Here is a 50,303-nt window from a genome sequence, read left to right as displayed (position 1 = left end):
CCCGCATCCTGTCCGTTGCCCCGGGCCTGCGACTTCGCGTTGGCGCTCATGTGTGCATCCTCCGGGGGCCCTCCAGTGCAGGCGCCCGGCCATCCCCCGCGGTGCCTCGAAACGGGCACTTGCGACCTGGCGGAGCACCATTTCGGAGCGGAACGCGCCAGGACGGCGCACCCGGAGTGATCCACTCCGGACAGGCGTTGAACCGCCACGGCCCGGCTCGGCGCGTCAGCGAAGGAGGAGCCTCGCCTTATGTTCCCTTGACCCGAGGGGGGACGATTTTATAATTGACCAGTCCGGTCCACATTCGTGTGGGCACATGTAGACCCTGCCGCTGCGCGCGGACCCACCGCGTCGCCGGGGAGCGGAGGGAAGTCCCACCCTCCCGCGTCTTTTCTTCCGAGGAAGCCATGCTGAACCTGCCCATCTACATGGACAACCACGCCACCACCCCGCTCGACCCGCGGGTGCTGGAAGCGATGTTGCCCTACCTCCGTGAGGACTTCGGCAACGCGGCCAGCCGCAACCATGCGTTCGGCTGGAAGGCCGAGGCCGCGGTGGAGAAGGCCCGCCGGCAGGTGGCGGAGCTGATTGGCGCGTCGGAGAAGGAGATTGTCTTCACCTCCGGCGCCACCGAGTCCGACAACCTGGCCATCAAGGGCGTCATCGAGTTCTACAAGTCCAAGGGCGACCACATCATCACCCTGAAGACCGAGCACAAGGCCATCCTGGACACCTGCAAGCGTCTGGAGCGCGTGCGCCAGGAGCGGCTGGACGAGCTCAAGCTGCTGCGCCTGGGACAGCTCGCCGAGCGCGACGTGCAGCCGGAAGACGTGGCGGAGCTGGCCGTGAAGTTCGACCTGGAGTCGGACGCGACGTACCAGAAGTGGGCGGAGCTGCCGACGGGCGGCGCGCGCGTCACCTACCTGGACGTGGAGCGGGACGGCCGCGTGAGCCTGGAGAAGCTGGCCGCGGCCATCACGCCGAAGACGGTGCTCATCTCCATCATGTTCGCCAACAACGAGATCGGCGTCCTCCAGCCGGTGGCGGAGATTGGCCGGCTGTGCCGCGAGAAGGGCATCCTCTTCCACTGCGACGCGGTGCAGGGCGTGGGCAAGGTGCCCTTCGACGTGGAGGCGATGAACGTGGACCTCGCGTCCATCAGCGCCCACAAGATGTACGGCCCCAAGGGCGTGGGTGCGCTGTACGTGCGCCGCAAGCCGCGTGTGCGCATCGCCCCCATGGTGGACGGCGGCGGACATGAGCGCGGCATGCGCAGCGGCACGCTCAACGTGGCCTCCATCGTCGGCTTCGGCGCGGCGGCGGAGGTGGCGAAGCAGGACCTGCCCGAGGAGGCGGCCCGCCTGTTCCGCCTGCGCGAGCGGCTGCGCACCGGCATCATGGAGCAGTTGGACATGGTCGTGGTGAATGGCAGCCTGGAGCACCGCATGCCGGGCAGCCTCAACATCTCCTTCTCCTACGTGGAAGGCGAAGCGCTGATGATGTCCATCAAGGACGTCGCGGTGTCGTCCGGGTCCGCGTGCACCTCCGCCTCCCTGGAGCCCTCCTACGTGCTGCGCGCCCTGGGCGTGGAGGAGGACATGGCCCACAGCTCCATCCGCTTCGGCCTGGGCCGCTTCAACACGGAGGAAGAGGTAGACTTCGTCATCCGCCTCGTGGTGGACAAAGTCCGCAAGTTGCGAGACATGAGCCCGCTGTACGAGATGGCCAAGGAAGGCATCGACTTGAAGAGCATCGAGTGGACGGCGCACTAGGCGCGCGGGTTCTTCCACCGACACGGATCCCAACCGGGCACGCAAGTCCCCGCCCGCCCGGCAGCGCATCGGTTGCCCCCCAGGCGCATCAGTTCAAGCGTTGTGTGAAGGAGCGTTAGACGCATGGCTTACAGCGAGAAGGTCATCGAGCACTACGAGAACCCCCGCAACGTGGGGACGCTCGACAAGAACGACCCGAACGTGGGCACCGGCCTCGTGGGCGCTCCCGCCTGCGGCGACGTGATGCGCCTCCAGTTGAAGATCAGCGACGCGGGCGTCATCGAGGACGCGCGCTTCAAGACCTTCGGCTGCGGCTCCGCCATCGCGTCCAGCTCGCTCGTCACCGAGTGGGTGAAGGGCAAGACGGTCGACCAGGCGATGACCATCTCCAACAAGGACGTGGCGCGGGAGCTGGCGCTGCCCCCCGTGAAGATCCATTGCTCGGTGCTGGCCGAGGACGCCATCAAGGCGGCCATCGAGGACTTCAAGAAGAAGCGCGCCGCGCGGCAGTCGTAGTCAGCAGCTCCCGAAGCACGCGGCACTTTCAGGAAGCGAGGACGACACCATGAACGAGCAGGCCCAGACGACCCAGGCCCCTCAGACGCCCCCCAAGCCGGCGCCCAAGGGCATTGGCCTGGCGGACAGCGCGGTGGAGCGCCTCAAGGTGCTGCTGGCGGAGCGCCAGACGCCGGAGGCGGGGTTGCGCATCGCCGTGAAGGGCGGTGGCTGCTCCGGCCTCCAGTACTCCATGGAGTGGTCGGAGAAGTCCCGCGAGCGCGACAAGGTGTTCGAGAAGGACGGCGTGCGCGTCTTCGTGGATCCGAAGAGCTACCTGTACCTCATCGGCACGGAGTTGGTGTTCGAGCAGACGCTGATGGCCTCCGGCTTCAAGTTGAACAACCCGAACGTGAAGGCCGCCTGCGGCTGCGGAGAGAGCTTCTCCGTCTGACGCGCGGTCCACCCGCCCGCCCCGTCGGTCAGGGAGCGGGTATCAGGGGTCCGGCCCGGTGCCGGGCCCCTTTTTCGTTTCGCCCCCATGAGGATTCCCCCACCGTGAGGACCCACTTCGACGTGTTCGGGCTGCCCCGCTCCCACGCCGTGGACGTGCCGGCCCTGGAGAAGCAGTTCCGGGAGCTGTCGCTCCAACTGCACCCGGACCGCGTCGCCCAGGGCAATGCCCGCGAGCGGCTCCAGGCCCTGGAGGGCACCACCGCCCTCAACGAGGCCTACAAGACGCTCAAGGACCCGGTGCGCCGCGCCTTCTACCTGCTCAAGCTGCACGGCATCGACCTGGACCGCGAGGACGCCGGCGCGCAGAAGGACATGCCCCTGGCGTTCCTGGAGGAGGTCATGACCCTGCGCGAGGAGTTGGACGACGCCATCGCGGCGAAGGACCTGCCGAAGGCCCAGGCCATGGCGAAGGACGTCGCGGCGAGGAAGCAGGCGGCGCTCGCGGAGGCCGTGTCCGCGCTCCAGGGGCTGGAGGGAGCGGGCGATTCTCCCGACGGGGTGAGAAAGGCATCGCACGCGCTGGGGCGGGTGCGCTACTTCACGCGCTTCCTCGAGCAGGTGGACGCGTTCGAGGAGGAGGTGCTCGCGTGAGCAACAACGGCTTTCTGCAGATCCACGACCCGCTGAAGCCCAAGGGGCACGTGGTGGGCATCGACCTGGGCACCACCCACTCGCTGGTGGCGTCCGTGTCCCAGGGCAAGCCCCGCTGCGTCCCGGTGGACGACGGGGATTCGCTGCTGCTGCCCTCCGTCGTGCACTACGGCAAGGACGGCGGCGTGGTGGTGGGCGCGCGCGCGCGGCTGCTCGGCGCCGACGCCCCCACGGACACCATCGTGTCGGTGAAGCGCTTCATGGGCCGGGGCCCGGACGACGCGGAGACGCGCAAGCTGGGGGCCTACCGCTTCGTCCCCGGCTCGCAGGTGGTGCGCTTCGACGTGGCCGGCGGACAGCCGGTGACGCCCATTGAAGTCTCCGGCGAAATCCTGCGCGCCCTGAAGCGCCGCGCGGAGGCGCACTTCTCCGGCAAGGTGGAGCAGGCCGTCATCACCGTGCCCGCCTACTTCGACGACGCCCAGCGGCAGGCCACCCGGGACGCGGGGAAGCTCGCGGGCCTGGAGGTGCTGCGGCTGCTCAACGAGCCCACCGCGGCGGCCCTGGCCTACGGCCTGGACAAGGGCAGCCAGGGCATGTTCGCCGTCTACGACCTGGGCGGCGGCACCTTCGACATCTCCATCCTCAAGCTGGAGGACGGCGTCTTCGAGGTGAAGTCCACCGGCGGCGACTCCGCCCTGGGCGGAGACGACTTCGACCGCGCCATCGCGGAGCGCGTGCTCCAGGCGATGGGCGCATCCTCCCCCACCCATGCGCAGGTCTCGGAGACCCTGGCGGCGGCGCGCAGGGTGAAGGAAGCGCTGACGGACGTGGCGGAGGCGACGCTCAGCGTGGGCGGGCACTCGCAGCCCGTCACGCGCGCGGACTTCGAGGCGTGGATCCAGCCGCTCGTGCAGAAGACGGGTCTGGTGTGCCGGCGGGCCCTGAAGGACGCGGGCGTGGTGGCCGGGGAACTGGACGGCGTCATCCTGGTGGGCGGCTCCACGCGCGTGCCGGCGGTGCGCCGCTTCGTGGCGGAGCTGTTCGGCCGCGAGCCCCTGGGTGACATCGATCCGGATCAGGTCGTGGCGCTGGGCGCGGCGGTGCAGGCCAGCCTCCTCACCGACAGCAACCGCCAGGACGAGGTGCTGCTGCTGGACGTGCTGCCCCTGTCGCTGGGCCTGGAGACGATGGGCGGCATCGCGGAGAAGCTGATCCAGCGCAACTCCACCATCCCCACGGCGGCGGCGCAGGTGTTCACCACGTTCAAGGACGGCCAGACGGGCCTGGACGTGCACGTGGTGCAGGGCGAGCGGGAGCTGGTGCAGGACAACCGCAGCCTCGCGCGCTTCACCCTCTCCGGCATCCCGCCCCTGGCGGCGGGCATGGCCCGGGTGGAGGTGCGCTTCCAGGTGGACGCGGACGGCATCCTGTCCGTCACCGCCAAGGAGCAGAGCACCGGCGTCGCGCAGACCATCACCGTGAAGCCCAGCCACGGCCTGTCCGACGAGGAGATCGAACAGATGCTGCTCGACTCCATCGACTACGCCGAGGACGACATCCAGGCCCGTCAGGTGCGCGAGCAGCAGGTGGAGGCCGAGCGCGTCCTCACCGAGGCCGACCGCCAGCTTCGCGAGAACGCGGCCCTGCTGGAGGCCGGCGAGCCGGAGGCCATCCAGGCCGCCATGGCCCGCGTGCGTGAGTCAGCGAAGGGCAAGGACTACATGGCCGTGAAGGAGGCCCTCCACGCGCTGGACGAGGCGTCCCGGGCCTTCATCGAACGGGTCATGAACCGCGCCATCACCCAGGTGGTGTCCGGCCATTCCGTGGAGGAGTACTGACCGTGCCCAAGGTCACCTTCAAGAGCCCCCTGGCGGAGGTCGCCGTGGACGTACCCCCGGGCACCACCCTGCTGGACGCCGCGGAGAAGGGCGAGGCCCAGGTGGGCCACAGCTGCGGCGGCGTGTGCGGGTGCTCCACCTGCCATGTGTGGATCCGCAAGGGCTTCGACTCGCTGAGCGAGCAGCGGGACGACGAGATGGACCGCCTGGACATGGGCTTCGACGTGCGGCCCTATTCCCGCCTGTCCTGCCAGACGGAAGTGGCCTCCGAGGACGTCACGGTGGAGATCACCGAGGAGTCCCTGGTCGCCTTCATGGATGAGAACCCGGCCATCCGCCGGCAGCTCGAATCCGAAGGGAAATGGCCCCTGAAGAAGTAGGCCGAAAACGGGGCTTGACCGGGCAGAAGAGGTTCTTTATACGTCTGCCCGTCGCAACGCCGCGCCAGCCCGCCCGGGTGGTGGAATTGGTAGACACACTAGATTCAGGGTCTAGCGCCTGCAAGGGCATGGAGGTTCGAGTCCTCTCCCGGGCATGAAGTAGAAAGAAGGGCCCCGACCACAAGTCGGGGCCCTTTTTGTTTTCCGGAACGGCCCTTCGCGCGGATCAGGGCTGCGCGGGTTCCACGGCCTCGTGCGCCACATGGTGCGCCGCGGCGTTGGCCAGCCGCCCCCCCTTGCGCAGGTCCCGGATGCGCAGCTTGCTGTGGTGCACGGACAGGGCGCCCAGGGACACCTGGCTGAGCACGGTGCCCAGGTGGGTGAGCGTGGCGAAGGCCGCCGCCGCCTCCGGGCTGGCCCCCAGGGAGCGCGCCGCCCAGCTCGTCACGAAGTAGTAGATGCCCATGCCCGCCGGGACGCCCGGCAGCGCCTGCCCCAGGGAGATGGCCCCCAGCACCACCGCGCCCGCGAAGAGCCCGCCGGGGATGCCGATGCCGTGCAGCGCGAGGCCGTACGCCAGCGCGGAGGCGGACACCGGGAAGATGGAGAAGAAGAACACCTTCGCCATGCCCTTGAAGGAGCGCGCGGTGCCCAGGCCCTCGCCCACGTGGGCGAAGAAGCTCTCCACGCGCGGCAGGCTGTGGCGCTTGTGCAGCCAGCGGCCCAGGGGCGCCGCCCAGTGGGCCAGCAGCACCACCAGCGCGACCAGCCCGATGCACAGCGAGATGGCCACCTTCAGCTGTCCCTGGAAGTGGGCCATCGTCGTGCCGAAGGGGCCCAGGAAGGACAGGGCCACCAGCAGCATCAGACAGGCGAACTCCATCAGCTTGCACACGCCCACGGAGCCCAGGCCCCGGATGAAGGGCACGTGCTGCGTGCGCGCCAGCAGGAAGGCCCGCGTCACCTCGCCCAGCTTCCCCGGCAGCGCGTTGTGCACGAAGACGCCAATGCCCACCAGGTGGTAGCGCTCCTTGAACGGGATGGGCTTGCGCAGCGTGGACTGCCACTGCACCGCCCGCAGCGGCACGAGCGACGCCTGCAGCAGCAGGAAGGGCACCAGCCACACCAGGTGCCCCGGCAGGTCCGCGACGAACTGACGCAGCGGGAAGCGGGGGATGAGCAGGTCCCCTGCCCCGCTCAGGTTCCACTTGAAGAAGGCCGTGGACAGCAGGAGCACGGACAGCACGAGCCCCACCACGGCGCCCAGCACCTTGAGCCACGTGCGTCCACCGGCGTTGGGAAGCCGCATGGTCCTCCCTTCGGGTTTCAATGCAGGATTCGCGGCGAGCCCGTGTCCAGGTAGGCCTCCGCCAGCCGCTCATGCAGCCGCGCGCAGTGGCTCAGGCCGGACAGGTCCACCGGCCCGCTCGCGGGCCACATCACCAGGCTGTCGGACTCCACCTGCGTCAGGCCCCCGTGCGAGCCGAACTCCCACGCGAAGCCCACCGTGCCGCCCTTCTGGACGGCCGCGCCGAAGAGCACCAGGTCGCCCGCCGTCTCCATGCGCGGCAGGCCGTGGAGGAAGTCCGCCACGGCGCGCCGGCTGTACTCCGAGGACAGGGGCGCGCGGTCCAGGTCCGCGGGCCCATACACCCCGCCGCCCATCACCACCACCGCCTCCGCCCCCCGGCGCATCGCCACCATGCCGATGTCCGGGTTGTCCGTGGCGCGCGCGAGCACCTCCGGATGCCGCGCCAGCAGCTCGCGGGCCTCCAGCGGCGCGGGACGACCGCTCAGGTAGATGTGCGCGAAGTTGCCGGCCTCCACCACCACGGGGGTGAAGGGCTCGCGAGCAGACGTGTCCGGCGTGGGCGGCTCGCGCCCGTCCAGCAGGCCGCGCTGGACGTCGTCGCGCAGGGGCGGCGTGGGGCCCTCGAAGAGCACCGCCTCCAGCCGCCGTCCCTGGCGCTGCTCCAGGGGCAGGCTGTCCACGTGGCCGTGGTCCGACAGGAGGATGACGTCGTAGGGCTCCGGCGCCGCGCGGGCCACGGCGAACAGCTCCGCCAGGGACGCGTCGACACGGTGCAGCTCCTGCATCGCCAGCTCCGAGCGCGGGCCGCGCCGGTGGGCGACCTCGTCGTAGTTGCCGTACACCAGGTAGATGAGCGGCACGCCGCGCACCATGTCCACCAGGGACTTGGTGTACGCGAAGCTCCAGCCCAACCGCTGGAGGAGGATGCGGCTCAAGAGGAAGCCCTGCTCGTGGCGCCAGTCGTTGACGGCGCGGGCCCACTGACGGACCTCGCGCACGGCCTGCAGGGACTCCATCCCGAACGAGCGCAGGAAGTCCCACGCCCCCCGGGTGCGCGCCGCGCCCAGGCCCTGCATCTCATACGCGAACGAGCGCGCCATCAGCTTGAAGCTGGACAGCGTGCTCATGCACATGCGGTTGGTGGCGCCCGCGTGGAAGAGCGAGAAGTAGGTGTGCCCGCCCTGCTCCAACAGGCTCGTGCGGCCGTGGCCCCGCAGGCGCGCGTCAATGGCCATCGCGTCGCCCGGGGTGTTCATCTGCACCTTGCGGCGAAGCGCCCGGTCGAACCAGCTGTAACCGGGCAGGTTCGGATGCTGGAGCCCGTAGAGCAAACCCGCCTGGAAGAACGGTGTAGAAGTGGGTGCGCCCCAGAAGGCGTTCTCCAGGTGATACGCGCCCGAGCGCACCAGGTGTCCGACGAAGGGCATACGGCCAGAGACAATCGCCTCGTCCAGCAGGGCCTTGGGCACCCCATCCAGATGCACCAACAGCACGTTGCGTGCACGACGTGCCGCCACGGGCGGAACTTTCGAGCCGATGCGCCGAACGACGCTATTCGCCCAATTCCGTGAATTCTCGCTGACGAGTTCGCTCAGACTTTCGCGCACGTTGACGGCTCCCCCATCCCGCGAGGCAAAATGGGCATTCAGGGGGACAGGAGCTTCTGGGGCCGCGATGCTCTCTTGGAGAGCAGGCGGGCGGAGCGCTCACTGATCCCGGGCTGGAATCGATTCGCCCCCCTGGGGCTTCACGGGGTTTCGATGCTGGCTCCTGTCGTCTGTCTCTTCTTTCTCCTGCTGACGCTCAGTGCCGCCGCGGCCGGTCGGTCCGCGCCCGGGCTCGTGCCCGTGAAGAAGACGCCGACGATGGACGGCATCGCGCTGCCCCTGGTGAGCTTCAGCTCCGACCAGGGCTTCGGCTACGGGGCCGTGGGCGGCATGTACCTGTACGCGCCCGGCAAGACGCCGTACGCGCACGCCCTGTCCGCGCAGGTGTTCTTCAGCTCGCGCGGTGCCATGAATCATTACCTCCGCTATGACGGCCCGCAGTTGCTGGGGCCCCTGCGGTTGGAAGGCAGGCTGGAGTACCGCAAGGAGAAGAGCAGCCCCTTCTTCGGCGCGGGCAACCTGTCCGCCCCGGACTTCCGCGGCAACGTGGACGACCAGCGCTACAACTACAACAAGGGCTCGCCGGGCCTCTGGGTCCGCCTGCGCGGCCGGCCCTTCGGTGAGACGCACCCCTTCCAGTCCTACGTGGGCTACGGGTGGCGCAACACCAGCGTGTCACCCTACGAAACGTCCATCCTCGCGCAGGAGAAGCCCATCGGCATCGAGGGCGGAACCAGCGGACAGATCCTGGCGGGCGCGCTCTGGGACACGCGCGACGACGAAGCGGACCCCACCTCCGGCGGCGTGGAGGAGGTGGCGCTGCGCGTGTCGGGCCTGGCCACCTTCAGCCGCTACCAGTACGCGGGCGTGACGCTGAGCGAGCGCCGCTACATCCGGCTGTCGCCGAGGCTGGTGTTCGCGCAGCGGCTCACGCTGGACATGCTGTTTGGCGAGGTGCCCTTCTTCGAGTGGATGACGACGGGCGGCGTCAACGTGTCCGAGGGCATTGGCGGCATGAGCAGCGTGCGCGGCATCGAGCGCAACCGCTTCGCCGGCAACGTGAAGGCCTTCAGCAATTCGGAGCTGCGCTTCCAGGCGGCGAAGATGTCCTTCTTCGGCCAGCCGCTCGCGCTGGGCGCGGTGGTGTTCCTGGACCTGGGCCGCGTGTGGCACCCGGGCGTGACGGATGGCAAGTGGCATGAGTGGCACCCGGGCATCGGCGGCGGTCTGCGCTTCTCTCGCCGCGCGGCCGTGGTGCGCATGGACTACGCGCGCTCCACCGAGACGGGCCGCCAGCGCTTCTACATCACGTTCGGTCACATGTTCTAACGGCCGGGCCGGACGCGCGCAGCACCGTCTTCAGACGAGCGCGTCCACCCAGCCGCGAAGCCGTGGGTCCGCCTGCGCTTCCCCGCGCACGCCGGGCTCCACGTCCAGCGTCAGCGTGAGGAAGCCGCGCGACTCCAGGCCCTGGCGCAGCTCCTCGCGTGCCTGCGCATCCGGGGCGAAGAGGATGCACCCATCCCCGCCGCCCGCGCCGGACAGCTTGCCCGCGCAGCCGTAGGACGCGGCGATGGCCAGCACCCGGCGCATGCCTTCGGTCTCCAGCGGGCCCAGCTCCAGGAGCAGCGCGTGCTGGGCCTTCACCGCGTCCGTGAAGGCGCGGAAGTCCCCGCCACCCAGACCGCCTTCAATCGCATGGCCCAGCGCGTCCGAGCGCTCCACGAAGGACTGGCGGCCCGCTTCCGCGAGCTTCGCCTCCACCTGGGCGATGAGCAGCTTCGTGGACGCGCTCTCCCCGGTGAAGGCGTAGAGCAGGGCCACGCGGGGCGCGGGCATGCGCCACAGGTCCACCGGCGGCGACTCCGCGAGCGCCGCGTGGAAGCGGCCGGTGTTGGCGGCCTCCGTCAGCGCCGTCACGTCATAGCGCCGGTAGCGCGCCAGGCCCCCCGCGAAGCTGGACGCCACGTCGCCGCCGCTGCCCTTGCCGCCCTGCCCCAGCGTGTGCGCGACGAGCGCGAGCTTCAGCACGTCGAACTTCTCTTCCAGGATGAAGCGGGCCGCCTCCGCCGCGAGCACCGTCGCGGAGGCACTGCCGCCAATGCCCAGCTTGTGTCCGCCCGGCCCCAGCGCGCCCGGCGCCACCGCGACATCGAAGCCCACGCTGGGCCGTCCGTGCGCGCGCAGGGCTTCGTCCAGCGTGCGCGCGACGAAGGAGAAGCCCGCCGGCACGTCGCGCTCCCACTTCACGCCCCGGGGCGTGGTGAGGCCCTGGAGCGTCCCCTCCTCCAGGCAGATGTGCACGCGCGAGTCCTGCCGCCTGCGCACGTAGGCGGCCGTGCGGGGCGCCACCGCGGCCACGCGCGAGACGCCTCCCCACAGCACGGCGTATTCGCCGGAGACGAACAGCTTGCCGGGTGCGGAGAGGGCGCGCTCCATCAGAACAGGTGCTCCGTCAGCAGCGTCGCGTCCCCGCCGGGCACGCAGCGCACCACGTCCACCGCGCCGCACGCGCGGGCTACGGCCTCCGCCGCCACCTCGTGCGCCGCGTCCGTCAGCAGCACCGGGTTGGGCCCGGCGTCGAGCGTGAACCACACCGGCACGCCCTTCTTGCGCTGCTCGCGCAGGTTCTGGATGAGGCCCAGCGTGGCCGGGCTCAGGTAGCAGAGCGGCGGATCCGCCGCGAGCGACGTGCTGTGCATGCGCCACGCGTTGCGCTCGCACAGCTCCCCCAGCGCCTCCAGGTCCTTCTTCGCGATGAGCTCGCGGGCGCGGGGCACCTCCGCCTCCGCGTCCTTCACCCACGCCGGGTAGTAGGGGCTCGTCTCCACCGTGCCCTTCATGCCGTCGCGCGACTTCACTTCCTTCTCGCCGCGGTCGACGATGGCCACCACCATGCGCAGGTCCGACCAGTGCCCCGCGTCGAAGCGCTGCACGGCATAGCTGTCCTCGCCGTCCGCGCGCTCACCGCGCATCCACTCGCAGAAGCCGCCCTGCACGCTGCGGCACGCGGAGCCGCTGCCCCGCCGAGCCAGGATGCTGGAGGCGCGGGTGTCCGCCGGAAGGCCCGCCGCCGCGCGCCCCGCCACCGCCAGCGCCGCGAAGCCCGCCGCGCTGCTCGCGAGGCCCGCCGCCATCGGGAAGTCGCCGCGCGACACCACCTTCGCGGGGCCCAGGTCGCGGCCCGCCTGCACGCGCACCGCGTCCAGCAGGCGCAGCACGCGGTCGCGCTCGCTGCCCTTCGCGACGTGGCCGTGCAGCTCCACCTGGTCGGACCCAGCGCCGAACTCCACCGTGGTCGTCACATGGATGGGCGCCAGCGTGAGCGACAGGCTGGACTGGTGCGGGAGGATGAGCGCCTCGTCGCGCTTTCCCCAGTACTTCACGAGGGCGATGTTGGGATGCGCCCGGACGGTTGCTTTCATGAACGGTCTCCGTGGGGCCGCGGTCCCGCCAGCTGGCTGGCGAAGCAGCGCACGCCGTCGCGCGTCAGCTTCGCGACCACGGGCCCGGGTTCGAGGAAGAGGCCGATGACGGCACCGCCGTCCCCCCCTGCCCCGGTGAATTTGGCGCCCAGCGCGCCCATGCCGCGCAGCCGGTACACCATGTCTTCCAGCGCCGGAGACGACAGGCCCAGCGCGCCCAGCAGGCCCTGGTTGACGTTCATCGCGTCCCCCAGCCCTTCCAGGTCGCCGGCCTCCACCGCCTTCGACGCCTCGGTGACGAGCCTTCCCACCTGCGCGAACAGCCGGCGGTAGCGCTCCGGCCACCGTGCCTGCCGCTCGCGCAGCGCGCCCACCGTCACCTTCGTGGGACTGCGCGCTCCCGCCAGCGCCACCACCACCGACAACGCGCGCGGACTCTTCACCTCGCGCGCCCGGCCGACGACGCCCGACGGTCCCTGCACCCGGCGGTAGAGGATGAGCTTCTCCTCCGCGCTGGTGGTGTGGTCCACGCCCGACGGCGTGCCGTGGAACTCCTGCTCCATCTCCCACGCGAGCTGGGCCGTCGCCTTCGGCGTGGGCACCTGTCCCGCGGCCTGCAACAGCACCCGCGACAGGGCCACCGCCAGCGCCGCCGAGCTGCCCAGCCCCGCGGACAGGGGCAACTGCGGCTCCAGCGTCACCTTCACCTTGGGCTCACCCACCAGGCGCGCCGCTCGGGTGAACGCCTTGCGCATCAGCCGCTTCTGCGCGGCGTCCGCCGTCACCGGCACGTCGAGCTGACACGAGCGCGCGGGCACGCCGCGCGCCGTCACGCCGAAGCTCAGGGGTCCGGCGAGCGCGGGGTAGCCGTACACCACGCTGTGCTCGCCCAGCAGGATGACCTTGCCGGCACCGAAGGCGACCAGGGGATTCGTCGAGGCAGTCATGGCACCGGGCACTGGACAAGGAAGAGGGGCGGGCACTTTACCAAGCGCACCGCCCCGCCAGGGTCCCCGCGAACAGGCGCGGGGGAGGAATCAGCCGTTGGTGATGGTGACCGCGACGCCGGGCTTTTCCAGAATCAGGCTCGCCAGGATCTCCTTCGCCTTCTCCACCTTCACGTGGCCGGCCTTCACCAGGAGGTTCGCGACCTTCTCCACGTCGCCGCCGCGCGCACCCGCCGTCACCGCGACGCTGCGGGCGTGCATGGCCATGTGGCCCTTCTGGATGCCCACCGAACCCAGGGCCCGGAGCGCCGCGAAGTTCTGCGCGAGCCCCACCGCCGCGAACACCATGGACAGCTCGCGCACGCCCGACACGCGCAGCAGTTTGAGCGCCACCTGCACGCCCGGGTGCACCTTGATGGGACCGCCCACCGTGCCCAGCGCGAGCGGCAATTCGATGCGGCCCACGAGGTGCCCCTCCTCCAGGTACCAGGTGGACAGCGGCCGGTACTGACCCCCGCGGCAGGCGAACGCGTGCGCGCCCGCTTCGATGGAGCGCCAGTCCTGACCGGTGGCGATGGCCACCGCGTCGATGCCGTTCATCACGCCCTTGTTGTGCGTGGCGGCGCGGTACGGATCCGCTTCCGCGAAGCGGCTCGCCTGGGCGATGCCCTCCGCGATGGTCTCCCCCGGCAGGTCGAAGTCCGCCAGCATCGACAGCGGGATGCGGCAGGTGGCGCGCGCGAGCCTCTTGTCCGACAGGTTGGACAGGATGCGCAGGTACACCCGGCCGCCCGTCACCTGTTCAATCAGCGGCGCCACGCCCTCGGCGACGGTGTTGATGAGGTTCGCGCCCATCGCCTCCTGCGTGTCGATGAGGATGTGGACGATGAGCAGCGGCTCGCCGCGCGGGCCCTCCGGCGCGGGCAACAGGCGCACCTCCACGTCCCGGGCGCCACCGCCACGGGCGACCATCGCCGGGTGGAAGCTGTTCGCCAGGGCGAGGATCTCCTCCTTCGCGTCCAGGATGCGCTCGGAGGCCAGGGTGGGGTCGCCGTAGTTCGACACCTGCACCTGGCCGATCATCATCGACTCGTCGGCCTCCGCGACGAAGCCGCCGGACTCGCGGACGATCTTCGACGCGAACGACACCGCCGCCACGACGGAGGGCTCCTCCACCGCCATGGGCACGATGTAGTCGCGCCCGTTGACGTTGAGGTTGAGTCCCAGTCCCAGCGGCAGGGAGAAGATGCCCACCGCGTTTTCAATCATCTGGTTGGCGAGGACCGGCTCCAGCGTGCCCACACCGCGGAGCTGCTCCAGCTCCTCGTCCGACAACCGGAACATGCGTCCGATCTGAGCGAGGCGCTCTTCCATCGGCAGCTTGTGGAATCCGGAGAGCCGGGACGTGACGGTGTCAGACATGTTGTTCCTTCCCAACCTGGGAGCCACCCTGCGTCACAGGGCCGCCAACCAATCCTTCAGAGCTCCGGACACCACGCGCGGACGCTGCCGCAACTGCGCGACGTTCCGACTTCCCGTCAGCACCAGCGCCTGTCGCAGGGCCGTCAGGATGACCTTCAATGCCTCTTCCGCACCCGCCAGGCCGCCCTGCTGCTGCGCCCGGAACAACGGAAGCGCCATGCCCGCCAGGTCCGCGCCCAGGGCGAGCACCTTCGCGCACTCCAGCCCGCCCCGCACGCCGCCGCTGGCGACGAGCCGCACCTCGGGGCCCACCGCCCCGCGCACGCTGGCGATGGCCGCCGCGGTGGGGATGCCCCAGCCGCTGAACTCCGCGCCCACCTGCGCCTGCGGCCCTTTCGCGCGAAGCTGCTCCACGCGCACCCACGACGTGCCGCCCAGCCCGGAGACGTCCACGTTGCGCACGCCCAGCTCCACCAGCCGCCGCGCGACGTCCGGGCCAATGCCGCACCCGGTCTCCTTCACCAGCAGCCGGTCGCCGAAGGCCCGCGCCAGGTCCTCCACCACGCGGTAGCCGCCCCGGAAGTCGCGGTCGCCCTCGGGCTGCGTCAGCTCCTGGCCCGCGTTCAGGTGCAGCGCCATGCCGTCCGCGCCAATGGCGTCCGACAGCCGCCGCACGCCGTCCACGCCCAGGCCAATGGCCTGGTACAGCCCGATGTTGCCGATGAGCGCCACCGTGGGCGCCACGTCGCGCACCGCGTACGAGGCCGTGCGCGAGGTGTCCTCCGCCATCGCGCGCTGGCTGCCGACTCCGAAGGCCAGCCCGTGCCGCTCGGCGAGCAGCGCCAGGTCGCGGTTGACGGCCCCCGCGCGCTCGGTGCCACCCGTCATGCCGGTGACGAGCAGGGGCGCCCGCAGCGACTTGCCCATGAACGGCGTGGACAGCTCGACCTCGTCCGCCGCCATCTCCGGCATCGCGCAGTGGATGAGGTGGACGTGCTCCAGCAGCGTCGAGTTCTGGGCGGGCTCCACGTCGCCGGTGGCGCACAGGTCGAGGTGGGCATCCTTGCGCCTGGCTGTCGTCTCGTCGCCCATGTCCCGGAAGGCCGCCGCTCTGTCGTTGCAAAAAACGTGTAATTCCGTTGGATTCCTAGCAAGTGGCGGGGCCGGGGTGCAAGCCAAAGGGCCCGGGCGGTCGCACTCGGGGCGCGGATGGACGGCACGGCTTCTGGACGGTATGAGCCCGTGCGTGAGCGCGCCGGAGAACAGGGTCGTCGTCTTCCTGCACAGCGGCGAATACGACCGCGTGCACCAGGGCCTGTCCATCGCCGCGGCGGCGGTGGCGTCCGGGCGGCGCGCGGAGGTGTACCTGTTCTGGTGGGCACTGGAGCGTTTCCTGATGGACCGTCTGGACGAGCCGGACTTCACCGGCCGGGACGACATCAGCGACCGCTTCGAAACGCGCCGCATGCCCACGCTGCGCGCCCTCCTGGAGCACATCCGGGAGACGGGGCTCGCGACGGTGGCCGGCTGCACGGGCTCGCTCGGTGCCCTGGGGGGCGAGCCGAAGGCGGGCGACAGTGGCATCGACGTGTGGCTGGGCTGGAGCGCCATCCTCCAGCGTACGGCGGGCGTGACGGATCGTTTCTACCTGTGAGGAAATCCAGCCAGTGAGGCCGCAGGGACGCCGGGGCAGCCCGGACCCGCTTCATTGACGGCCCCTCCCGCCTGCTTACGTTTCGTGGGTCCCCTTCGGTTGACCGGGACGAAAGGCACGGAACGAGGACCATGGCGCAGCGTGACCCCCACATGACATCCCGAGGACCGGCCGCACCGGCGCTCAAGGGCGGCGGGTGGCACCGGCTGGGCAACGCCTTGAAGACGACCGTCCTCCTGGCCGGCTTGACGGCGTTGGTGCTCGTCATCGGCCAGCGGCTGGGCGGCGCGCAGGGGCTCGCGATGGCGGGCTTCTTCGCGGTGGTGATGAACTTTGGTTCGTACTGGTTCAGCGACCGCATCGCGCTGGCCATCCACGGCGCGCAGCCGCTTCCCTACGAGCAGGCGCCGTGGCTGCACGAGATGGTGGAGCGCCTGTCCGCCCGGGCGGGCATGCCGAAGCCGAAGGTGTACCTGCTGCCCACGCGGCAGCCCAACGCGTTCGCCACGGGCCGAAACCCCAGCCACGCGGCCGTGGCGGTGACGGCGGGCATCGTGGACATCCTGGACCGGCGCGAGCTGGAGGGCGTGCTGGCGCACGAGATTGGCCACGTGCGCAACCGGGACACGCTCATCGGCACGGTGGCGGCGACGCTCGCGGGCATCATCAGCTACGCGGCGCAGATGCTCTTCTGGTTCGGCGGCAGCATGCTCAGCCGCGGCGACGACGAGGAGGGCGGCGGCGTGGCCGGGGCGCTGTCCAACCTGGGCCTGCTGCTCGTCGCGCCCATCGCGGCCACGCTGTTGCAGTTGGCGGTGAGCCGATCGCGCGAGTACGGAGCGGACGCCACGGGCGCGGAGCTGTGCGGGGACCCGGATGCGCTGGCGAGCGCGCTCTTGAAGATGGAGCGCGCCGCGGAGGCCATGCCCTACGACAGAGCCCCCGCCACCTCGCACCTGTTCATCGTCAACCCGCTGCACCACGGCGGGGTGATGTCGCTGTTCTCCACGCACCCGCCCATCCCGGAGCGCGTGCGCCGGCTGCGTGAGATGAGCGCGCGGCGGGGCGGTGGGGCGCGGGCGCGCGGCGGCTGGGAGTACGCCTACTAGCGTCAGAAGGGTTCGAAGCAGTCGTAGTTGTGCTGGATGGCGATGCGGCCGTCGCGGAAGGTGAGGAACACCCCGAGCGACGCCCGCATCGTCCCGCCCGCTGGCAGGGAGCCCACGGGCACCGCCAGCGTCGCGCTCCAGTCCACCTCCAACGCCACTCGCTCGCCGTCACAGAGGGCGGAGCGCACGTCGTAGCGCTGGGACACCACCACCTTGCTGCCCCGCGCGGAAGCGTCCAGCAGGGCCTGGAGGTCGCGCGTCGCGCCCCGCGGCGTGAGCCGGTTCGGGTACTCGCGCTGGCGCACCTCCGGGTGGAAGAAGCCGGCGAGCTCCTCGGGCGGCGCTCCGGCTTCGATGGCCTGGAAGTAGCGCCGGGTGAACTCCAGCGGGGACTCGGACATGGGGTGCTCCTTGGCACGGTCGGGAGGGATATCCACAACCATGATTGTACAACGGTGATTGCACAACCGTGGTTGTGGGTGCAAGACGTGGGGCCATGGCACGTCGACCGCGCGTGGGAAATCCGGAGCTGGAGTCCCTGGACCTGGGCTACCTGGCGCTCTTCGTCGGCATGCGGGTGAACGCGCTGGTGTTGGAGGAGGTGCACGCGGCGGGCTTCCCCGGCCTGCGGGAAGGACACGGTTACGTGGTGCAGCACCTGCTGGGCGGCCCCCGGTCCATCAGCGAGCTGGCGGACCTGCTGGAGGTGACGCAGCAGGCGGCATCCAAGACGGTGGCGGAGCTGCGGAAGCTGGGCATCGTGGAGGCCGCGCCTTCCGAGGACGCGCGGATCCGACGCGTGCGGCTGTCCGAACGCGGGCGCGCCGCCGTCGACACGACCCGTGCGGCGCGGGCGACCTTCGAGGCCCGCTTCCGCCGCGCCCAGGGCGTCCGCGCGGTCGAGGAGACCCGCCGGGTGCTGAGCGCCGTGCTGGAGTCGCTGGGGGGCGCGGAGGCGGTGCGGCGCCGACGGGTGCGCGAGCCCCGGTAGGCCGCCCTACTCCGTCCGCGTCACGCCGGGCGGCGCGTCGAAGAACTCCGCCGGGTGCTCCAGCAGTTCGCGCAGCGTGTTGGCGATGACGCCCGCGTGGTAGCCGTCGATGAAGCGGTGGTCGAAGGACGCGTTGATGCTCATGACCCGGCCGGGCACCACCCTGCCCTCCTCCACCACCGCCACCTCCCGCACCGCGCCGGGCGCGATGAAGATGGGCACGCGGGTGAAGGGCGCGAGCGGCAGGTAGGCCGTGTCCAGCCCCAGCGTGCCCGCGTCCACGACCACCGCGGAGCCGAACGGATCCCTGGGCAGCCCCAGCCAGGTCGGATCCACGTTCAGCGTGTACGACAGGAACGACATCAGCCGGGTGAACCCGTGGAGCAGGAGCGGCGGGACGCGCTTCAGGAGCCCCCGGCCCTTCTCCAGCGCGGCGTCGCGGCCTTCGCGTGCCCGCGCCACCGCGGCCTCCATCTCCTGCGCGACCGTGAGCAGGTCCTTCTGGTCCACGTCCTCGATGCGCGCGGGCCTGAGCCCTGGCCGGACGGGGTCCGCGTCGGGCACCAGCGCGCACAGGGTGACGCGCTGGCGCAGGTAGATGCGCTGGAAGCGCAGCAGCGCGTTGGCATCCGGGCAGCGGCGCAGCCCTTCGCCCAGGGCCTTGAGGACCAGGTGCATGGGGGTGAGCCGGACCCCGGTGCGCTGGTGGTGTGCCTCCAGGTACGCGAGCGCCGCGTCCATGCGCACCGTCAGCGTGCCGTAGACGGTCGGATCGTACGCGGTGGTCCAGCTTCCAATGGCGAGCTTGCGGAAGCTCGACACGTCCCGCTTCGGCTTCAGCTCCAGGTGCGCCATGGGCTTGCTTGGACTCCGTTGAAGTTCCGGTGACGACGCGTGCGAAGCCCCTGTCTACGGACTCGCCAGGGCGCGCGCCAGGACCGGCGACGCGAGGCAGGCGGGGCTTCGAGGCCCGGCCGGTGTGGTTGGAGCCCGGGGGTTTGTCTGCCAGTGAAGCCTTGACGCGCCATGTCCCAGCGGTAGGCTGCCCCGTTTTTTGCATCCTTCTGTGGAGGTTGTTCCCTTGGTCGTTGCTCTCATCCTGGTATCGATCGGTTTCGCCATCACGCTCGGCATGCTGCTCTTCGGCGGCAAGAGCGGCACGGACGGCACCGCGAACCGTTCATCGGTCTCATCGCCCTCGTTCCGTGGGGAGCTGGAGTCGGAGACCAAGGCTCGCGCCAAGGCGGAGTCGGAGGTCCAGCGCAAGCAGAAGGAGCTGGACGAACAGCGCGCGCAGCTCCAGGAGGTCAAGGAGCAGCTCAAGCAGACCAAGCGCAAGCTCTTCGACCAGAAGGAAGGCGACAAGGGCGCGCAGGACCTGGTCAAGGCCCGCGCCGAGGTGGAGCGCAACGCCAGCATCCAGCTCGCGCAGACGCGTGAGGAGCTGTCGCACGCCCTGACGGAGAACGCCAAGCTGCGCGCCGAGGCCGACTCGCGCGGTGGCAACCGCCGCCGTGAAGCCCCCGCCCCCGTGCAGGCCGTGACGCCCGCGCCCGCGCCGGTCGCGGCCGCCCCCGCTTCGACGGACCTCATCGCCGCGCCCGCGAGCGAGCCCGTGGTGAGCGCGGCGGTGTCGGTGCCGTCCACTCCGGTGGCCCCGGCCGAGCCCGTGCGCCGCTACCGCGAGCTGAACGACGCGGACCGCGAGAAGATGGACCGGCTGGAGACCGCGGCGAACAAGGACCGCGCGCGCGCCGTGGAGCTGGAGAAGGAGCTGCGCCGCATCAAGGGCCGCGCCGACACCCAGGCCCGCATCCTGGCCGTGACGAAGTCCGAGGCCGACCTGGGCAAGGACAAGTACAAGGCCCTGGAGAAGCGCCTGAACCGCACGCTGCTGGAGCGCGACCTGCTTCGCCGGGCCATCAAGGACCTGGAGAAGAAGACGGGCATGCTGGCCGACCGCACGGAGCTGACGCCGGACGAGGTCGCCGCCAGCGACCAGCGCAGCGACGAGGCCGCCCGCGCCCGCGCCGAAGCGGAGGCCCGCGCCGCCGCCCCGGCCACGCCGACCGAGGCCGCTCCCGTGGAGACCGCCGCGCCGGCCGCCTCCACCGAGGGCGAGGCGAAGCCTTCCGAGGCTCCGCCGTCCAACGCCTGAGCGAAGTGACGGATTGAAGCACCGAGGCCCCGCCTCCCTTCACCGGGACGCGGGGCCTTCGTGTTTCAGCGGAACGAATCGACGATGTAGACCGACGCGCTCGAGAACTCGATGATGGCCGTTCCCGGCTTGGAGTCGGGTCGCTTGCGGAGCTGGCCCTTCGACAATCGGGCCACCGCGCAGATGGGAATCTTGTCTCCCCCGTCTAGAGGCAGTGCCTCGTAGTAGCGGATGACCACCTGCGGGCCGCCTGTCCATACCCGACCATAGAGTCGCTCAGGACTGCCGAGAGGCCCTAGCCTAGTCTGTAGGACGCTCTCGATGGGCCCGTCGTAGAGCGTGATGGGACTGACATCATCCTGATTGATGTCGAGTTCAACGTGCGCGCCATCGCCGACACTCAAGCGGAGGAGTCGCATTGCGTGCAGCGTCGTCTCCGGGCAGTCCTCAGGCCCCGGTGAGCCATCTGCGCGCAGCCCCACACTCCCTAGGGTAGTGGTGCAGCCCAGGGACATGGCCAGCACAAGGACAAGGGGAGACCATGAGCACCGTGCGTTCATGTCGGATCGATCTACTCCTTGAAGGGGCGCCATTCCAGGACGAGGTAGGCCTGCGACAGCCCGTCGGCTCGGAACAGCTCCAGCGCCAGTTGTTCCAGGCCTTGAGGTGATTGGAAGACGCTCTCGTCCGCGACGACGGCGATGCGGCCAGTTGCCCCTGGAACGATCTCATCCTGCTGCATGCGCAAGGCGAACGGGCGTGACTTCCCCCCAGACCGGGTGGACAACTTGGCTTCCATTAGGCTCCAGGGCTTCTTCGCATCGTGATTGGTGAGGGTGAACACCACTGCGACCTTCGGAATCCTCTTGCTCTTCAGGACCTCGACCCTGACGGTCGCCTCTTCATTCTTGAGCTGCCAGGACTGGCCGAGTTCGAAGGGGGTGTGCTTGATGTCCCCGTTGGCCAGGAGCGCGGCCAGCGCATGGTCCGGAGAGCGTTCCTCCTGTCGCAGCAGCGCGTTCTCTTCCTTCAGAACGCGCTGCTGTTTGAGCGAATCCATCAGCGTCGAGTACATGGCCTCGTAGCGCTGCCGGTCCTCGAACACGTTCACCTGCTGATCCAGTTCGGCCCGCCGGCCCTGCCCGGGAGGCTTCAACAAGAACGGGATCTCCCTTCCGTTCGTGAGCGTCACGAGCAGGGGCACGCCTTCGTCCTCCCCCAGGTCCCGGACCGGCTCCACGACCACCTTGCGGCCACCGACCAACAACGGCTCGAACCGGCCCTCCCAGGCCAGCATCCGCGTCTTCGAAGCATCAACCGGGGCCTCGAAGCGCAGGACGGTGGAGACCGCGCCCTTCACATAGACGCTCGGCGTGAAGTCCTCGGGGTGCTCCGACAGCAGCACCGTGCGGACCGCGGGCTCCCGCGCTTCCACCGCCGCGCTCAGCAGGAGCACGGCCAGGGCAAACCGGGCAGGTAGGCAGGTCACCATAGGACCTGGACGCTAACAGCCCACCCGGAGGGTGCCCACTTCAGTCGCGCGGAGGCGGCATCACGACCAAAGCTTCGATGGGCGCCCGGGGCTCACCGGTGCTGTCGTCCACGCCGCCCACCACGAGCACCGACCCATCCGCGAGCGCCGTGCACGTGTGCCACACGCGCGGCTGCGGCAACAACGACAGGCCCAGCACGCTGGGTTGGGCATCCTTCGCTGGGATGATCAGCTCCGCCCACGCCGTCGCGCGCGCAATGCCGGAGTCGGCCCCCCGTCCGCCCACCACCACCACCCGTCCGTCCTGAAGCGACACCGCGCACGCGTTGCTCCGGGGCAACAACGCCGGTCCATCGCTCACCCGGATCGGGCTCTCCAATACCTCGGACGCCCCCACGGCTCGCGCTCCGTTCAGCGGATCCACACCATCGAAGCCGCCCATCAGCAACGGGCGGGGGCCGTCCTCCGCCCGCCCCAGCATCGCCACGGAAGCACCCACCCTGGGAACCCGGAGCCGGGGTGGCACCGGCAACAACCACCCGAACGTGTCTCCGTCGAACCCGGCGGACAGGACCTCCGCCTCAAGCCGCAGCGCATCCGAGCCCCCCGCGACCAGGATCGTATGCCCGTCCTCCAGCACCGTCAGCGTCGCGTCCACGCGATGCAATTCGCCCATCCCGTCGAAGAAGCGCCCGGAGGCCGCATCGAAGCCCTCCAACGCGAACGCCCCACTCCCATCCGCCGCACGCCCACCGACCAGCAGCACATGCCCGTCGGCATCCACCGCCGCGGCGTGCTGGTAGCGCGCGACCTTCGGCTCCAACGTGCTCGCCACACCCTCGGCCACGTCCACGACGCGCGCCGTGCGCTGCAACGAGACCTGGTCCAGCGTCTCCGCGCCCCCCACGAGCAGCACCCTTCCGTCCGGCAGCGGCGACGCCGTGTGGAAGGCCCGTGCGCCCACGTCCGGCCCGGGGCTGAACGTTCCTGCCACCGGGTCGAACACCTCCGTCGTCCCCGACACCGGCCGAGTTCCATCCCTCCCGGGCGCATAGCCTCCCGCGAACAGCACCCGTCCATCCGCCAGCAGCGTCGCGGTGTGCCCGGCCCGCGTTTCACCCGGCACCGCGCACGTATCGGGACTCGCGGCCTGGTTCACCGGCGCGAACTCGCCCAGCCGCCGCAGGAACACCCGCGCCGACGCCGCCTGTCCCTCCACGACGTCGAAGGGCGCCGTCCGCCCCAGCGACCGCAACTGGCCACCCTGGTCCGGAGCCCCCGCGTACGCCCGCACCTCCAGCACCCGCGCGCTGCCTGGCGGAATCGCCGGGACGTCCGCTGGCGTCCACCGCACCGTCGACACCCGCTCCCGGGGCGTGTCGAGTCCGGGCCCGCTGACGCGGAAGCGCAGGTGCGTCACCCCCATCAGGGGCGGCGTGCCGGCACAGGAGGCGGAGACGAGGTCCAGGGAGGGGGTGACCTCCTTCTCGCCACAGCCGGCGGACAGGGCCAGCAGGGCGGCCAGGAGCGTGGAGCGGACGGGGCGCGCGGACATGCGCCGGACGCTACCAGCCCGCTTCGTCTCCGGCGGGACGAAGTCTGGACGCCCGGGAAGGGCGGAAGCAGGCGGGCCGCCGGGGATTGCGCTGTAATGCGCCCGCCCCAGGACGTATGTCCTGTCCCCTCCTCCATGAAGCTCTCGCTCGCCACCCGCATCTTCCTGGGCTACGCGCTGGTGCTGCTGACGTTCGGGACGGTGTCCCTCTTCAGCGTGGCGGAGCTGCACCGCAACCGGTTGGAGATCCGCCTCGTCAGCCAGGGCTACCTCCAGCTCTCCCAGGACGCCGCCGCGCTGGAGACCTTCCAGACCAGCCAGGAGAAGGACACCGAGCGCGTGCTGGAGCAGAACAGCGTGGAGACGCGCCGCGCGCTCATCCGGCTCGCGAGCCTCTACTACTCGCCCCAGATGGCCCAGCGTCTGGAGGCCGCCCGCGCCAAGGCCCGCGAGGTGCTCACCTTCGCCCCCGAGGGCGAGGTCCCCTTCGTCATGGAACTGGACGCCCGCTTCGGCGAGCTGTCGAAGAACTCGCAGGCCTACGGCCACGCGGTGGAGGCCGTGTTCGCCGCGCTCGCGTCCGAATCCCCCCGGGGCGACGAGGTGGCCCGCGCCACCGCGGAGCTGCGCCAGTTGGAGGCCGCCATCGGCCGTGAGCTGCGCGTGCTGCGCGCCACGCTGGGCAACCGCATCCGCGAGCGCGTGGACGGCGCGGAGGAGCGCGAGCGCCGCACCGGCCTCACCATCATCGCGTTGTCCATCATGGCCATTGGCGTGGGCGTGGGCGTCACCGCGTGGTCCGCGCGCACGCTGCGCCCGGTGCGCACCCTCATCGAGGGCGTGTCGCGCATCGGCAAGGGCGACTACTCCGCCCAGCTGGGCGTGCGCGGCGACGATGAGGTGGCGCTGCTCGCGCGCGAGTTCGACCAGATGGCCCGCTCGCTCCAGGCCCGCGAAGCGCAGCTCAAGTCCCAGGCCGAGGCGCTGATGCGCGCCGAACAGCTGGCCGCCGTGGGCCGCATCTCCGCGCAGATCGTCCACGAGGTGCGAAACCCGCTGTCCTCCATCGGCCTCAATGTGGAGCTGCTCCAGGACGCGGTGGACACCGCCCGGTTCGACTCCGCCGACACCGCCGTGGAGGCGCGCGAGCTGCTCTCCGCCGTCACCCATGAGGTGGACCGCCTCACCGACGTCACCGAGCAGTACCTGCGCATGGCCCGCCCCGCCCGGCCGGACCTGGAGCCGGAGGACATCATCGCGGTGCTCGACGGCGTGCTCGACTTCACCCGCGAGGAGCTGGTGCGCGCGGGCGTGGAGGTGGTGCGCGACTTCGCCCCCGGCACCCCCCGGGTGCTCGCGGACCAGGGGCAGCTGCGCCAGGTGTTCCTGAACCTCCTGCGCAACAGCCGCGAGGCCATGCCCTCCGGGGGCCGGCTCACGGTGGCCACCCTGCCGCGCGAGGGCGACGTGGAGGTGTCCGTGCGCGACACCGGCAACGGCATGACGGAGGAGGTGCGCCGCCACCTCTTCGAGCCCTTCTTCACCACGAAGGAGGGGGGCACCGGCCTGGGTCTGGCGGTGAGCCAACAGATCCTCCAGGCCCACGGGGGCTCGCTCTCCTGCCAGAGTATTCCCGGCCAGGGGACGACCTTCGTGTTAAGGCTTCCCTGCGCATGAGCTTTAAACCGTTCCGGGACGTGCTGCCCTCCGGGCTGCGCGTCGTCACCGTCGAGACGCCGCACCTGCACACCGCCCTGCTGGCCGTCTACGTGCGGACCGGCAGCCGTCACGAGACGCCCGGGAACAACGGCGTCAGCCACTTCCTGGAGCACCTCTTCTTCCGGGGCAGCGAGGGCTGGCCGGACACCGTGAAGATGAACGCCGCCGTGGAGGAAGTGGGCGGCAACCTCAACGGCGCCACCACCCGCGACCACGGCTACTACTACACGCCGCTGCACCCGTCGCACCTGCGCGTGGGCATGGACGTCATCGGCGACATGCTCACCCGCCCCCGCCTCACCGACATGGAGGTGGAGCGGCAGATCATCCTGGAGGAGATGCTGGATGAGGTGGATGAGAAGGGCCGCGACATCGACCTGGACAACCTGTCCAAGCGGCTCCTGTTCCCGGACCACCCGCTGTCGCTGAAGATCGCTGGCACCCGCGACTCCGTGAAGGCCCTCACCCACGCCCAGGTGCGGGAGCACTTCGCGCGCCACTACGTGGCCGGCAACCTGGTCGTCACGGCCGCGGGCCGCGTGAGCCACCCGGAGGTGATGGCGCTGGCCGAGCGCGCCTTCGCCCACCTGCCCCGGGGCGAGGCCTCCACCGAAGCGCCGCCGCCCCTCATCGGGCCCGGGCCGCACTTCCACTTCGTCACGCACGACGAGTCGCAGACGGAGTTCAAGCTCACCTTCCGCGTCGTGCCGGAGCAGCACGAGGACTACCCCGCGCTCCAGATTCTGCGGCGCCTGCTGGACGACGGCCTGTCGTCGCGGCTGCCGTTTGAAATCGTGGAGAAGCGCGGCCTTGCGTACTCGGTGAGCGCCGGGCTGGACACGTACCACGACACCGGCCTGTTCGAGATTGAAGCCGCCAGCGCGCCGGAGAAGGCGTCGCAGGTGGTGGCCGAGTCCCTGCGGGTGCTCGCCGCGCTGTGCGACGAGGAGGTGGGCGCGGAGGAGCTGAACCGCGCCAAGCGCCGCCACCGCATGCTGCTGGAGTTCTCCCAGGACTCACCGGGCGAGCTGGCCGGGTGGTTCGGCGGCACGGAGCTGTTCCGCACGCCGGAGACCTTCAGCCACCGCGCGGACCTGGTGGACCGCCAGACGGCCGCGCAGGTGCGCGACACGGCCCGGCGCTACTTCACCCGCGAGAACCTGCTGGTCGTCGCGGTGGGCCAGAAGAAGGGCCAGAAGGCGCTGGAGAAGGTGGTCGCGGAAGCCGCGCTCCCCTCCTCCGTCAGCGCCGTCCCCCGCGGATGATGATGGGGCCGGAGGAGGCGCCCTTCTTCCTGGGGGTGGCCTTCTCGATGGCCTTGCGGATGCGCAGGTACTCGGGGTTCTGCGGCTCGCGCTGCAGGGCCTCGTCGATGAGCTTCTTGCCGCGCGGCAGCTGCGTCTGGAACTGCGCGTAGAGGCCCGCGAGCGCGGCCTTCTCCTCCACCGACGCCTCGCCCAGCCCCACCAGTCGCTCCAGCGTGGCCTGGGCCTCCGGCTTCTTGCCGGCCTTCAGGTACAGCCGCCAGATGCGCGAGAGCGCGGGGCCGAAGGCGGGCTCCGTCTTGAGGGCGAAGCGGTAGCTGTCCTCGGCGGCGCGCACATCCTCCTGGTCCTCCTGCACCCGGCCGCGCACGTACAGGCCCCGGGCCAGCCGGGGGCGCAGTTGCAGGGCCCGGTCCACCGACTGCTGCGCATCCGTCAGGCGACCCTGGGCCCGGACGATGTCCGCCAGCCACGCGAGCGCCTCCGCGTTGTCCGCATCGTCCTCCAGCAGCAGCTTGAGCGCGGCCTCCGCCTCCGCCGGGCGGCCCAGCGCCATCAGCACGCGGGCCTTCATGGCCACGACGTCCGTGGTCGCCGCGTCCGCGGGTGGCACGGACTGGAGGTCGGCCTCCGCCAGGTCGGAGAAGCCGCTCATCAGGAAGTAGCGCGCGCGCAGGAGCCGGGCCGCCGTGAAGCTGGGCGAGTTCTGGAGCACGCGGTCCATCAGGTTCGCCGCGAGCAGCTCCTCGCCCTTCATGAGGAGGATCTCCGCCTCCACCGTCTTCGTCGCGGCGTCGTCCGGGTTCTCCCGGAGGGTGCGCTCCAGCGTGGTGAAGGCCTCCTCGGCGTGGCCCTGCCGGGCCTGGAGGCGCGCCAGGGCCAGGATGTCGTCGGGGGTCAGCTTGCCCTCGTCCCGCAGGGCCACGAGCGTGGTGATGGCCAGGGGCGCCTGGCCCTCCCGCAGGTACAGGTCCGACAGCTGCTTCTGGATGACGGGGTCGCTTCCAGGCAACAGGCCTTCCGCCTGCTTGAGCGTCAGGATGGAGGCGCCCGAGTTGCCGCTCAGCCGGTGGGCCTCCGCCAGCAGCAGCAGCGGCTCCACGCTCTCCGGGGCCGAATTGGAGGCCTTCTGGAGCGCGGCGATGGCGCGGCCGTAGTTGCCCTTCGTGAGGGCCTCGCGACCTTCGGACAGGGAGGACTGGACCTGGGTGGCCTGCTTCTGGGCGGCTGCCGTCTCCGGGTCCTTGCAGGCAAGCGGAAGGAGCAGGACGAGCGTCCAGGGACGGGGGAAAAATCGCTGAGGCATCACTGAGCGACAGGGTAGCGGATGTTATCCTCCTCCGTCGATGGACCCCTTCGTGCGCCGCCTCGTCGAGAGGCTTCATGACCCCGGCCGTCCGCTGTCGCGAAACCGGCACTTCCACACGTTCGACACCCCCGAGGGTCGCACGGCGCTGAAGGTGTTCCGGCGGCTGCGCAGCCTCCAGCAGGACATCCTCGCCTGCCAGGCCGAAGGCCGCAGGGCCCGCATCTTCCGGCAGGTCAATCCGGCCGGGGAGCACCGCATCGAGATCTGGATGGAGCGCGTGGCCGGCCGCCGCGTGTCGATGATCCAGCCCGCGGAGTACGAGCTGCTCGTCCGGCTTCCGGGCATCCGCGACGCCCTGGAAGTGCGCGAGGAAGCCGCCTGAGCTGACGGCAGGCCAGCGCTAGAACACCCAGGGCCCCAGGCCCGTGGGCGCCCCGTCACACGCCGCTCGCAGCCGCGCCTGCGCGTCCTCGTAGGACAGCCGGGCCGCATCCGCCTTCAGCTCCGGGGACGCCCAGTCCCGCCACGAGCGCAGCACCGCGACATGGTGGCCGTCCTCCTCCTGCGCTTCGGAGAAGTGGACCAGCAGGCGCTCCTCCAGCGCTTCGCGCGCCTTGGTCCAGGGGCCTTCCTTGTCCAGCCGCACGCGCCCATCCCGCTCCACGGTGGAGAGCAGCGAGCGGGCCTCCAAGGACAGGCCCTGGAGCGAGGGCCGGCGGCGCGCGGGCTCCATCGCGACGCGGTAGACGGAGGCCCACAGCGTGGGGTCCACGAAGGCCACCTTGCCCTCCACCAGGCGAACGGCGAGCACGTCCGGTGACGCGCGCAGCTGGCGGCCCAGCCGGTACGCGAGCCGCCCCTTCGCATGTTCGCGCCAGCTTCCGGCGGGACGTCCGCCCATGACCTGTTCGACGAGGGACGTGGGCCCGTGGGTGGGCACCTCGGTGATGACGTGGCGCGTGCGCACCAGCTCCTCCGCGTCCCTCAGCGTCTTGATCATCCGTGTGCCCCTCTCCTGGGCGCGACGGGTGCCGCGCCCGTGGGAAAAACATTCCGCGCGCTGGACGGATTCCAGGGCGACCTACGCGGAGCCGTCCCTGGCGCCCCGCGCCTGCTGCCAGTGGCCGGGCGTCGTCCCGCTCCAGCGGCGGAACGCGCGGGTGAAGGCGCTGGGGTCGCTGAAGCCCAGGAGGAAGGCGATTTCAAAGTGGGGTAGCACCCCGTCGCGCAGGAACTGGAAGGCGCGGTCGCGGCGCACGGCGTCCTCCAGGCCCGCGAACGTGACGCCCTCCTCCCGCAGGCGGCGCTGGAGCGTGCGCTCACTCACCGCGAGCCGCGTCGCGACATCCGCGGGCACCAGGTCCCCCGTGCGGGGCTGCGCCGCGAGCACCTCCTCCACCTGTTCGCGCCAGGAGCGGGTCTCGTGGATCCGCAGCTGCGCGAGCTCCGCTTCGGCGCGCGCGTGGAGCAGGTTGCCCAGCTCGATGTCGGCGTGACGGATGGGGAGCCGTGCGGCGGCCGCGTCTCCTTCCACGAGGTAGGCGCTCGCGTCGTATTCGGCGGCGACGCCCAGGAAGTCCTCCACGGCGGAGGAGGCCGCGTGGCGCGGGTGCGCGAAGCAGATGCGCGTGGGGCTCCAGTCCTCGCCGCTGAGCAGGCGGGCGCTGGACACCAGCGTCACCAGCAACCCTTCCGGTGGGTGCTGGAGGCGCGGGGCCCAGGCATCCAGCGGATCCAGGTGCAGCTCCACGCGCAGCGCGCGGTCCGTGTGGAGGACGCGCCACCGCGTGCGCGGGTCGAGCAGCGCGTTGATGCGGCAGTAGCGCTGCAGGGACGTGCCCAGGTCCGGACTGTTGACGAGCACATAGCCGACGAGCCCCACGTGCGTGGGCTCCACCGCCTGCGCGAGCCGCACGGCCAGGGGTTCCTTGCCGCCCTCCCGCACGAGCAGGGCCCACAGGCGTTCCAGCGCCGTGTAGGGCACCCGCACGTCCGGCCGCGCCAGCCGGGCCTCCTCCTCGCCCACGGCTTCCAGCAGGAGCGCGCGCGGGATTCCCAGTGACTCACCGACGTGGAACAGCGGACGGAAGAGGGAGGACAGGAGCGCCTGGGGACGCATCACCCGTCAGCATGGCCCAGCCGCCCCTCGCGTCGCAACGCGCGGTGGCGCCCGGGGACAATGCGTTGGCGTCCGGGGACCATGCGCGCGGGCTCGCGGAGCGCGATACCTCCCGGCAGGAGGAGTCACCCGATGACCACCGCCACTGCTGCCCGCATTCCCACCGGCCCCCGGGGCCACCTGCTGATGGGCGTGCTGCCCCAGGTGCGCCGCGACATCCTGGGCTTCCTGTCGGACATCCATCGCGAGTACGGGGACGTGGTGCGCTACCGCCTGGGCCCCTTGAAGTCGCACCTCATCGCCCACCCGGACGGGGTGCGTCACGTGTTGCAGGACCACGTGAAGAACTACACGAAGGACCACCTCTCGTACCGCATGGGGGCGTGGATCACCGGCAACGGACTCCTGACCAGCCAGGGGGACTTCTGGCTCCGGCAGCGGCGGCTGGCGCAGCCCGCGTTCCATCGGCAGCGCATCGCCGGCATGGCGACGCAGATGATCCACTCCACGGAAGCGATGCTCCAGCGCTGGGAGGCCTCCGCCGCGCAGGGCACACCCGTGGGCGTCACGGAGGAGATGATGCGGCTGTCGCTGGGCATCGTCGGAGAGGCGCTCTTCGGGACGTCCGTGGAGGACCAGACCGCGCGGGTGGGCGCGGCCTTCAACGAGCTGAGCCGGCAGATCGCTGAACGATTCCGGTCCTTCAACATGCTGCCGCCCGTGCTGCCCACGCGGAACGACCGGGCCTTCCGCGCCGCGCGCACCACGCTGCGGGAGACGGTGCAGGGCATCATCGCCACGCGCAGGCAGCGCCCGGAGGACACCGGCGACCTGCTCTCCATGTTGATGGCCGCGCGTGACGAGGACACGGGAACGGGCATGACGGACGCGCAGTTGGGGGACGAAGTGTTGACGATGCTCCTCGCGGGCCACGAGACGACGGCCACGACGCTGAGCTGGGTCTTTGGACTGCTGGCGACCCACCCGGAGGTCGAGGCGCGTCTGCACGCGGAGGTGGATGCCGTCCTGGCGGGCCGGGTGCCCACGGTGGAGGATGTGCCGAAGCTCGGCTACACGCGGCAGGTGGTGGAGGAGGCGATGCGGCTGTACCCGGCGGCGGTCATCTTCAGCCGCACCGTGGTGGAGGACGACGTCATCGGCGGCTTCAAGATTCCGAAGGGCAGCGCGGTGGACGTGAGCCCCTACGTCACGCACCGCCATCCGGACTTCTGGGAGGAGCCCAACGCCTTCCGCCCGGAGCGCTTCGCTCCGGAGGCCGCTGCCAGGCGACACCGCTTCGCGTGGTTCCCGTTCAGCGGCGGGCCGCGCCAGTGCATCGGCAACAGCTTCGCGATGATGGAGTCACAGCTCGTGCTGGCCACCGTCGCGCAGCGCTACCGGCTGCGTGAGGCGCCCGGCTTCTCGTTGCAGCCCGAGTCACACCTGTCGCTGCGGCCCTACGGCGGACTGCCCATGCACCTGGAGCGCCGGAGTCCCGTGGCCCGCTCCTGAGGATTCAGGGAGGTACGACGGCCGCGCGCTGCACCTGGGACACCCCGGGCAGCGTGGGCGCGGGGTTGAGCGCTTGAATCAGCATCGCGCGCAGGGCCTGCGTGAGGTCCTCGCCCGGAGCGATCGCTCCAGCGGGCGCGCCCAGCAGCGGCGAGGGCACCTCCGTGCCCACCACCACGATGGGGATGCGGACCTCCCACGCCAGGTAGTGCGCCAGCTTCACCGCCGGCTCCGAGGAGTCCATCAACAACGCACCGATGGCGCCCGCGCTGAACGGACGCCACAAGGGACGCGCGGCCTCCGCGGGCGGCAGCACGCAGAAGTCCACGTTCAACACGTCACTGAGCTCCAGCCGCCCCAGCGTCCCGAAGCCGCTCTTCACCGCCGTCGGATCCGCGGACAGCGCCTCCAGCCCCGGCACCCTCGCCAGGATGCGCCGCGCCGCGGATGAACCGCTGCCGCACACGAACACCTTCGCCGTGGCCACCCGCGCGGGGGCCCGCGTGCGCAACAGGCGGCCTCGCAACGCGTGCACCTCCGCCGCGCCAATGAGGTCGCCCGCGCCCAGGTTCTGGCCTTCGCTCTCCGTCGGCCGCGCCACGCCCTTCTGGAGCAGCGTGGACAGCACGCCCAGCACCTCCATGTCCGTGGCGGGCGCCAGGTCCAGCACCTCGCCCAGGGCACGCGGCTGGCGCAGCAGCTCCATCACCTGCGCCGTCACCGGGTGCTGCGCTTCGGAAAGGTCCACCTCCGGCGCGAGCATCAGCCGCGTGTGACGCGGCGGCAGGTTCGGCAACAGCCGGTTCACCTCGTCCGACTGCCGCATGCCTTCAAGCAGCGCGTCGTCCATCGCGCGGTTGATGCGCGGCCGGGCCGCGTTCATGCCGGGCGTGAACGTGAAGTTGCCCTCCGTCCACGACAACAGCCGGAACAGCGCCTTCTCCCCTTCCACCCTCCCCAGCCGCGCGTTCACCGTGCGGCCATCAGAGACGGTGATCTCCCCGCGCTCCGAACCGCGCTCCAGCGACAGCCGGCCGTTGCGCTTGTTCATGCCCAATATCTGCATGAGGTCCGGGATGCTGAGCTGGCTGAGCGACCCTTCGATTTCCTGCTGCTCGCTCTTGAGGTCCTTGGCCGCTTCATTGCGCCGGAAGATGTGCTCGATGCGGCTGAGCACCTCGTCCAGGTTGAAGGGCTTGCGCAGCATGCCGTCGCGCGGGCCCCGCGCCCGGTCCGTGTCCATGCTGGACGTGGTGAGCACCACCGGGATGTCTTCGGTGCGCGGGTTGGTGCGAAGAATCTGCACGAACGTGCGCGCGTCCAGCAGCCGGCATGCCTCGTCGAAGAGCGTCAGGTCCGGATGCCGGAGCACCGCGACCTCCAGCGCCCGCGAGCCGTCCGGCGCGTAGTGCACCTGGTAGCCCTTGGTCCTGAGCGCCCGCGACAGCGCGCGCACGGAGTCGAGGTCGGGGTCTGCGATGAGGATCTTCCGCACCTGGGCCACGCTCTGGGCTCCGCTTCGTCAGTAGGGCTGCAGGTCGTATTCGGCCTGCAGCTTGGAGATGAGCCCGTCCACCACCGCGGTGTCCGAGGTGTGGAACCCCCACGTCGCGCCACGCCCGCGCCGCTGGATGAGCGCGTACGACGCACTCTCCGACAGCCAGAGGATGAACTCGTGGCGCGACACCCGCTCGTCGCCCTCCAGGAACACCGGCGTGAGCGCGGGATGTGACTCCAAATCCACGCGCCGGCCCAACAGGTAGATGCGCGACGACAGGTCCGGCGGCGCCTGCTCCAGGCCCACAGCCAACGGCAGGTCCGCGCGGATCTCCGGACCGCCCACGTAGAGCAGTCCGCGCGAGCCCGGGTCGCGCACCAGCTCGCGGGCAATCTCCACCTGGAGCTCGTCGAAGAGCACGTCCGCCACCTTGCCCCGACGGCTGGGTTCGGCCCGGTCGTCCGTGGGCAGGCGCGGGCTGTTGGGCGTGCCCAGCAGCAGGTCCACCTCGTCCCAGAACGGCAGCCCGTCCAGCATCAGCCGACGCTGGAGCGACGCGCGGCGCTCGTCCATCCGACGGCGGCAGCGGTGCACCAGCTCGTCGAAGTCCTCGCCGTCCTTGGGGAAGGTGCTCGCACCGCCCACCAGCGCCAGGGGCAGGCGCTGCTCCACGTCCTGCACCTCCGGCTCGTCGCGCACGGCCGCCACGGCGCGGCGCACGAACATCATCGCGCCGAAGAAGTCCGTCTCCGGCAGGAGCAGGTAGAACTCCTGGTCGCTCGCCTTCGCGATGACGTCCGAGTCGCGGATGATCTTGCTGAGCGCCTTGATGATGCCGCGCACCGCCTTCTTCGCCTCCGACGCCCCCAGCCGCACGCGCACCAGCGGCAGGTTGTCGATGCTGAAGGTGAGCAGCGAGAACGTGCGCCCGTACCGCCGCGCCTTGTAGATCTCCTTGGACGCGTAGTCGGTGAAGTAGCTCAGGTTGTACGCGGCCGTGTCGCGGTCGCGCAGGCCCAGGCGCTGGAGCGCGAGCAGCTTGCGGCCGTTCTTCACGCCCACCGCGGCGAAGTCCGCCAGCACCTTCGCGTCGCGCGTGTGCTCCGCGCGGAAGTCCCCGGTGAGCGGATCCGACAACTGCGCCAGCCCCATCACCTCGCCCGCGGCCACCAGCGGCACGTAGAGCACCGTGGAGCGCTCGTCGCGCGCGAGCCACGGCAGGGCTTCCCTGAGGCGCAGGGACAGCGGCCCCTCCGGGCTCATCTTCTCCGGCAGGAACTGCTTGTCGAGCAGCCCCCGGTACGAGCGCAGCCCCAGGTCCCCCCGGTCGTCCACCACCCACAGCGCGGCGCTCTGCGCGTCGCACACCGAACCCAGGTCCGCGATGACGCGCTCCTGGAGCCATTCCAAATCCGGATGGGACAACAGCTCCAGGCACCGCTGCTGGAGGTTGTGGAAGCGGGCGAACTCCAGGTTCTCATCCTGGAGCCGCGAGCGTTCGTGCCGCAGCTGGGCGCGCTCCATGGCGCGGTCCACCGCGAGCAGCAGGTCCGCCTCTTCGATGGGCTTGGTGAGGCAGTCCGCCACGCCCAGGCGCAGCGCGACCTCCGAGCCCTGCACGTCGGTGCGGTGGCTGACGAGGATGACCTCCTGCTCCGGATCGCGTTCCCGCAGGCGGGACGTGAGCGCGAAGCCGTCCACGCCGGGCATCACCACGTCGGTGAGGACCAGGTCGAACGTGGCCCGGGCCACCTCCTCCAGCGCGAGGGTGGCGTTCTCCACGGCGACCACGCGGTGCCCGCGCTGCGACAGCAGGTCCGTGGCGAGTTGTCGGAAGAACAGGTCGTCGTCGACGACGAGGATGGGACCAGCCACGGCGCTCGGGGGAGAAGGGAGGAAACGCGAAGGTTATCGGGCCCTTGGAAGGGCTACAACGCCTTCGAAGACGAAGGCGACCGGACCGCGCAGTCGGATGTCGGACAGGTCGTCCGGAACACGGATGCGCAGATCGCCGCCCGGCAGGGTGACGCGCAGCCAGGCATTGCCCGGCAGGCGCTTCGCCAGCACCGCCGCCACCGCGGAGGCGCACGCGCCCGTGCCGCAGGCCTGGGTGAGGCCACAGCCCCGCTCCCAGACGACGACGGTGAGGCCGTCCTCGTCCACGCGCACGAACTCCACGTTGGTGCGGTCCGGGAAGGCCGGGTGCCGCTCCAGGCCCGGCCCCAGGCGCTCGGCGTCCTCCAGGGGCTGATCCAGGAGCACCAGGTGCGGGTTGCCCATGTTCACGGCGGTGCCGCGCAGGTCCGGGTGTCCGGGCACGGGCGCGGCCACGAAGGGCTGCCCCGTCGTCCCCGAAGGCAGGTTCGCGGCCACCAGCCGCGCCGGGCCCATGGAGATGTCCACGCCCACCACCCCGCCGTCGCCATAGCCGGGCTCGCAGGTGAGCACGCCCGCCCCCGTCTCCACGTCGAGCAACGCGGGGTGTTCTCCGGATTGATCCACCAGATACTTCACCGCACAGCGCAGGCCGTTGCCGCACATCTCCGCGATGCTGCCGTCGGCGTTGTGGACGACCATGCGCGCCATCCCCCGGGTGGAGGGGAGGAGGGCCAGCACGCCGTCCGCGCCGATGCCCCGGCGCCGGTCGCACAGCCAGCGCGACTGTTCAGCGGTGATGTCCACGCCCGTGCGACGGCGGTCCAGGACGACGAAGTCGTTGCCCAGGCCGTGGTACTTGAAGATGCGTTCGCGTGCTTCCACGGGACCAAGTGTAGACGGCCGGCGTTATTCGCGCTCGCCGACCTTCTTGGGCGGGGTCGGAAGGTCCAGCGCGGGCATGGACCGGCGCGAGGACGTGGGGGCGGCGGGCCCGCTGGCGCGGCGCAGCTCGGCCAGCTCCGCCTCCCGGGCGGCCAGCTGGTCCTGCATGGTCTCCACGTGGGCCTGGAGGACCTCCATCTCGGCGGCCATCTCCAGCACGGCCTCGGGGGGCTGGCCGGACGAGGAGGCCTTCGACTCCTCCAGTGCCTGGACCAGCGTCTCGCGCTCCGTCTCCAGGGCTTCCAGCCGGGCCTGCTGTTCGCGGATCCGGGCGGTGAGCTGATCGCGTTCGGCGCGCTCGGCGTCCAGGATGCGCGCGGCGTCCAGGGCCGCTGTCTCCAGCGAGGTGGCGCGGCCCTCCAGGCGGACGCGGGCGGCCCGGGCGACCGTCAGGTCCGATTGGATGCGTTCGCGTTCGGAGGCCATGGCGGTGCGCTCGGTGTCGGCGCGGCGGGCCTGGGCCTCGGCGTCGGCGGCGGCCTGGGACAGGGCGGCCACGCGCGACTCCAGCGCGGCCTGTTCGGAGCGAGCGTCCGCGAGCGCCGTGGAGAGACGGGCCTCCAGGGCGGAGAGGGCTTCGCGCGTCTGGTCGCCGGCCTGCGCGAGGCGGGCTTCCAGTTCGGCTTGATGCGTCTGGGCGCGGGCCAGCGCTTCCGCGAGCCGGGCCTCGTGTTCCGCCCTTCCCGCCTCCGCCTGCGTGGTGAGGTCCGCGAGCCGGGCTTCCAGCTCCGCGCGCTCCGCCGCCGCATGGGCGGTGACTTCCGCGAGTCGCGCTTCCATGGCAGCCCGCTCCGTCCCCGCCTGAGCGGTGAGTTCGGAGAGGCGCACTTCCAGCTCCGCCTTGTCGGAGCCCGCGTTCGCGAGGGCTTCCGCGAGCCGCACTTCCAGCTCCGCCTTCTCCGAGCCGGCCTGCGAGGTGACTTCGGAGAGACGCACCTCCAGCTCCGCCTTGTCGGAGCCGGCGCTGGCGAGGCGCGCTTCCAGGTCGGTCTTCTCCTGCTCCGCGCGGGCGGAAATATCCGCGAGCCGGGCCTCGAACACGGCCTGTTCTTCCTGGGTGCGCGCGGCGACGGCGGCGAGCTCTGCCTCCAGTCGGGCCTGCTCGGTGCTCGCGAGCGAGAGCGCGTCCTGGGCCCCGCGAGCCTGGGCCGCGACCTCGGCTTCGCGTTCCTCCAGGGCCCGGGCGAGCTGCTGCTCCAGGGTGGAGGCGCGCGCGTTCTCGTTCCGCGCGGTCTCCGTGAGCCGGGCCGCGTCGGCGCGGGCGGTCTCCAGTTCGGCGCGCAGGGCTTCGAGTGCGGTCCGCTCTGCTTCGAGCGAGGACTCCAGGTTCGTGGCCTTGCCCGCGAAGCGCCGCGCGGTTTCCAGCTGCACCACGAGCAGCTCCGCGTGTTCGCGCGTGGCGGCGAGCCGGTCACTGGCGTCCGTCAACTCCGCTTCCAGCCGGCCGACCTGCTGTCCTCGTTCGTGCAGCGCGCCGTGGGCGCGTTGCAGCTCGGAGCCCAGGCGCATGAGTTCCTTTTGCGCGGCGCCCAGCTGCGCGGTGTCCCCGCGCACGGTCGCCAGTTCCTGTTCCCTCAGTGCGAGCTGTTCGCGCACCTCATCCAGGTCCTGCTGCTGACGCTCGGCCCGGGAGAGCGCGCCTTCCATCTGCGCTTCCATGGACACGCGCAGGGCACCGGCCTCGCGCAACTCCTGCTCGCGCGTGGACAGCGTTTCCATGAGGCGCGTTGCCCGGGCTTCGGCCTCGCGCGCTGCTTCCTGCGACTGGGCGCCTTCCTCGAACCGGGCCTCGGCGCTGCGACGGGCGGCCTCCGCCTGCGCGAGCGAATCCTCCAACGCCCCCAGGTTCGCGGTTTCGGCGGCGAGCCGGAACTCCACTTCCGTCAGCGAAGCTTCCAGTTCGGCGCGGCGCGCGGTCTCGGAGGCGGACCGCTTCTCCGCTGCCGCCAGCGCCTGCTCCAACGTGGAGAGTCGAGCGACCTCCGAGGCATACCGCGTCTCCGCATCCGCCAGCGCCTGCTCCAACGTGGAGAGTCGCGCGGTCTCAGAGCCCTGGCGGGTTTCAGCGTCCGTCAACGACGCTTCAAGCTCGGCGCGGCGCGCGACCTCTTCGGCATGGCGGGCTTCGGCGTCCGTCAACGACGCTTCAAGCTCGGCACGACGCGCGGCCTCCTCGGCGTGGCGCGCTTCGGCTTCCGTCAACGACGCTTCAAGCTCGGCACGACGCGCGGCCTCCTGCGCCTGTCGTGATTCTGCTTCCGCGAGCGACTGCTCCAACGAAGCGAGCCGCGTGGTTTCGGAGGCAAGCCGGGCCTCCGCGTCCGCGAGGGCCTGCTGCATCTCGGACAGGCGCGCGGCTTCGGCGGCGTATCGCGACCCGGTGTCCGACAGCGACGCTTCCAGTTCGGCACGGAGCGCGGTCTCGGTGGCCTGACGGGCCTCGGCTTCCGCCAGGCGCGCGCGCAGGGCTTGAGCCTCGACGCGCTCCTGTGTGAGCGACTGCTCCGCTTCGGACAAGCGCTCACGCTGCGCCGTGGACTCCCCGCGCAGGGTCTCCAGCTCCGCGCGAAGTGCGGCCACGGCCTCGCGTGCCTCCACGAGCGCGGCCTCGTCCTTCGCACGCGACTCGCGTTCGCGGGCCTCCTGCGTGCGGGCGTCGTCCAGCGAGGACAGCGCCTCCACTTCGGACCGTCGCGCCTCGGTGAGTTCCGCGCGCAGCTCCCGCAGCGCCAGGTCCTGGGCCGCCTGCGCCTGCTTCGCCTCCGCCAGCGCGGTGCGAGCCTCCACCAGGGCCTGTGCGCTCGCCTGGGCCTCTTCCGAAGCAGTCGCCAGGGCCTTCTCGTGCGACTGACGCAGGTCCAGCAGCGCGGATTCGTTCGCGCGCTGCGCCTCGGTGAAGGCGGCCTGGACCTCCGTCAGCGTCTGACGCGTGTGCTCGAACGCGGCCTCGGTGGACAGCCGCGCGGCGCGCGTCGTCGCCAGGTCCGCTTCCAGCTCACTCCGGGCTTCGAGGGTCGAGGCCAGCGACACCTCGACACGGGCCAGCACGGCACGCTCCTCATCGAGCGAGGCCTGAACCGAGGCGAGGGTTGCCCCGGCCTTCGTGCGCAGGGACCGCTCTTCCTCGATCGCCGTCGCGGACTCTTCCTTGAAGCGGGCGAGCGACTCCTCCAGGCGGACACGCTGCGCGCGCTCCTCCTCCAGGACCGTGCGAGCGACGCCCAGCGCGGCATCCAGCCGGAGCCGGTCCGCTTCCAGCGCGCTCTGCGCCTCGGACCACGAGGACTCCGACCCTTCCAGGCGCGTGCGGAGGGCGCGCTCGGCGTCCAGCGACTCCTGCACGCTCGCGAGGGCCACCTGCGCGCGGGCCTGCTGCTCGCGCTCCGACAGCAGCTGGGCCTGGGTGTCGGCGAGCGCCGCTTCCCAACGGGCGCCCCGCTCCTGTTCGGCGGTCAGCGACTCCTGCACCTGCGCCAGGGCCTGCCGCGCCGAACGCAGTTCATCCTGGGCGGAGCCCAGCGCCATCTCCACCTCTTGCCGCTGGGCGCGCTCCGTCGCGAGCGACTGTTCCACCGCGTCCAGCTTCGCCTGCGTGGCGTCGAGCGAGGCCTGCATCGAGGCCCGGGCCTGCTGCTCCCGCGCGAGGTCGTCCTGGATCAGCTTCGACAGGGCCTCCGCGTCGGACAGCTCCTGACGCACGGTCCGGAGGGCAGCCTCCAGCTCCGCGTTGCGACCCACGGCGTCTTCACGGGCCTGATTCGATTCCGCGAGCCGGGCACCGTGTTCCCACACCTCGCGGGCCAGGGCGTCGCGGGCCTCGGAGAGGGCCAGTCGCAGGGTCTCGCCTTCGGAGCGAGCCGCCTGGAGTTCCTGCGCGGCACGCGCCTCCGCTTCGGCGAGCGTGCGTTCCGCTTCGGCACGCGCATCCTGGAGTCCCTGCGCGAGCCGGGCGGCGGCCTCGGCGCGAACATCCGAGAGCACCTGCTCCGTCTGGCCGCTCGACTCGGCGCGGGCCTCCGCGAGCACCTGGGCCACCCGAGCATCCGCATCAGCACGGACCGCGGCCAGGGCCTGGGCCGCGCGGGCCTCCGCCTCCTCAAGGGAACGGGCCTGCTGGGCCTCCGTCTCCGCACGTACTTCCGCAACCGCACGGGCCTGCTCGGCCTCCGCCTCCGCACGCACTTCCGCGAGCGCACGGGCCTGCTGCGCCTCCGCGTCCGCGAGCACCTGGGCCACGCGGGCCTCAAGTGCACGAACCTGGGCCTCCGCCTCCGCACGCACTTGCGCGAGAGCACGGACCGCACGGGCCTCTGCCTCCTCAAGAGCCTGGGCCTGCTGGACCTCCGCCTCCGCGAGCGCTTCCGCGAGGGCACGGGCCGCGCGGGCCTCGACCTCCTCGATCTTCAGCCCTTCGAGAATCTCCGCGTCCGCAAGCGCCCGGGCTGACTCCGCCTGGGCCTCGGCCAGGGCCTGCGTCCACCGGGCCTCCGCGTCGGCGAGCGCCGCATCCCGCCCAGCCTGCGTCTCGGTCAGGGCGCTCGCACGTTGGGCCTCCGCTTCCGCCAGCGCACGCGAAAGCCGGGCCTCCGCGTCGGCCTGGGCCTCGGTGAGCACGCGCTGGCGCTCCGCCTCCGCTTCCTCCAACGCCCGCTCGACCGCCGCGGCCTCCTCCGCCCGGGCCCGCGCGAGGGCCTCCGTCAGCTCGGACTCCGCCGCCGCCAACGCCCGCGCGAGCCGCGCCTCCTCCTGCTCGCGGGCCTCCGCCAGCGCGCGTTCCTGCCGCCCATCCGCATCCGAGTGCGCGGCGGCCAGGGCGTTCGTCACCCGTTCGTTGGCCTCGGCGCGAGCCTCCGCCAGCGCATCCTCCAACCGCGCCTGCGCCTGGGCCCGCTCCGCGTCGATGGCCTGCACGAGCGCGGCCTCCACCCGGACGCGCTCCGTCTCCGCCGCCGCCAGCCGCTGCCCCGCCACATGCTGCGCGGACTCGACGCGCTTCTGCTCCGCCTCCAGCGTCTCCAGGCGCTGCTGCGCCGCGTGGAGCGCCTCTTCCAGGCGGGCCGCCAGCGCGCGCGCCGCCGCCTCGGACTGGGCCTGTCCTTCCAGGTCGCGCCGCAGCCGGCCTTCCGACTCGCGCGCGGAGATCAGCTCCGTCTCCAGCCCCCGCAGCGCGGCCTCGCGCTCCAACAGCCGCGCCTCCGCGTCCTTGCGAGCCCCGTCCGCCGAGTGCATCCGCTGCTGGGCATCCGCGAGCTCCCGCCGCGCCCGCGCCAGCTCCGCTTCCCTCACCGGCACCGAGTCGCCCGCCGCCCGCGCTTGGTCCTGCGCGCGCGCCAGCTCCGACTTCAGGTGCTCCACCGCCGCCAGCGCCGTGGAGTACTGCTCCGCGATGCGCAGCTCCCGCTCGCGCGCCGCCTCCGCCTGCCTGCGCCGGTCGTCGGCCCCGTCCTGCGCGCGCTCCGCCGCCAGCCGGTCGCGCTCCCAGTCGATGCGCAGCGCCCCCAGCTCGTCCTGGAGCGTGCGCAGATCCGTGTACGCCTGCGTCAGCCGCTCGCGAGCCTCATCCAGCGAGGCCGCCGTCTCCTCGCGCCGAGCCCGTTCCAGCCGCAGCGTCTCCTGCGCCGCCAGCGCCTGCACGCCCGCGTCCGCCTGCGCGCGCTGCGCGGCCTCCACCTCCAGCCGCTGCGCCGTCAGCCGCCGGTCCGCGTCCGCGATGCGCTCCGTCGCGACCTGCAACTCCAGCTCGCGCCGCCGCAGCCGGCTGCTCAGGTCGTCCCGCTCGCGCGCGGACTCCACCGTGCCCCGAGCGGTCTCCAGTTGCGCCGTCAGCCGCGCCATGTCCTGACGCGCGCCCTCCAGCGCCGGCTTGAGCGCGACGACCTCCGCCTCCCGGTCGCCCACCTCCGCGCGCAGCTTGGACACCGCGTCCTTCAACCTTCCGGCGCGCTCCTCCCACGTCTTCGCCCGGACGGCGATCTCATCCAGCTTGCCGCGCGTGAAGGCCAGCGGCTCCGGGGGCAGCTGCACCCACGTGGGGTCCACCACCCGCGCCGGCTCCAGGCCCGCCATCACCACGAAGTACGCCGCCTCGCTGTGCCGCACGAGCGAGCCGTCCACCTGCAACCCGTCCCCGCGCTCGAACGCGAGCTGGTAGCCCAGCACCGGCGACTGCGTGGCCACCTCCACATGCGGGAAGTGCGCCTTGAGCGCATCCAGGAGCTGCCCGTACATGGGCGGCACGTCCTCTTCCGGCTCCATCAACTGCGGCAGCGCAAGTCCCGCGATGTTGCGCAGGCCCCCCACCAGGAACCCCTGCCGCGCCACCAGCCGCGCCAGCTCCGCCAGCAACTGGGGCGCGCGCACGTAGGGCGCCAGGTCCGTCACCAGCACCAGGTCGAAGCTCGCCGGCTCCAGGTCGTCGTAGAGGTTCGCGCGGAACCTCAGCTGCGGGTGCGCATGGGCCTTCTGCGCCGCCTCCACCGCCGCCACGTCCGCGTCGCACGCGACCACCGTGCGAGCCCCCCGCTCCACCAGGAAACGCGCGCTCTCGCCCCCGGTGGAGGCCACGGCATCGACCTCCAGCACGCGACGGCGCGCGAACAGGCTCTCCGCGAAGATGTAGCGGGGCAGCAGCTCGCTGGGCCCCATCCGACGAAAGGTAGATTGCAAATGATGTTCCCGGGGGGCGGGAACTGTAGCCTCTGAGGCAGGGCCGTCCCAATTTCAGGGCGCTTACAAGCACGGGCGAAGTGCCCGTCCGACCGGAGGGCAGGCGACATGACCACGAATTCACCCCAGGGTTTCGGTTACCGGGCACGCCGCACCTTCACCCGCCTGCTCGTCTTCCTCGTCATCCTGGGCCTGGGCGGCGGCGTCGTCTTCCTCCTGGGCCAGCTCAACTCGCGCACCTTCACCCTGGTCCAGGAGAACGGCGAGCTGGTCGTCATGAAGGGCCGCGCCCTGCCCACCGGCGCCGCCGCCTACCGCCCCGGCGACCCGCGCCTCGCGGACGCCTATGCCCCGCTCCCGCTGGAAGGCCAGGACGTCACCCTGCTGTCACAGCAGAAGTTCACCGACCGCGACGACCTGGACCGCGCCCTGTTCCCCCTCCTGGAGACCCTGGCCCGCCCGCGCATCGCGTCCGGAGAGCCCCCGAAGGTGGAGCGCGGCCTCTACTACCTGCGCCGCGCGGAGAAGCTCTCCGGCATCACGGAGGAGCAGCGCCGCAGCCTCCAGTCCATGCTCACCGACGTCGCCTTCTACCAGGCCCGCCAGAAGCTGGAGGACGCCCGCCGGCTCGTCTCCGAGGGCCTCGCCCAGCTCAAGCTCGCCTCCGAAACGGAGAACCGCCACGCCCGCAGCGCCAACCAGATGCTGTCCACCGTGGGCCCCGCCGCCCGCGACCTGGAGGAGGCCCTGCGCCGCGCCGTCCACACCCAGAGCGGCCCGGACAACAGCCCTGTAGCACCGCCCCCCGCGCCGCGCCCCTCCACGCCCGCCTCCGGAGACACCTCGTTGCAGCCGTTTCCGGCCTCCCCAACCCCCGACGCCGGCCCCACGCCGTGATCTCCAGGGGTTGGGCGACCCCCTCCAAAACGCGCGGCTGGACCCTGCTTTCGTGACACGGAACTGTCCGCCGCCGAACGTCGAAACCGGCCCTGTTGAGTGATCATAGATTGCAAGCATCGATCCCACCGGCCGGGCAGGCTCCCACAGGATCTAGCGTTGACACACTGGGTCCCCCCCCATAGCTTGTGTCGGCCGCGCGGCTGCCCCCAGTTCCGGGTGGCCGCTCCCGCGACCTGGAGGCAGAGTGTTTTTATTGCGCGACGCCTGCTTCTGTCCGACAAATAGCTACATGTCGGCCTGTTGTTCCCAGGTCCCCGGGTTCTGATCGCAAGTCAGCGCCCGTCCCAAGCCCATCATTGATGCATTTGACCGGGGGCAGCCCGCCCCGCGCAGGACGGCGGTGTGCGTCCTGCTGGCTACGCCTTTGCCCGGAAGTGAGACGCCCTTGACCGTCCAGACGCCCCTGAAGCCTTCCGTCGTCGCCTCGCCGCCCCCCGACTCCGCCCCGACGGCCACCGCCGCCCCGGCCCCGTCGTCCGGCGGCGACTTCGCCACCACGATGCGGGTGAAGAAGCGCAACGGCACGGCGGAGCCCGTGGACCTCAACAAGATCGTCCGCGCGGTGGGCAAGTCCTGCGTGGGCCTGTCGCGCGTGGATGTGATGCGCGTGGCCACGAAGACCATCAGCGGCCTGTATGACGGCGCCACCACGCGGGAGCTGGACAGCCTGTCCATCCAGACCGCCGCAGCCCTCATCGTGGAGGAGCCCGAGTACGCCCGGCTCTCCGCGCGCCTCTTGTCCACCTTCATCCAGAAGGAGGTCAGCAACCAGGACATCCAGTCCTTCAGCCAGTCCGTCGCCGCAGGCCACAAGCACGGCCTCATCGCGGACCGCCTGCTGACCTTCGTCCAGGCCAACGCGCGCAAGCTCAACGCCGCCATCGACCCGGTCCGCAACGACCTGTTCGAGTACTTCGGCCTGCGCACCGTCTACGACCGCTACCTCTTGAAGAACCCGCAGACGCGCGAAGTCATCGAAACGCCGCAGGACTTCTTCCTGCGCGTGGCGTGCGCCATCTCCGGCGACAACGCGCGCGAGGCCATCGAGCTGTACCGGCTGTTCAGCTCGCTGGAGTACCTGCCCTCCTCCCCCACCCTGTTCAACTCCGGCACGCGCCACGAGCAGCTCTCCAGCTGCTTCCTCCTGGACTCGCCCTCGGACGAACTGGACGCCATCTACAAGAAGTATTCGGACATCGCGATGCTGTCCAAGTTCTCCGGCGGCATCGGCGTGGCGTACAGCCGCGTGCGCGCGCGGGGTTCGCTGATCAAGTCCACCAACGGCCACTCCAACGGCATCGTCCCCTGGCTCAAGACGCTGGACGCGTCCGTGGCGGCGGTGAACCAGGGCGGCAAGCGCAAGGGCGCGTGCTGCGTGTACCTGGAGACGTGGCACGCGGACATCGAGGACTTCCTCGAGCTGCGCGACAACACCGGCGACGAGGCCCGCCGCGCGCACAACCTGAACCTGGCCAACTGGGTGCCGGACCTCTTCATGCGCCGCGTGGAGGCCGACCAGGAGTGGAGCCTCTTCGACCCGAAGTTCGTCCCCCACCTCACCGACCTCTACGGCGACGCCTTCGAGAAGGCCTACGCGGAGGCCGAAGCGCAGGGCCAGGCCGTGCGCAAGGTGAAGGCGCGCGACCTGTACGCCCGGATGATGAAGGTGCTCGCCCAGACGGGCAACGGCTGGATGACCTTCAAGGACATCTCCAACCGCAAGAGCAACCAGACGGGCCAGCCCGGCAACGTCATCCACCTGTCCAACCTGTGCACCGAAATCCTGGAGGTCACGAGCCAGGGTGAGACGGCGGTGTGCAACCTGGGCTCGCTCAACCTGGGCCGGATGGTGAAGGACGGGAAGTTCGACTTCGACACGCTGCGCGCCAACGCCCAGCTGGCCATCAAGCAGCTCGACCGCGTCATCGACCTCAACTACTACCCCATCACCACCGCCGCGGACTCCAACCGCCGCTGGCGCCCGGTGGGCCTGGGCCTGATGGGCCTCCAGGACGTCTTCTTCCAGCTGCGCCTGCCCTTCGACTCCGTGGAGGCGCGCAACCTGTCCAAGAAGATCTCCGAGGAGATCTACTACGCCGCGCTCGTCACCTCCTCGGACCTCGCGGAGCAGTTCGGCGCGCACCCGTCCTTCCCTGAGACGCGTGCCGCGAAGGGCGAGCTCCAGTTCGACAGCTGGGGCGTCGTCCCGGAGGACACGCTGCGCTGGGACGCGCTGCGCTCGCGCATCATGAAGGTGGGCCTGCGCAACTCGCTGATGATCGCCATCGCGCCCACGGCCACCATCGCGTCCATCGCCGGCTGCTACGAGTGCATCGAGCCGCAGGTGTCCAACCTCTTCAAGCGCGAGACGCTGTCGGGCGACTTCCTCCAGGTGAACCGCTACCTGGTGCGCGACCTGCAGCAGCTGGGCCTGTGGAACGAGTCCACGCGCAACCGCATCAAGATGGCTGAAGGCAGCGTGCAGGACCTCACGGAGCTGCCGGAGGAGCTGCGCGCCATCTACCGCACCGCGTGGGAGGTCCCCATGCGCTCGCTGCTGGACATGGGCGCGGACCGCGGCGCCTTCATCGACCAGAGCCAGTCGCTCAACCTCTTCGTGGAGACGCCCAACATCGGGAAGCTGTCCTCGATGTACTTCTACGCGTGGCAGAAGGGGCTGAAGACCACGTATTACATGCGCTCGCGTCCGGCGACCCGCATCGCCAAGACGACCGTGAACCAGAGCGGGCAGACCTTCACCGCCGCCCCTACGCCCGCCCCCGTGCAGGCGGCAGCGCAGACCGTGACCGCGGAAGCCGAAGCGGTGGCGTGCTCGCTGGAGAACCCCGAGGCCTGCGAGGCGTGCCAGTAGTTCCGGCCGCGCCCCGTCGTCCCCTGCCCCACCCGTCGCCCGTGCCGTTCTTGTAAGGGAGCACCGAAGCCATGCTGCTGGATCCGGGAATGAACCTGACGCTGCGCCCCATGGCGTATCCCGTCTTCTTCGAGATGTACCGCAACGCCATCAAGAACACCTGGACGGTGGAGGAGATCGACTTCTCCACGGACCTGGTGGACCTGCGCTCGAAGATGACGGACGCGGAGCGTCACCTCATCCACCGGCTGGTGGCCTTCTTCGCCACGGGCGACTCCATCGTCGGCAACAACCTGGTGCTCAACCTCTACAAGCACCTGAACGCGCCCGAAGCGCGCATGTACCTGTCGCGCCAGCTCTATGAAGAGGCGCTGCACGTCCAGTTCTACCTGACGCTCCTGGACAGCTACATGCCGGACCCCGCCGAGCGCGCCAAGGCGTTCGCGGCGGTGGACAACATCCCGTCCATCCAGCGCAAGGCGCGCTTCTGCATGAAGTGGATGGACAGCATCCAGTCCATGGACCAGACGCGCTCCCGCTCGGACCGGCGTCAGTTCCTGCTGAACCTCATCTGCTTCGCGGGCTGCATCGAAGGCCTCTTCTTCTTCGCGGCCTTCGCCTACGTGTACTTCCTGCGCAGCAAGGGCCTGCTCAACGGCCTGGCCGCGGGCACCAACTGGGTGTTCCGCGACGAGAGCGCCCACATGGCGTTCGCGTTCGAAGCCATCCAGACGGTGCGCAAGGAGGAGCCGGAACTCTTCGACGCGAGCCTGGAGCGCGACGTGGTGCAGATGCTGCGTGAAGCCGTGGAGTGCGAGACGCAGTTCGCCCAGGACCTCTTGAGCGGCGGCGTGATGGGCCTGTCGGTGCAGGAGATGCGCGGCTACCTGGAGTACGTGGCCGACCAGCGCCTCCAGATGCTGGGCATGTCCCCCATCTTCCACACCAAGAACCCGCTGCACTTCATGGACCTGCAGGACGTGCAGGAGCTCACCAACTTCTTCGAGCGCCGCGTGTCGTCCTACCAGGTGGGCGTGGGCGTGGGCGCCGCGAACGACGTCGTCTTCGACGCCGCCTTCTAGCTTCCCCTTCCCCGCGTAGAAGAAAGCCGTGCCCCGCTTGATGCGAGGCACGGCTTTCGTGCGTCAGGCGCCTTCCAACGCGCGCTAGACGGGATTCTCGATGTCGCGCCCTGCCAGCCGCTGACGCCGCTCGGCTTCCAGCGACTGCTCCGCGCGCGCGGCGGAGATCTGCACCGCCGGCTGGTTCACCAGGCGGTACACCGCCGAGGCGAAGGCCGCGCCCAGCAGCGGCGCGATGATGAACATCCACAGCTGCCCCAGCGCGGCGCCCCCGGCGAAGAGCGCGGGCCCCAGGCTGCGCGCCGGGTTCACCGACGTGTTGGTGATGGGGATGCCCACCAGGTGGATGAGCGTGAGCACCAGGCCAATGGCAAGGCCGGCGAAGCCCACCGGCGCGCGCGAGTCCGTGGCGCCCAGCACGGTCAGCACCAGCAGGAAGGTGAGCGCCACCTCCGCGAGGAAGGCCGCGCCACCGCCGTAGCCCTCCGGCGAAGCCGCGCCATAGCCGTTGCTCCCCAGCCCCTCCGCGCCCGCCGAGTACCCACCCGGCGCGCCCTTCGCGATGAGCAACACCAGCCCCGCCGCGAGGATGGCCCCCACGCACTGCGCGAGGATGTAGCCAGCGGCGTGTCGCTTGTCGAACTTGCCCGCCATCAGCAGGCCCACCGTCACCGCCGGGTTCACGTGACAGCCGGAGATGGGACCTACCGTGTAGACCATCGCGAGCAACGACAGTCCGAAGGCGAACGACACCCCCAGGAAGCCGATGCGGTCGCCCGCCAGCACCGCCGCCCCCACGCCGCCGAGCACCAGCACGAAGGTGCCCACGGCTTCCGCCAGGTACTTCTGCATCGCCTCTCCGCCCGGGGGTGCTGGCCGGGCGGCCCTCACTCGCTCTTCTCGCATGCGCAGCCTCCTCACGCAGTCAGGGGCCGCGCGACCCCGGGCCCTCTCCCAGGGAGCACAGGCCATCCCACGGCGTCATGGATGTCCCAGGAGATGCTGCGCACGCACACGCGCTCCACCACACGCTCGCGCGCCACACGGCCGGACTGCGGCGCATGGCGGGGGCCCCCGGCGTCCTGGAGCCCCCACCCCGCGGGGAGGGGCGCCCGGGCCTCCTGGCGGCCCCGTCCTTGCGGCTCAGGCGTTCTTCCACACCCCGACGAACGGCAGGTTCCGGTACTTCTCCCCGTAGTCCAGGCCGTACCCGACGACGAACTTGTCCTCGATGACGAAGCCCTTGTAGTCGATGTTCACCTTGGTGCGCGCGCGGGCGGGCTTCTCCAGCAGCGAGCACAGCTTCAGCGACGCGGGGTGGCGCGCCTGGAGGTTCTCCAGCAGGAACGTCATCGTGAGGCCCGTGTCGATGATGTCCTCGATGATGAGCAGGTGCTTGCCCGCCATGGGCTTGGACACGTCCGTGGTGATGCGCACCTCGCCCGTGGACTCCGTGCCGCCGTGGTAGCTGGACACGCCCAGGAACTCGAGCGTGAGCGGCAGGTCGATGGCGCGCGACAGGTCGATGGCGAAGTACGCGGAGCCCTTGAGCACGCAGATGAGCGTCAGCTCCTTGCCCTGGTAGTCGCGGGTAATCGCCGCGCCCAGCTCCTTCACGCGCGCCTGCACCGCTTCCTCGGAGATGAGGACATCGACATCCTTCTCGTGGAACGTCACCGGGAACTCCCTTGTCTACACATAGGCGTTGTTCATGATCTCCCCGAAGCCGCCGCCGCCGGGGACGATGTACTGCCGGTCATCCAGGCCCCGCTCCTTGTCCCAGAGCAGGCCCGGCTCGGTGCCGAACACCTCCGGCGGAGACAGGCCCCGGTCCAGCCGGAGCGCGTAGATGATGACGTCCGGGTGTTCCTTCGTCATCCGGCGCAGGTACTCCGGCGTGACGATGAGGTTCAACGTGATGATGCGCCGGGGCGTCCCGGGCACCTTCGTCTTGTAGAGCGAAATCGCCGTGGACAGGCTGCCGCCCGTGGCCCCCATGGGGTCCGGGAAGAGGACGAACGCATCATCGATGTCGCCGCCAATCTTCGCGCCGCCAATCTCCGAGCCCACCACCGCCTGGGCCGCGTCGATCATCCGGCTCATGATGATGTGGTCCTGGCGCACGAGCGACGGGTCCACCGTGAAGTTGAGCAGGTCGTACGTCACCTGCGACGGCAGCGTGCCCGCCCGAGCGATGTTCACCGTCACCACCCGCAGCTGCGGGTCCACCACCTCCCCCTGGTAGATGCCCAGGGGCGTGGAGTCGATCATCCGCGTGGGGATGGTGACCATCTTGCGCGGGAACTCCGCGTTGATGACCGTCTTCACCAGGTCCGCGTAGAGCTGCTCCACCAGCCGGTTGATCTGCGGCTGCAGCGTGCCCTTGGCGCACAGGGTGGCCAGCTGCGACAGGAGAAACGGATTTCCCACCAGATGGACGTGGGGCCCATAGTGGTGGGTCATCTCGTTCATCCGGAACGGCACGTTCGCGTACAGGGTGTCCCGCATCGGGCTTCAGCTCCAGGCGAAGAGAACAGTGGGCCGCCCCATCCACGGGGCAGTCCGCCAGGGATTCAGTCGAACAGCTTCAGCGTCTGCGGGGGGCTCGCCTCGGTGGGCTCGGGCACATGACACTTGCGGCACCGGGGCTCGTACTCGCCCGCCGCGCCCACCACCACCCGCTCCCCGCTTCCAATGATGCGCTGCGAGCGATTGGCCGGATTCCCACACACCGCGCAGATGGCCAGCTCCTTCGTCACGTATTCGGCCACCGCCATCAGCTGGGGCATCGGTTCGAAGGGGCGGCCCTGGTAGTCCTGGTCCAGCCCGGCGCAGATGACGCGCACGCCCTTCTGGGCGAGCGCTTCGCACACCTGCACCACTTCTCCGCCAAAGAACTGCACCTCGTCGATGCCCACCACCTGGATGTCGGATGGCAGGTGACGGAAAATTTCTTCAGCCCTTTCGACAGGGATGGACGTCAATTTCAACTGGCTGTGGCTCACCACCTGCGTCTCGTCGTACCGGGTGTCGATGCGCGGTTTGAACACGCGCACCTTCTGCCGGCCGTACAGCGCGCGCTTGACGCGGCGGATCAACTCCTCCGTCTTGCCGGAGAACATCGAGCCGCAGATGACCTCTATCCACCCGATATCTTTGGGAAACTGATGCAAGGCTGTCTCTTATACACGTCTGACGCTGCCGACGATCGCCA

41 protein-coding genes, 1 tRNA gene and 1 pseudogene are annotated in these 50,303 nt (G+C 70.7%); 20 read left to right on the top strand and 23 right to left on the bottom strand.

What is annotated here, in order from left to right:
- Positions 1 to 410 precede the first annotated feature (410 nt).
- From D7X74_RS07070 to D7X74_RS07040, 7 genes are all read left to right on the top strand, one after another.
- Positions 411 to 1,772 (top strand): IscS subfamily cysteine desulfurase, encoded by a 1,362-nt coding sequence (locus tag D7X74_RS07070; protein ID WP_233595472.1) that lies wholly within the window; start codon positions 411 to 413, stop codon positions 1,770 to 1,772.
- 123 nt (positions 1,773 to 1,895) lie between these two features.
- The gene (gene iscU, locus D7X74_RS07065) at positions 1,896 to 2,288 is read left to right on the top strand and encodes a Fe-S cluster assembly scaffold IscU (RefSeq protein WP_120532156.1); all 393 of its coding nucleotides are present in this window, start codon (positions 1,896 to 1,898) and stop codon (positions 2,286 to 2,288) included.
- A gap of 49 nt (positions 2,289 to 2,337) precedes the next feature.
- Positions 2,338 to 2,721 (top strand): iron-sulfur cluster assembly accessory protein, encoded by a 384-nt coding sequence (locus D7X74_RS07060; RefSeq protein WP_120532155.1) that lies wholly within the window; start codon positions 2,338 to 2,340, stop codon positions 2,719 to 2,721.
- Between the two features lie 104 nt (positions 2,722 to 2,825).
- Positions 2,826 to 3,374: a Fe-S protein assembly co-chaperone HscB gene (gene hscB / locus D7X74_RS07055; RefSeq protein WP_120532154.1), complete on the top strand. Its 549-nt coding sequence runs from the start codon at positions 2,826 to 2,828 to the stop codon at positions 3,372 to 3,374.
- Positions 3,371 to 5,215, top strand: a complete 1,845-nt coding sequence (hscA, locus tag D7X74_RS07050) for a Fe-S protein assembly chaperone HscA (protein WP_120532153.1) — start codon at positions 3,371 to 3,373, stop codon at positions 5,213 to 5,215. The genes hscB and hscA overlap by 4 nt, the downstream gene beginning before the upstream one ends.
- Before the next feature lie 2 nt (positions 5,216 to 5,217).
- Positions 5,218 to 5,595: a 2Fe-2S iron-sulfur cluster-binding protein gene (locus D7X74_RS07045; protein ID WP_120532152.1), complete on the top strand. Its 378-nt coding sequence runs from the start codon at positions 5,218 to 5,220 to the stop codon at positions 5,593 to 5,595.
- Positions 5,596 to 5,666: 71 nt separating this feature from the next.
- Positions 5,667 to 5,750 (top strand) — tRNA-Leu (locus tag D7X74_RS07040).
- Between the two features lie 71 nt (positions 5,751 to 5,821).
- Here the strand turns inward: D7X74_RS07040 and D7X74_RS07035 are convergent.
- The gene (locus D7X74_RS07035) at positions 5,822 to 6,904 is read right to left on the bottom strand and encodes a lysylphosphatidylglycerol synthase transmembrane domain-containing protein (protein WP_120532151.1); all 1,083 of its coding nucleotides are present in this window, start codon (positions 6,902 to 6,904) and stop codon (positions 5,822 to 5,824) included.
- 17 nt (positions 6,905 to 6,921) lie between these two features.
- On the bottom strand, positions 6,922 to 8,514 hold the full coding sequence (locus D7X74_RS07030) for an alkaline phosphatase family protein (RefSeq protein WP_120532150.1): 1,593 nt from the start codon (positions 8,512 to 8,514) through the stop codon (positions 6,922 to 6,924).
- A gap of 153 nt (positions 8,515 to 8,667) precedes the next feature.
- Between D7X74_RS07030 and D7X74_RS07025 the strand changes: the two genes are divergently transcribed.
- Positions 8,668 to 9,843, top strand: coding sequence for a BamA/TamA family outer membrane protein (locus D7X74_RS07025; protein ID WP_120532149.1), 1,176 nt, complete (start codon positions 8,668 to 8,670; stop codon positions 9,841 to 9,843).
- 30 nt (positions 9,844 to 9,873) lie between these two features.
- Here the strand turns inward: D7X74_RS07025 and D7X74_RS07020 are convergent, their stop codons facing one another.
- The 5 genes from D7X74_RS07020 to fni form a co-directional block, all read right to left on the bottom strand.
- Complete coding sequence (locus D7X74_RS07020; RefSeq protein WP_120532148.1) at positions 9,874 to 10,953, bottom strand: mevalonate kinase; 1,080 nt, start codon at positions 10,951 to 10,953, stop codon at positions 9,874 to 9,876.
- The gene (mvaD, locus tag D7X74_RS07015) at positions 10,953 to 11,939 is read right to left on the bottom strand and encodes a diphosphomevalonate decarboxylase (protein ID WP_120532147.1); all 987 of its coding nucleotides are present in this window, start codon (positions 11,937 to 11,939) and stop codon (positions 10,953 to 10,955) included. The genes D7X74_RS07020 and mvaD overlap by 1 nt, the downstream gene beginning before the upstream one ends.
- Positions 11,936 to 12,886 carry a mevalonate kinase gene (mvk, locus tag D7X74_RS07010; RefSeq protein ID WP_120532146.1) on the bottom strand — a complete coding sequence of 317 codons (951 nt, stop codon included), beginning with the start codon at positions 12,884 to 12,886 and terminating at the stop codon, positions 11,936 to 11,938. Before mvk ends, mvaD begins: the two co-directional genes overlap by 4 nt.
- A gap of 90 nt (positions 12,887 to 12,976) precedes the next feature.
- Positions 12,977 to 14,308, bottom strand: coding sequence for a hydroxymethylglutaryl-CoA reductase, degradative (locus tag D7X74_RS07005; RefSeq protein WP_120532145.1), 1,332 nt, complete (start codon positions 14,306 to 14,308; stop codon positions 12,977 to 12,979).
- A 33-nt stretch (positions 14,309 to 14,341) separates the two neighbouring features.
- Positions 14,342 to 15,400 (bottom strand): type 2 isopentenyl-diphosphate Delta-isomerase, encoded by a 1,059-nt coding sequence (gene fni / locus D7X74_RS07000; RefSeq protein ID WP_120532144.1) that lies wholly within the window; start codon positions 15,398 to 15,400, stop codon positions 14,342 to 14,344.
- Between the two features lie 142 nt (positions 15,401 to 15,542).
- Here fni and D7X74_RS06995 point away from each other — a divergent pair, with 142 nt between their 5' ends.
- Complete coding sequence (locus D7X74_RS06995) at positions 15,543 to 15,962, top strand: hypothetical protein (protein WP_120532143.1); 420 nt, start codon at positions 15,543 to 15,545, stop codon at positions 15,960 to 15,962.
- A gap of 152 nt (positions 15,963 to 16,114) precedes the next feature.
- Positions 16,115 to 17,071 (top strand): zinc metalloprotease HtpX, encoded by a 957-nt coding sequence (locus tag D7X74_RS06990; protein ID WP_199732736.1) that lies wholly within the window; start codon positions 16,115 to 16,117, stop codon positions 17,069 to 17,071.
- A 2-nt stretch (positions 17,072 to 17,073) separates the two neighbouring features.
- On the opposite strand, the gene D7X74_RS06985 is transcribed toward D7X74_RS06990, so the two are convergent.
- Positions 17,074 to 17,472 carry a nuclear transport factor 2 family protein gene (locus tag D7X74_RS06985; protein WP_120532141.1) on the bottom strand — a complete coding sequence of 133 codons (399 nt, stop codon included), beginning with the start codon at positions 17,470 to 17,472 and terminating at the stop codon, positions 17,074 to 17,076.
- Positions 17,473 to 17,697: 225 nt separating this feature from the next.
- On the opposite strand from D7X74_RS06985, the pseudogene D7X74_RS45220 reads away from it, so the two are divergent.
- Positions 17,698 to 17,781, top strand: a pseudogene (locus D7X74_RS45220) (hypothetical protein); the annotation flags it as partial.
- Entirely contained in the window at positions 17,778 to 18,062 is a 285-nt protein-coding gene (locus tag D7X74_RS45215) for a hypothetical protein (protein WP_372239683.1), read from the top strand. The pseudogene D7X74_RS45220 and the gene D7X74_RS45215, both read left to right, overlap by 4 nt.
- 6 nt (positions 18,063 to 18,068) lie before the next feature.
- Here D7X74_RS45215 and D7X74_RS06975 read toward each other — a convergent pair whose 3' ends face one another.
- Positions 18,069 to 18,917: a 2-oxo acid dehydrogenase subunit E2 gene (locus D7X74_RS06975; protein ID WP_120532139.1), complete on the bottom strand. Its 849-nt coding sequence runs from the start codon at positions 18,915 to 18,917 to the stop codon at positions 18,069 to 18,071.
- A 226-nt stretch (positions 18,918 to 19,143) separates the two neighbouring features.
- On the opposite strand from D7X74_RS06975, the gene D7X74_RS06970 reads away from it, so the two are divergent.
- The gene (locus D7X74_RS06970) at positions 19,144 to 20,220 is read left to right on the top strand and encodes a cell envelope biogenesis protein TolA (RefSeq protein ID WP_120532138.1); all 1,077 of its coding nucleotides are present in this window, start codon (positions 19,144 to 19,146) and stop codon (positions 20,218 to 20,220) included.
- A gap of 65 nt (positions 20,221 to 20,285) precedes the next feature.
- Here D7X74_RS06970 and D7X74_RS06965 read toward each other — a convergent pair whose 3' ends face one another.
- From D7X74_RS06965 to D7X74_RS06955, 3 genes are all read right to left on the bottom strand, one after another.
- Entirely contained in the window at positions 20,286 to 20,780 is a 495-nt protein-coding gene (locus D7X74_RS06965; protein ID WP_120532137.1) for a serine/threonine protein kinase, read from the bottom strand.
- Between the two features lie 11 nt (positions 20,781 to 20,791).
- Positions 20,792 to 21,676 (bottom strand): DUF2381 family protein, encoded by an 885-nt coding sequence (locus tag D7X74_RS06960; protein ID WP_120532136.1) that lies wholly within the window; start codon positions 21,674 to 21,676, stop codon positions 20,792 to 20,794.
- 76 nt (positions 21,677 to 21,752) lie between these two features.
- The gene (locus D7X74_RS06955) at positions 21,753 to 23,267 is read right to left on the bottom strand and encodes a kelch repeat-containing protein (protein ID WP_120532135.1); all 1,515 of its coding nucleotides are present in this window, start codon (positions 23,265 to 23,267) and stop codon (positions 21,753 to 21,755) included.
- Positions 23,268 to 23,402: 135 nt separating this feature from the next.
- On the opposite strand from D7X74_RS06955, the gene D7X74_RS06950 reads away from it, so the two are divergent.
- On the top strand, positions 23,403 to 24,944 hold the full coding sequence (locus tag D7X74_RS06950) for a HAMP domain-containing sensor histidine kinase (protein WP_120532134.1): 1,542 nt from the start codon (positions 23,403 to 23,405) through the stop codon (positions 24,942 to 24,944).
- A complete protein-coding gene (locus D7X74_RS06945) occupies positions 24,941 to 26,251 on the top strand; it encodes a pitrilysin family protein (RefSeq protein ID WP_120532133.1) in 1,311 nt (436 codons plus the stop codon). Before D7X74_RS06950 ends, D7X74_RS06945 begins: the two co-directional genes overlap by 4 nt.
- On the opposite strand, the gene D7X74_RS44975 is transcribed toward D7X74_RS06945, so the two are convergent.
- Positions 26,229 to 27,557 (bottom strand): lipopolysaccharide assembly protein LapB, encoded by a 1,329-nt coding sequence (locus D7X74_RS44975; RefSeq protein WP_120532132.1) that lies wholly within the window; start codon positions 27,555 to 27,557, stop codon positions 26,229 to 26,231. The two genes, D7X74_RS06945 and D7X74_RS44975, sit on opposite strands and share 23 nt — an antisense overlap.
- A 40-nt stretch (positions 27,558 to 27,597) precedes the next feature.
- On the opposite strand from D7X74_RS44975, the gene D7X74_RS06935 reads away from it, so the two are divergent.
- Positions 27,598 to 27,942 carry a hypothetical protein gene (locus tag D7X74_RS06935; RefSeq protein WP_120532131.1) on the top strand — a complete coding sequence of 115 codons (345 nt, stop codon included), beginning with the start codon at positions 27,598 to 27,600 and terminating at the stop codon, positions 27,940 to 27,942.
- An 18-nt stretch (positions 27,943 to 27,960) separates the two neighbouring features.
- Here the strand turns inward: D7X74_RS06935 and D7X74_RS06930 are convergent, their stop codons facing one another.
- On the bottom strand, positions 27,961 to 28,560 hold the full coding sequence (locus D7X74_RS06930) for an RNA methyltransferase (protein WP_120532130.1): 600 nt from the start codon (positions 28,558 to 28,560) through the stop codon (positions 27,961 to 27,963).
- A gap of 81 nt (positions 28,561 to 28,641) precedes the next feature.
- A complete protein-coding gene (locus D7X74_RS06925) occupies positions 28,642 to 29,679 on the bottom strand; it encodes an AraC family transcriptional regulator (protein WP_120532129.1) in 1,038 nt (345 codons plus the stop codon).
- 132 nt (positions 29,680 to 29,811) lie between these two features.
- Between D7X74_RS06925 and D7X74_RS06920 the strand changes: the two genes are divergently transcribed.
- Positions 29,812 to 31,191, top strand: a complete 1,380-nt coding sequence (locus D7X74_RS06920; RefSeq protein ID WP_120532128.1) for a cytochrome P450 — start codon at positions 29,812 to 29,814, stop codon at positions 31,189 to 31,191.
- 4 nt (positions 31,192 to 31,195) lie between these two features.
- On the opposite strand, the gene D7X74_RS06915 is transcribed toward D7X74_RS06920, so the two are convergent.
- From D7X74_RS06915 to D7X74_RS06900, 4 genes are read right to left on the bottom strand one after another with little or no spacing between them, the layout of a single operon-like run.
- Positions 31,196 to 32,695: a DUF4388 domain-containing protein gene (locus tag D7X74_RS06915; RefSeq protein ID WP_120532127.1), complete on the bottom strand. Its 1,500-nt coding sequence runs from the start codon at positions 32,693 to 32,695 to the stop codon at positions 31,196 to 31,198.
- Between the two features lie 18 nt (positions 32,696 to 32,713).
- Complete coding sequence (locus D7X74_RS06910; RefSeq protein WP_120532126.1) at positions 32,714 to 34,564, bottom strand: response regulator; 1,851 nt, start codon at positions 34,562 to 34,564, stop codon at positions 32,714 to 32,716.
- A 33-nt stretch (positions 34,565 to 34,597) separates the two neighbouring features.
- Positions 34,598 to 35,449 carry a diaminopimelate epimerase gene (gene dapF / locus D7X74_RS06905; RefSeq protein ID WP_120532125.1) on the bottom strand — a complete coding sequence of 284 codons (852 nt, stop codon included), beginning with the start codon at positions 35,447 to 35,449 and terminating at the stop codon, positions 34,598 to 34,600.
- 24 nt (positions 35,450 to 35,473) lie between these two features.
- A complete protein-coding gene (locus tag D7X74_RS06900) occupies positions 35,474 to 42,154 on the bottom strand; it encodes a methyltransferase domain-containing protein (protein ID WP_120532124.1) in 6,681 nt (2,226 codons plus the stop codon).
- Positions 42,155 to 42,283: 129 nt separating this feature from the next.
- On the opposite strand from D7X74_RS06900, the gene D7X74_RS06895 reads away from it, so the two are divergent.
- The 3 genes from D7X74_RS06895 (at position 42,284) to D7X74_RS06885 (ending at position 47,089) form a co-directional block, all read left to right on the top strand.
- A complete protein-coding gene (locus tag D7X74_RS06895; RefSeq protein ID WP_120532123.1) occupies positions 42,284 to 43,072 on the top strand; it encodes an IF-2 protein in 789 nt (262 codons plus the stop codon).
- Between the two features lie 448 nt (positions 43,073 to 43,520).
- Positions 43,521 to 46,007, top strand: coding sequence for a ribonucleoside-diphosphate reductase subunit alpha (locus D7X74_RS06890; RefSeq protein ID WP_370450720.1), 2,487 nt, complete (start codon positions 43,521 to 43,523; stop codon positions 46,005 to 46,007).
- Positions 46,008 to 46,078: 71 nt separating this feature from the next.
- On the top strand, positions 46,079 to 47,089 hold the full coding sequence (locus D7X74_RS06885; protein ID WP_120532122.1) for a ribonucleotide-diphosphate reductase subunit beta: 1,011 nt from the start codon (positions 46,079 to 46,081) through the stop codon (positions 47,087 to 47,089).
- 84 nt (positions 47,090 to 47,173) lie between these two features.
- Here D7X74_RS06885 and aqpZ read toward each other — a convergent pair whose 3' ends face one another.
- The 4 genes from aqpZ to D7X74_RS06865 all read right to left on the bottom strand — a co-directional run bounded on the left by aqpZ (position 47,174) and on the right by D7X74_RS06865 (position 50,262).
- Positions 47,174 to 47,995: an aquaporin Z gene (gene aqpZ, locus D7X74_RS06880; RefSeq protein WP_120532121.1), complete on the bottom strand. Its 822-nt coding sequence runs from the start codon at positions 47,993 to 47,995 to the stop codon at positions 47,174 to 47,176.
- Positions 47,996 to 48,232: 237 nt separating this feature from the next.
- Complete coding sequence (gene hpt, locus D7X74_RS06875; RefSeq protein ID WP_120532120.1) at positions 48,233 to 48,766, bottom strand: hypoxanthine phosphoribosyltransferase; 534 nt, start codon at positions 48,764 to 48,766, stop codon at positions 48,233 to 48,235.
- Between the two features lie 15 nt (positions 48,767 to 48,781).
- Positions 48,782 to 49,597: a uracil phosphoribosyltransferase gene (locus D7X74_RS06870; protein ID WP_120532119.1), complete on the bottom strand. Its 816-nt coding sequence runs from the start codon at positions 49,595 to 49,597 to the stop codon at positions 48,782 to 48,784.
- 65 nt (positions 49,598 to 49,662) lie between these two features.
- Entirely contained in the window at positions 49,663 to 50,262 is a 600-nt protein-coding gene (locus D7X74_RS06865) for a thymidine kinase (RefSeq protein WP_120532118.1), read from the bottom strand.
- Positions 50,263 to 50,303: the final 41 nt, after the last annotated feature.

The organism is Corallococcus sp. CA047B (assembly GCF_003612065.1).
GTDB lineage: Bacteria > Myxococcota > Myxococcia > Myxococcales > Myxococcaceae > Corallococcus > Corallococcus praedator.
This window is presented reverse-complemented; position numbering and strand designations above follow the sequence as displayed.

Coding starts and splice junctions, on each gene's coding strand:
- iscU (WP_120532156.1), top strand. CDS start 1,896: ATGGCTTACAGCGAGAAGGTCATCGAGCACTACGAGAACCCCCGCAAC.
- D7X74_RS07060 (WP_120532155.1), top strand. CDS start 2,338: ATGAACGAGCAGGCCCAGACGACCCAGGCCCCTCAGACGCCCCCCAAG.
- D7X74_RS07035 (WP_120532151.1), bottom strand. CDS start 6,904: ATGCGGCTTCCCAACGCCGGTGGACGCACGTGGCTCAAGGTGCTGGGC.
- D7X74_RS07025 (WP_120532149.1), top strand. CDS start 8,668: ATGCTGGCTCCTGTCGTCTGTCTCTTCTTTCTCCTGCTGACGCTCAGT.
- D7X74_RS07020 (WP_120532148.1), bottom strand. CDS start 10,953: ATGGAGCGCGCCCTCTCCGCACCCGGCAAGCTGTTCGTCTCCGGCGAA.
- mvaD (WP_120532147.1), bottom strand. CDS start 11,939: ATGAAAGCAACCGTCCGGGCGCATCCCAACATCGCCCTCGTGAAGTAC.
- mvk (WP_120532146.1), bottom strand. CDS start 12,886: ATGACTGCCTCGACGAATCCCCTGGTCGCCTTCGGTGCCGGCAAGGTC.
- D7X74_RS07005 (WP_120532145.1), bottom strand. CDS start 14,308: ATGTCTGACACCGTCACGTCCCGGCTCTCCGGATTCCACAAGCTGCCG.
- fni (WP_120532144.1), bottom strand. CDS start 15,400: ATGGGCGACGAGACGACAGCCAGGCGCAAGGATGCCCACCTCGACCTG.
- D7X74_RS06995 (WP_120532143.1), top strand. CDS start 15,543: ATGAGCCCGTGCGTGAGCGCGCCGGAGAACAGGGTCGTCGTCTTCCTG.
- D7X74_RS06990 (WP_199732736.1), top strand. CDS start 16,115: ATGACATCCCGAGGACCGGCCGCACCGGCGCTCAAGGGCGGCGGGTGG.
- D7X74_RS06985 (WP_120532141.1), bottom strand. CDS start 17,472: ATGTCCGAGTCCCCGCTGGAGTTCACCCGGCGCTACTTCCAGGCCATC.
- D7X74_RS06975 (WP_120532139.1), bottom strand. CDS start 18,917: ATGGCGCACCTGGAGCTGAAGCCGAAGCGGGACGTGTCGAGCTTCCGC.
- D7X74_RS06965 (WP_120532137.1), bottom strand. CDS start 20,780: ATGAACGCACGGTGCTCATGGTCTCCCCTTGTCCTTGTGCTGGCCATG.
- D7X74_RS06955 (WP_120532135.1), bottom strand. CDS start 23,267: ATGTCCGCGCGCCCCGTCCGCTCCACGCTCCTGGCCGCCCTGCTGGCC.
- D7X74_RS06950 (WP_120532134.1), top strand. CDS start 23,403: ATGAAGCTCTCGCTCGCCACCCGCATCTTCCTGGGCTACGCGCTGGTG.
- D7X74_RS06945 (WP_120532133.1), top strand. CDS start 24,941: ATGAGCTTTAAACCGTTCCGGGACGTGCTGCCCTCCGGGCTGCGCGTC.
- D7X74_RS44975 (WP_120532132.1), bottom strand. CDS start 27,557: ATGCCTCAGCGATTTTTCCCCCGTCCCTGGACGCTCGTCCTGCTCCTT.
- D7X74_RS06935 (WP_120532131.1), top strand. CDS start 27,598: ATGGACCCCTTCGTGCGCCGCCTCGTCGAGAGGCTTCATGACCCCGGC.
- D7X74_RS06930 (WP_120532130.1), bottom strand. CDS start 28,560: ATGATCAAGACGCTGAGGGACGCGGAGGAGCTGGTGCGCACGCGCCAC.
- D7X74_RS06925 (WP_120532129.1), bottom strand. CDS start 29,679: ATGCGTCCCCAGGCGCTCCTGTCCTCCCTCTTCCGTCCGCTGTTCCAC.
- D7X74_RS06920 (WP_120532128.1), top strand. CDS start 29,812: ATGACCACCGCCACTGCTGCCCGCATTCCCACCGGCCCCCGGGGCCAC.
- D7X74_RS06900 (WP_120532124.1), bottom strand. CDS start 42,154: ATGGGGCCCAGCGAGCTGCTGCCCCGCTACATCTTCGCGGAGAGCCTG.
- D7X74_RS06895 (WP_120532123.1), top strand. CDS start 42,284: ATGACCACGAATTCACCCCAGGGTTTCGGTTACCGGGCACGCCGCACC.
- D7X74_RS06885 (WP_120532122.1), top strand. CDS start 46,079: ATGCTGCTGGATCCGGGAATGAACCTGACGCTGCGCCCCATGGCGTAT.
- aqpZ (WP_120532121.1), bottom strand. CDS start 47,995: ATGCGAGAAGAGCGAGTGAGGGCCGCCCGGCCAGCACCCCCGGGCGGA.
- D7X74_RS06870 (WP_120532119.1), bottom strand. CDS start 49,597: ATGCGGGACACCCTGTACGCGAACGTGCCGTTCCGGATGAACGAGATG.